Source organism: Pseudomonas reinekei, from assembly GCF_001945365.1.
In the GTDB taxonomy this organism is placed as follows: domain Bacteria; phylum Pseudomonadota; class Gammaproteobacteria; order Pseudomonadales; family Pseudomonadaceae; genus Aquipseudomonas; species Aquipseudomonas reinekei.
The window spans coordinates 1-56,819 of the sequence record NZ_MSTQ01000024.1 but is presented as its reverse complement, the minus strand read 5'-3'; the positions used below and the strand labels follow the sequence as shown (position 1 = coordinate 56,819).

The 56,819-nt window shown below is 59.9% G+C and carries 53 protein-coding genes and 1 rRNA gene (1 of these 54 running past the window's edge); 18 read left to right on the top strand and 36 right to left on the bottom strand.

Annotated features, from left to right (window positions below; genetic code table 11):
* The 15 genes from sctE to BVK86_RS26130 all read right to left on the bottom strand — a co-directional run.
* Nucleotides 1-68: the 5' portion of a type III secretion system translocon subunit SseC family protein gene (gene sctE / locus BVK86_RS26200; RefSeq protein ID WP_075949142.1), read on the bottom strand. Its footprint begins 1,702 nt before the window's first position; 68 of the gene's 1,770 nt are visible here — the first part of the coding sequence; its start codon is at nt 66-68; its stop codon lies off the left edge, out of view.
* Nucleotides 61-552 carry a type III secretion system translocator chaperone SicA gene (sicA, locus tag BVK86_RS26195; RefSeq protein ID WP_075949141.1) on the bottom strand — a complete coding sequence of 164 codons (492 nt, stop codon included), beginning with the start codon at nt 550-552 and terminating at the stop codon, nt 61-63. The genes sctE and sicA overlap by 8 nt, the downstream gene beginning before the upstream one ends.
* 119 nt (nt 553-671) lie before the next feature.
* Nucleotides 672-1,706: an EscU/YscU/HrcU family type III secretion system export apparatus switch protein gene (locus BVK86_RS26190; RefSeq protein ID WP_075949140.1), complete on the bottom strand. Its 1,035-nt coding sequence runs from the start codon at nt 1,704-1,706 to the stop codon at nt 672-674.
* On the bottom strand, nt 1,681-2,487 hold the full coding sequence (sctT, locus tag BVK86_RS26185) for a type III secretion system export apparatus subunit SctT (protein WP_075949139.1): 807 nt from the start codon (nt 2,485-2,487) through the stop codon (nt 1,681-1,683). Before sctT ends, BVK86_RS26190 begins: the two co-directional genes overlap by 26 nt.
* Before the next feature lie 4 nt (nt 2,488-2,491).
* Nucleotides 2,492-2,746 carry an EscS/YscS/HrcS family type III secretion system export apparatus protein gene (locus tag BVK86_RS26180; RefSeq protein ID WP_020795892.1) on the bottom strand — a complete coding sequence of 85 codons (255 nt, stop codon included), beginning with the start codon at nt 2,744-2,746 and terminating at the stop codon, nt 2,492-2,494.
* A gap of 9 nt (nt 2,747-2,755) precedes the next feature.
* On the bottom strand, nt 2,756-3,415 hold the full coding sequence (locus tag BVK86_RS26175) for an EscR/YscR/HrcR family type III secretion system export apparatus protein (protein WP_075949138.1): 660 nt from the start codon (nt 3,413-3,415) through the stop codon (nt 2,756-2,758).
* Nucleotides 3,412-4,344, bottom strand: coding sequence for a FliM/FliN family flagellar motor switch protein (locus BVK86_RS26170; protein WP_075949137.1), 933 nt, complete (start codon nt 4,342-4,344; stop codon nt 3,412-3,414). The genes BVK86_RS26175 and BVK86_RS26170 overlap by 4 nt, the downstream gene beginning before the upstream one ends.
* On the bottom strand, nt 4,341-5,273 hold the full coding sequence (locus tag BVK86_RS26165) for a SpaN/EivJ family type III secretion system needle length determinant (RefSeq protein WP_075949136.1): 933 nt from the start codon (nt 5,271-5,273) through the stop codon (nt 4,341-4,343). The genes BVK86_RS26170 and BVK86_RS26165 overlap by 4 nt, the downstream gene beginning before the upstream one ends.
* Nucleotides 5,270-5,725 (bottom strand): type III secretion protein, encoded by a 456-nt coding sequence (locus BVK86_RS26160; RefSeq protein WP_075949135.1) that lies wholly within the window; start codon nt 5,723-5,725, stop codon nt 5,270-5,272. Before BVK86_RS26160 ends, BVK86_RS26165 begins: the two co-directional genes overlap by 4 nt.
* A complete protein-coding gene (gene sctN, locus BVK86_RS26155) occupies nt 5,709-6,995 on the bottom strand; it encodes a type III secretion system ATPase SctN (RefSeq protein ID WP_075949134.1) in 1,287 nt (428 codons plus the stop codon). The genes BVK86_RS26160 and sctN overlap by 17 nt, the downstream gene beginning before the upstream one ends.
* Nucleotides 6,992-7,399 (bottom strand): InvB/SpaK family type III secretion system chaperone, encoded by a 408-nt coding sequence (locus tag BVK86_RS26150; RefSeq protein ID WP_075949133.1) that lies wholly within the window; start codon nt 7,397-7,399, stop codon nt 6,992-6,994. Before BVK86_RS26150 ends, sctN begins: the two co-directional genes overlap by 4 nt.
* 13 nt (nt 7,400-7,412) lie before the next feature.
* Complete coding sequence (locus BVK86_RS26145; protein ID WP_075949132.1) at nt 7,413-9,464, bottom strand: EscV/YscV/HrcV family type III secretion system export apparatus protein; 2,052 nt, start codon at nt 9,462-9,464, stop codon at nt 7,413-7,415.
* A 23-nt stretch (nt 9,465-9,487) separates the two neighbouring features.
* Nucleotides 9,488-10,591 (bottom strand): type III secretion system gatekeeper subunit SctW, encoded by a 1,104-nt coding sequence (gene sctW, locus BVK86_RS26140; protein ID WP_075949131.1) that lies wholly within the window; start codon nt 10,589-10,591, stop codon nt 9,488-9,490.
* Nucleotides 10,588-12,237 (bottom strand): type III secretion system outer membrane ring subunit SctC, encoded by a 1,650-nt coding sequence (sctC, locus tag BVK86_RS26135; RefSeq protein ID WP_075949130.1) that lies wholly within the window; start codon nt 12,235-12,237, stop codon nt 10,588-10,590. Before sctC ends, sctW begins: the two co-directional genes overlap by 4 nt.
* Nucleotides 12,238-12,241: 4 nt before the next feature.
* Nucleotides 12,242-12,976, bottom strand: a complete 735-nt coding sequence (locus BVK86_RS26130; RefSeq protein ID WP_075949129.1) for a helix-turn-helix domain-containing protein — start codon at nt 12,974-12,976, stop codon at nt 12,242-12,244.
* Between the two features lie 223 nt (nt 12,977-13,199).
* On the opposite strand from BVK86_RS26130, the gene BVK86_RS26125 reads away from it, so the two are divergent.
* The 5 genes from BVK86_RS26125 (at nt 13,200) to cobA (ending at nt 18,990) form a co-directional block, all read left to right on the top strand.
* Entirely contained in the window at nt 13,200-14,411 is a 1,212-nt protein-coding gene (locus tag BVK86_RS26125; RefSeq protein ID WP_075949128.1) for a CmpA/NrtA family ABC transporter substrate-binding protein, read from the top strand.
* A 15-nt stretch (nt 14,412-14,426) separates the two neighbouring features.
* Complete coding sequence (locus BVK86_RS26120; RefSeq protein ID WP_056856968.1) at nt 14,427-15,002, top strand: ANTAR domain-containing response regulator; 576 nt, start codon at nt 14,427-14,429, stop codon at nt 15,000-15,002.
* Between the two features lie 304 nt (nt 15,003-15,306).
* On the top strand, nt 15,307-16,518 hold the full coding sequence (locus tag BVK86_RS26115; RefSeq protein WP_075949127.1) for a nitrate/nitrite transporter: 1,212 nt from the start codon (nt 15,307-15,309) through the stop codon (nt 16,516-16,518).
* Nucleotides 16,519-16,526: 8 nt separating this feature from the next.
* Nucleotides 16,527-18,197 (top strand): bifunctional protein-serine/threonine kinase/phosphatase, encoded by a 1,671-nt coding sequence (locus tag BVK86_RS26110; protein WP_075949126.1) that lies wholly within the window; start codon nt 16,527-16,529, stop codon nt 18,195-18,197.
* A 25-nt stretch (nt 18,198-18,222) separates the two neighbouring features.
* Nucleotides 18,223-18,990 carry a uroporphyrinogen-III C-methyltransferase gene (gene cobA, locus BVK86_RS26105; protein WP_075949125.1) on the top strand — a complete coding sequence of 256 codons (768 nt, stop codon included), beginning with the start codon at nt 18,223-18,225 and terminating at the stop codon, nt 18,988-18,990.
* Between the two features lie 110 nt (nt 18,991-19,100).
* Here cobA and BVK86_RS26100 read toward each other — a convergent pair whose 3' ends face one another.
* The 8 genes from BVK86_RS26100 to ppsA form a co-directional block, all read right to left on the bottom strand.
* Nucleotides 19,101-20,135: an OmpA family protein gene (locus BVK86_RS26100; protein ID WP_075949124.1), complete on the bottom strand. Its 1,035-nt coding sequence runs from the start codon at nt 20,133-20,135 to the stop codon at nt 19,101-19,103.
* A gap of 107 nt (nt 20,136-20,242) precedes the next feature.
* Nucleotides 20,243-20,833: an RNA polymerase sigma factor SigX gene (gene sigX / locus BVK86_RS26095; protein ID WP_075949123.1), complete on the bottom strand. Its 591-nt coding sequence runs from the start codon at nt 20,831-20,833 to the stop codon at nt 20,243-20,245.
* Between the two features lie 90 nt (nt 20,834-20,923).
* Complete coding sequence (locus BVK86_RS26090) at nt 20,924-21,748, bottom strand: mechanosensitive ion channel family protein (protein WP_034147984.1); 825 nt, start codon at nt 21,746-21,748, stop codon at nt 20,924-20,926.
* 2 nt (nt 21,749-21,750) lie between these two features.
* Nucleotides 21,751-21,999 carry a CrfX protein gene (locus BVK86_RS26085; protein WP_075949122.1) on the bottom strand — a complete coding sequence of 83 codons (249 nt, stop codon included), beginning with the start codon at nt 21,997-21,999 and terminating at the stop codon, nt 21,751-21,753.
* A gap of 63 nt (nt 22,000-22,062) precedes the next feature.
* Nucleotides 22,063-23,058, bottom strand: coding sequence for a zinc transporter ZntB (locus BVK86_RS26080; protein WP_075949121.1), 996 nt, complete (start codon nt 23,056-23,058; stop codon nt 22,063-22,065).
* A gap of 26 nt (nt 23,059-23,084) precedes the next feature.
* Nucleotides 23,085-23,576 (bottom strand): ribonuclease E activity regulator RraA, encoded by a 492-nt coding sequence (gene rraA, locus BVK86_RS26075; RefSeq protein WP_075949120.1) that lies wholly within the window; start codon nt 23,574-23,576, stop codon nt 23,085-23,087.
* A 137-nt stretch (nt 23,577-23,713) separates the two neighbouring features.
* On the bottom strand, nt 23,714-24,703 hold the full coding sequence (locus BVK86_RS26070; protein ID WP_075949163.1) for an alpha/beta fold hydrolase: 990 nt from the start codon (nt 24,701-24,703) through the stop codon (nt 23,714-23,716).
* 185 nt (nt 24,704-24,888) lie between these two features.
* Entirely contained in the window at nt 24,889-27,264 is a 2,376-nt protein-coding gene (gene ppsA / locus BVK86_RS26065) for a phosphoenolpyruvate synthase (protein WP_075949119.1), read from the bottom strand.
* A 174-nt stretch (nt 27,265-27,438) separates the two neighbouring features.
* On the opposite strand from ppsA, the gene ppsR reads away from it, so the two are divergent.
* Nucleotides 27,439-28,257, top strand: coding sequence for a posphoenolpyruvate synthetase regulatory kinase/phosphorylase PpsR (ppsR, locus tag BVK86_RS26055; protein ID WP_075949118.1), 819 nt, complete (start codon nt 27,439-27,441; stop codon nt 28,255-28,257).
* A gap of 129 nt (nt 28,258-28,386) precedes the next feature.
* Here the strand turns inward: ppsR and prpD are convergent, their stop codons facing one another.
* The 6 genes from prpD to BVK86_RS26025 all read right to left on the bottom strand — a co-directional run bounded on the left by prpD (nt 28,387) and on the right by BVK86_RS26025 (nt 36,894).
* On the bottom strand, nt 28,387-29,871 hold the full coding sequence (prpD, locus tag BVK86_RS26050; protein WP_075949117.1) for a 2-methylcitrate dehydratase: 1,485 nt from the start codon (nt 29,869-29,871) through the stop codon (nt 28,387-28,389).
* 194 nt (nt 29,872-30,065) lie between these two features.
* The gene (prpF, locus tag BVK86_RS26045; protein WP_075949116.1) at nt 30,066-31,256 is read right to left on the bottom strand and encodes a 2-methylaconitate cis-trans isomerase PrpF; all 1,191 of its coding nucleotides are present in this window, start codon (nt 31,254-31,256) and stop codon (nt 30,066-30,068) included.
* 67 nt (nt 31,257-31,323) lie between these two features.
* Nucleotides 31,324-33,918, bottom strand: coding sequence for a Fe/S-dependent 2-methylisocitrate dehydratase AcnD (acnD, locus tag BVK86_RS26040; RefSeq protein WP_075949115.1), 2,595 nt, complete (start codon nt 33,916-33,918; stop codon nt 31,324-31,326).
* Between the two features lie 201 nt (nt 33,919-34,119).
* Nucleotides 34,120-35,247 (bottom strand): bifunctional 2-methylcitrate synthase/citrate synthase, encoded by a 1,128-nt coding sequence (gene prpC / locus BVK86_RS26035; RefSeq protein ID WP_075949114.1) that lies wholly within the window; start codon nt 35,245-35,247, stop codon nt 34,120-34,122.
* A gap of 40 nt (nt 35,248-35,287) precedes the next feature.
* A complete protein-coding gene (prpB, locus tag BVK86_RS26030) occupies nt 35,288-36,178 on the bottom strand; it encodes a methylisocitrate lyase (protein ID WP_075949113.1) in 891 nt (296 codons plus the stop codon).
* The gene (locus BVK86_RS26025; RefSeq protein ID WP_075949112.1) at nt 36,175-36,894 is read right to left on the bottom strand and encodes a GntR family transcriptional regulator; all 720 of its coding nucleotides are present in this window, start codon (nt 36,892-36,894) and stop codon (nt 36,175-36,177) included. Before BVK86_RS26025 ends, prpB begins: the two co-directional genes overlap by 4 nt.
* 299 nt (nt 36,895-37,193) lie before the next feature.
* Here BVK86_RS26025 and rloA point away from each other — a divergent pair, with 299 nt between their 5' ends.
* From rloA to pabB, 4 genes are all read left to right on the top strand, one after another.
* Entirely contained in the window at nt 37,194-37,730 is a 537-nt protein-coding gene (gene rloA, locus BVK86_RS26020) for a retropepsin-like aspartic peptidase RloA (RefSeq protein ID WP_075949111.1), read from the top strand.
* A 5-nt stretch (nt 37,731-37,735) separates the two neighbouring features.
* Nucleotides 37,736-39,271 carry an osmotic stress tolerance membrane protein RloB gene (gene rloB, locus BVK86_RS26015; protein WP_075949110.1) on the top strand — a complete coding sequence of 512 codons (1,536 nt, stop codon included), beginning with the start codon at nt 37,736-37,738 and terminating at the stop codon, nt 39,269-39,271.
* Complete coding sequence (locus tag BVK86_RS26010; protein ID WP_075949109.1) at nt 39,271-40,257, top strand: alpha-L-glutamate ligase-like protein; 987 nt, start codon at nt 39,271-39,273, stop codon at nt 40,255-40,257. The genes rloB and BVK86_RS26010 overlap by 1 nt, the downstream gene beginning before the upstream one ends.
* A 149-nt stretch (nt 40,258-40,406) precedes the next feature.
* Nucleotides 40,407-41,744 carry an aminodeoxychorismate synthase component I gene (gene pabB, locus BVK86_RS26005; protein ID WP_075949108.1) on the top strand — a complete coding sequence of 446 codons (1,338 nt, stop codon included), beginning with the start codon at nt 40,407-40,409 and terminating at the stop codon, nt 41,742-41,744.
* Nucleotides 41,745-41,787: 43 nt separating this feature from the next.
* Here the strand turns inward: pabB and thrH are convergent, their stop codons facing one another.
* Nucleotides 41,788-42,405, bottom strand: coding sequence for a bifunctional phosphoserine phosphatase/homoserine phosphotransferase ThrH (thrH, locus tag BVK86_RS26000; protein ID WP_075949107.1), 618 nt, complete (start codon nt 42,403-42,405; stop codon nt 41,788-41,790).
* Nucleotides 42,406-42,577: 172 nt separating this feature from the next.
* Here thrH and BVK86_RS25995 point away from each other — a divergent pair, with 172 nt between their 5' ends.
* From BVK86_RS25995 to BVK86_RS25985, 3 genes are all read left to right on the top strand, one after another.
* Nucleotides 42,578-43,312: a phosphoadenylyl-sulfate reductase gene (locus BVK86_RS25995; RefSeq protein ID WP_075949106.1), complete on the top strand. Its 735-nt coding sequence runs from the start codon at nt 42,578-42,580 to the stop codon at nt 43,310-43,312.
* 514 nt (nt 43,313-43,826) lie between these two features.
* Entirely contained in the window at nt 43,827-45,368 is a 1,542-nt protein-coding gene (locus BVK86_RS25990) for an NCS1 family nucleobase:cation symporter-1 (RefSeq protein WP_075949105.1), read from the top strand.
* Nucleotides 45,369-45,427: 59 nt separating this feature from the next.
* A complete protein-coding gene (locus BVK86_RS25985) occupies nt 45,428-46,156 on the top strand; it encodes an aspartate/glutamate racemase family protein (protein ID WP_075949104.1) in 729 nt (242 codons plus the stop codon).
* A gap of 34 nt (nt 46,157-46,190) precedes the next feature.
* On the opposite strand, the gene BVK86_RS25980 is transcribed toward BVK86_RS25985, so the two are convergent.
* Nucleotides 46,191-47,117 (bottom strand): LysR family transcriptional regulator, encoded by a 927-nt coding sequence (locus BVK86_RS25980; protein ID WP_075949103.1) that lies wholly within the window; start codon nt 47,115-47,117, stop codon nt 46,191-46,193.
* 126 nt (nt 47,118-47,243) lie between these two features.
* Between BVK86_RS25980 and BVK86_RS25975 the strand changes: the two genes are divergently transcribed.
* Nucleotides 47,244-47,990, top strand: coding sequence for a 3-oxoacyl-ACP reductase family protein (locus BVK86_RS25975; RefSeq protein WP_075949102.1), 747 nt, complete (start codon nt 47,244-47,246; stop codon nt 47,988-47,990).
* A 50-nt stretch (nt 47,991-48,040) separates the two neighbouring features.
* On the opposite strand, the gene BVK86_RS25970 is transcribed toward BVK86_RS25975, so the two are convergent.
* A complete protein-coding gene (locus BVK86_RS25970) occupies nt 48,041-49,216 on the bottom strand; it encodes an MFS transporter (protein ID WP_075949101.1) in 1,176 nt (391 codons plus the stop codon).
* 211 nt (nt 49,217-49,427) lie between these two features.
* On the opposite strand from BVK86_RS25970, the gene BVK86_RS25965 reads away from it, so the two are divergent.
* Both BVK86_RS25965 and BVK86_RS29890 read left to right on the top strand, forming a co-directional pair.
* Entirely contained in the window at nt 49,428-51,251 is a 1,824-nt protein-coding gene (locus tag BVK86_RS25965) for a glycoside hydrolase family 15 protein (protein WP_075949100.1), read from the top strand.
* Nucleotides 51,235-51,393, top strand: a complete 159-nt coding sequence (locus BVK86_RS29890; RefSeq protein WP_157720433.1) for a hypothetical protein — start codon at nt 51,235-51,237, stop codon at nt 51,391-51,393. Before BVK86_RS25965 ends, BVK86_RS29890 begins: the two co-directional genes overlap by 17 nt.
* Here BVK86_RS29890 and BVK86_RS25960 read toward each other — a convergent pair.
* A complete protein-coding gene (locus BVK86_RS25960; RefSeq protein ID WP_075949099.1) occupies nt 51,374-52,345 on the bottom strand; it encodes a GlxA family transcriptional regulator in 972 nt (323 codons plus the stop codon). The two genes, BVK86_RS29890 and BVK86_RS25960, sit on opposite strands and share 20 nt — an antisense overlap.
* An 89-nt stretch (nt 52,346-52,434) precedes the next feature.
* Between BVK86_RS25960 and inhA the strand changes: the two genes are divergently transcribed.
* A complete protein-coding gene (gene inhA / locus BVK86_RS25955) occupies nt 52,435-53,121 on the top strand; it encodes an isonitrile hydratase (RefSeq protein WP_075949098.1) in 687 nt (228 codons plus the stop codon).
* Between the two features lie 361 nt (nt 53,122-53,482).
* On the opposite strand, the gene BVK86_RS25950 is transcribed toward inhA, so the two are convergent.
* Nucleotides 53,483-53,971, bottom strand: a complete 489-nt coding sequence (locus BVK86_RS25950; protein ID WP_075949097.1) for an SRPBCC family protein — start codon at nt 53,969-53,971, stop codon at nt 53,483-53,485.
* A gap of 161 nt (nt 53,972-54,132) precedes the next feature.
* Here BVK86_RS25950 and BVK86_RS25945 point away from each other — a divergent pair, with 161 nt between their 5' ends.
* Nucleotides 54,133-54,540 carry a lysozyme inhibitor LprI family protein gene (locus BVK86_RS25945; RefSeq protein ID WP_075949096.1) on the top strand — a complete coding sequence of 136 codons (408 nt, stop codon included), beginning with the start codon at nt 54,133-54,135 and terminating at the stop codon, nt 54,538-54,540.
* 76 nt (nt 54,541-54,616) lie between these two features.
* Here the strand turns inward: BVK86_RS25945 and mrdA are convergent, their stop codons facing one another.
* Nucleotides 54,617-56,509 carry a penicillin-binding protein 2 gene (mrdA, locus tag BVK86_RS25940; RefSeq protein ID WP_075949095.1) on the bottom strand — a complete coding sequence of 631 codons (1,893 nt, stop codon included), beginning with the start codon at nt 56,507-56,509 and terminating at the stop codon, nt 54,617-54,619.
* A 230-nt stretch (nt 56,510-56,739) separates the two neighbouring features.
* Nucleotides 56,740-56,819: ribosomal RNA gene (rrf, locus tag BVK86_RS30625) — 5S ribosomal RNA — on the bottom strand; the annotation flags it as partial.

The following is a 56,819-nucleotide window of genomic DNA, read 5'->3' as shown; positions in this document are numbered from 1 at the left end:
TCAAAGGCTTCGGTTCGAGCTATCAGGCCCGAAACGGCCGGGGTAAAAGTACTTCTGATTTCACTCATGCTCAGTCTCCGAACATTCCTTTTCAATTTGACTCAAGGTGTCGAGATACACCTGAGCCTGTTCACGCAAATCCTCTTCCGTGGCTTGTTCAAGCACATACTCGAAACACAACCGGGCCTTGCCGATCTTGCCCAGCGCCAGGTGACACTGGCCGGTGTACAGCATTGGCCGGTAGTCGTTCTTGCCCTGGGCGAAGGCGATCGCATACAGGTCAATCGCTTTCTGGTGGTCCTCCTTGAGTTGGTGCACAGCGGCCAACCCCATCCAGTAATGGCTGTTGTTGAAGTCGTAGATGCACAGGAAGTGGAAGAACTTTTGCGCATCGTCCAGCCGCCCCTGTTCATAGAACTGGAACGCGAAGGCATAGAGACTGCTCATGTGCTCGTCACTGATGCCTTGCACGTCTTTCAAAGCCGCGCCACCGAGCACTGCTTCCACGACGTCGAGGGCCACTTGTTCATCGGGTTGTTTATCGCGACTCATCAGCCACACTCCTGAAAAACGTCAGCGTTGCTGACGACTGCATTGAGCCAAAGCGCCGGTGAGCACGCTGCCAAATTGCGCTCATGCCGGCGTTCGGAGGAAAAGGGAAAGGTGGAAAATCAGGCGTTCTCGACCTGCTCGAGCCAGATCAACAGACGCAGGACTTCTTCGACTTCCTGGACCTGGAGGAAGCTGTAGCGCTGGTGGGTCTTGAAGATCCGTCGAGCCAGGGCGATGTCGTTGATCACCGGCACACCGACCTCCTTGGCATAGGCCCGAACGGCCAGGGCGCGTTGATTGGTTTCCATCAGGGAGATAAACGGCAGCACGGTGATTTCCGGACGGAAGTACACCCCGATGGCGATGTGGGTCGGGTTGGCGATGATCATCCGTGAGCTGCGCACATCGGACTTGATCTGCTCCGACAGCAGCTCCCGATGCAGGTCACGACGGCGTCCCTTGATTTCCGGGTTGCCGTCCTGCTCCTTGTATTCACGCTTGACCGCGTCCTTGTCCATCATCTGATCTTTCATGAACAGCCAGTATTCGCTGAGCGCATCCAGCACGACGATCAGTAGTACGCAGCCGAGGAATGCCAGCACCAACACCAACAGTAAATGACCCCAGATAGCGAACAGGTCCGGGGCCTGCGCGAACAACTGGGCAAACACCAGTTGGCGCTGGGTGATCCAGACGATCCACAGCGCCAGGGCAAAACTGCCCAGGTACAGCAGCGCTTTCACGGTGTCTTTGACGGTGCGCATGCTGAACAGTTTTTTAAAGCCATTGATCGGATTCAACGCGCCGAGATTGAGTTTCAAGGCTTCGCTGGCCAGGGCGAAACCGCTCTGCAACAGCGCCGGCAATGCGCTGGTCAACACACACACCAGCAGCAACGGCAACAACGCCTTGAGCCCAACCAGCACCAGCATCGCCGAATACGCTTGCAGGTCCATGTCAAAGTCATTGGCGATGATCCGCCGATAGACTTCCATGACCTCAAACAGTGAACTGTTGAACACCATGTAGGAAATGCCGCAGAGGGTCAGGCAGGTAATCACCAGATCCTTGGCCTTGAACGTCTGACCTTTGCGGGAGGCATCGCGCAGACGTTTGGCGGTGGGTTTCTCAGTCTTCGAGGCGCTGGACGACATCGACGGCCTCCCCTTCACGGCCCAGATAATGTTCCAGCCCTTGGGATCTGGCGCCCAGGCGCAGGACTTCGTCGGGCAGGTGCGCACCGAAATACAGCATCAACACCACCAACGCCACCAGGCTCTTGACCGTCAGCGACACCGAGAACGCGTTCATTTGCGGCGCATACCGTGAGAGCAAACCGAGCAGTGCTTCGCTGACCAACAACGCGGCCACCACCGGAGCGCTGATGACGAGGGTCTTGCTGACCAGCGCATTCAGCAGGCTCAAAATCGCTGTCAGGTGCATTACGCAACCGTTGACCGGCGTGCAAATGCGATAGCTGTGGCCGACGGTTTCGAGCATCAGCAACATGCCACCACCTTCGAGATAAACCACGGCGGCGAACAACTGGAGAAAATTCGCCAGCTCCGAAGTATCGCTGCCGTTGGCCGGGTCCACGGTGCTGCTGAGCATGGCCCCGCGCTGGTTGTCGATCAGGTTGCCCATGGCGTGCAATACCCAGAATGGCCAGCACAACAGGCATCCCAACAGCACGCCGATGCCGGCCTCGCGTAACACCAGACCGAAAAAAGCCAAGCCGTCGAGCGCTGGCAACGGCACCCCCACATAAGCCCAGAACCCTGTCGCCACCAGCACGATGACCGCCTGGCGTGGCGCCCCCGTGAGCACACCGCTGTTGAGAAACGGCAACATGAAAAAAATCGGCGCCAGGCGCGCCACGCCCAGGATGGCGGCGGCGAACCAGGCATACAGGTCGAAAAACAACGTGACCGACATCGCGCTAGCCCAGCGCCAGTCGGATGACTTCGCGGCTGAAATCGAGCAGGGTTTCTCCGTACCAACCCGACAGCAGGAACAGGCATGCGGCGACGGCCAGCAGCTTGAAACCGAACGGCAGGGTCTGCTCTTGTAACTGCGTCACGGTCTGGATCAAGCCGACCACCAGGCCAACCACCGTGGCGACAATGATTGGCCAGGCCACCATCAACAGAATCAGGTACAGGGTTTTGTTGCCGGCATAGACCAGATCGTTCATCGGCCACTCCTACGCCAGCAAGGTCAGGTATTGCTTGACCAGCCCGGTCGAGAGCAACGCCCAGCCGTCCAGTGCCACAAACAACTCCAGTTTGATCGGCACCGAAATGATCACCGGGCTCATCATCATCATGCCCAGCGCCAGCAGAATGCTGGAGATCACCAGATCGACAATGACGAACGGCAAGTACAGATAGAAGCCAATCTTGAAGGCGCTTTTGATTTCACTCAGCGCGTAGGCCGGCAACAGGGAAAACAGCGACGGCGTGAGTTCTTCATCGGCGGGCAGCCCGGCATCGGTTTCACTCTGCACGGCTTGGGCACGCTCGAAAAACAGCGCCAGCTCCGGGTCGGTGTATTGGCGCAGGTATGCCTTGTAGCCCCCCAACCCGTTCTCGGCGAAATTCACCACCGACCCGATATCGGTAAAGGCCACCTGTTCTTCCTTGTAATAGCCATAGCCTTGTTTCAGCACCGGCGTCATCACGAAAATCGCCAGCATCAAGGCAATCGCATTAAGGGCCATGTTCGACGGCACCTGCTGCAAGCCCAGGGCGTTACGCACGATGACAAAGACAATGGAAAACTTGATGTAGCAGGTGCCGGCCGCCACCAGAAACGGCAACAGCGAAGCGAAGGCCAACAGGGCAATCAGCGAAACATCATTCATCGCGACTGTTCCGAAAAAGTGTCCCGATAGACCTCGATCAACTCGACACCCAATTGCCCGTCCAGTTGCACCAGCTCGCCCCGGGCCACACGCTTGCCATTGGCGCGAACCTCGATGTGTCGCGCGGCATCGTCGGCCAGTGGAATCAGTTGCCCATCGACAAACTGCGACAGCGTGGCGAGGTCGACGTCATGGGTCGCGAGAATGAACTCCAGACGCACAGATAAAGCGCCAAGCTCGACCTGCGCACCGGATTCAGTCGCGACCTCCGAATGGGCAGCAGTATCAGTCGATTGCATGAGTAATCCTTGTTCAGTAAAGGTAAAAGCGCCGATGCATCGCTGCGCCACGAAGCCGTGTTGAGCGCGCTGGGTGATGCGCAGGACATCGCCTTCGTTCAGTCGGATCCGGCTCGCAGGGTCAAGGTGACTGACACCCAGTTTCAGCGTCAGGCGCAGGGGTAAATCACTCAGCCAGGCGCTGGGGTCCAGGGGTTCGCTGACGGCACGAGCCAATGGCAACTGCGTGACCCATACGCGCCCTTGAGGCGTTTCCAGCCAGGGCACACGGTGGGTCGGCAACAGCAGTGGATCGACCAGCGCGACATCGCTCAGCGTTTGGTAGTGCAACTCGTCCAGCGCCAGCACTAATGGCTGTGGCACGGCCCGGAACAGGCCGGCAATGCTCGTCAACGGAGTCTCGACCGTCAGCAGTGCCTGCAACTGTGGGAGCGAGTGATGTAACCATTCGCGGGCCAGGATCAGACCGTGCCACTCCCCTGCTTCGTACTCCGCGCTAAATCGCAAATAACCGGGCATGCGTTGTAGACCATCGCAACCAGCGTCATGGCCGGCCCCCCGCCAGCGCTCGACCGACCGCGCGCGGGCATGAGCCGCGGGATCGACCTGGCGCAACGTCAGTACGCTCATGCGGGAAGCTCTGACTGCTCGCTCTGTTCGTCTTCCGGCGACTGCCGTGAGCTCTGCCGCTGTTGCTCACCGCCGCTGTCAGTCAGTCGCCAGACCGGTTCACGAAGCTGATCGAATGGCACCTTGAGCTGATCAAAGACCAGGGCATTGCTGGGGCTCAATTGCAGGCTGCGGTAGGGTTCGTCCGGCACTCGACTGATCGTTACTTGCCCGCTGACGGTGCCTCTGGTGAACGGCACCTGCAGCAGGCCACGGTCCGTTCCCGGCAAGGTTTCGAGCTTCACATCCGGCGGCTGAACGCGTCGCAGTGCCGGGGTGGCCGGAGCGTTGGGAGGTGACCCCGTGACCGCTTGACGGGTGGTGGCGGGCGGCAGTGGCAGTGCTTGCGGCAAAGTCGGCTCAGCGGTAAACGCAATGGTGACTCTTTCGGCAGGCGGCGATGCCTTGGTGCTCGACGTCAGTTCGAAAGACGGCAGTCCTGCAGCGATCGACACGCGTTCGGTTGACGGGCCTGGTGCCTGAGTTGATCGACGCGGGTTCACATCGGTGTCGCCGACCTTCGCTGGCACAGGCATTTCCAGTCTGTCGACGGAAAGCTCAATAGACGCCTTCAGATGAGAGGGCAGTTGCTGGATCGACCGTTCGACTTGCGGATAAGTCATCGCCTGCGAAACGGACGCCAGTACTTTTTCCTGCGTTGCATCCAGCGTCCCATGGACGGTGCCCATCGATTGCGGTGCCTGCGCGCCGTCCATTTTCATTGTCGATCGATGGCGCTGAATCAACGCCGCCAGAAGATCCAGCACACCTTGCGGCAGGTCCTCTTCCTGTGTCGGTACAAGCGTGTCCCGCAGTTCATCCATCGAACCGTCGGTAACGGGATCCAGGACTTGAACCGGCACAGGTGAAATTACTGATACATCGCTCATCGCCGCACTCCGCTCATCTCTTCTACGTCTCTTTCTTCTCGGCGCACCTGCTCCAGCCTTTGCACGCGCAAAAGCTGCTGGACAGACCGTTGGTATTTGTCGTGTTTGCCCTGCAAGCAACGCAATTGCTCACGCTGCGCTTGCAACTGTTGCTCGACTTGCCAGCACTGCTGATCCACGCGCTCACGCTCGACACGCAACAGATCGAGCTGGCGACGGATCACGGCCTGCCTGCGCAACAGCGCCAACAGTTGCCCATGATCCAGCACGCAGTCGTTCGCCCGGTGACTGGCCAACAGTCGTTGCAGCGACGCCTCTTGCCCCTCGAGACCGGCCCGTTCCCGAAGCAGCGGTTGCAGTTGCTGCTGGGTACGCAGCAACGCTTGTTCGCCGCGTTGCCGACGGAACTGACTGAACGCCAACAGGCGCCGCCGATCAGCCAATGAGTTCATGCAAGCTCCGCAGGGTTTCGTCCGGTTCACAGCATTCGTCCGTCGGCTGACGCAGCCATTGGGTAAGCGCTTCGCGACACTGCAAGGCGTGGTCGTTGGCGGCGTCTGCGCCCTGGGTGTACTCGCCCATGTCGAGGAAAATCTGCAACTGTTCAAGGCGCGCCAGTATTTCGCGGGTCGACGCCGCCAGTTGCTGCAACTGGGGCGTGGTGACTTGGGTTGCCACGCGACTGACGCTGTGCAGCACATCGATTGCCGGGTAGTGACCTTTGGCCGCCAGGGCCCGGCTGAGGTAAATGTGGCCATCCAGAATGGAGCGGATCTCTTCGGCAATCGGGTCCGGCTCATCGTCGCTTTCCAGCAAAACGGTGTACCAGGCCGTGATGCTGCCGGAGCCGGTCACACCCGGTCGTTCCAGCAGGCGCGGCAAGGCATCGAACACCGAGGCCGGATAGCCGCGCCGCGCCGGTGCTTCACCGGCCGCCAGCGCCAGGTCGCGCCGCGCTCGGGCATAACGCGTCAACGAGTCCAGCAACAACACCACGCGCCGGCCCTGGTCGCGGAAGTACTCGGCGATAGCCGTGGCCTGAAGGGCCGAGTTGCAACGATCGACCGAGGAAAAATCCGACGTAGCAAACACCACCACACAACGGGAGCGTTTTTCGGACTGACGCAAATGCTCGATGAACTCGGTCACCTCACGCCCGCGTTCGCCGATCAGGCCGATGACAAAAACGTCAGCATCGGTGTGGCTGATCAGCATGTTGATCAAGGTGGTTTTACCGGAGCCCGCGGCTGCAAAAATGCCGATGCGCTGACCGACACCGCAGGTCAGCAAACCGTCGATGACGCGAATGCCGGTACGCAATGGCTCAACCACCGGGCGCCGCTGCTGGTAGGACGGCGGGTCAGCGTCCACGGGATAGTCTTGCCGGGCAACCGCCGTTGACGGTGCCAGGCGCTCGACGATGTTGCCCTGGGGATCGATCACGCTACCGAGCAAGGCATCACTGCAGGTCAATTGCAGCGTCGCACCGGTGGGCACGATCATCGACTCCCTGGACAAGCCCTTGGCATCACCGAGCAAACTGAGCAACACCGAGCCGGGCTTGAAGCCGATGACCTGCGCCCTCGCCGCGACCCCGGGCATGCGCCAATGACGACGGACTTCGCAGACCTCGCCAATCACAACATCGCCCAGCGCCGCTTCGATCAAGGGACCGTTCAAGCGCAGGGGATGAGCCGCATGCCGTTCCAACCGAGTGGTCATCGGCGCAAGAGCTCACACAGCGTTTCGGTGGACTGCACGAAACCATCGAGGGCCTGGGCGAAGTACGACGCACTGCTCAGGGCGTGAGCATTGGCCATCAGACGCAGTTCAAGCCGCTCCTCAACCACGCAAAGATGCAATTGCCCCGTGCGGGAAAACGCATTGCCTTCGAGCAAAAACTGCATCAACTCGAAGGCGCATTGGTTCATGACATTCGGGCTCGCCTCTGCGACCACCGACCAGATCCAGACATCGCCTTCGACCACCGCCACGCTGATATCGGGCAGGTTTTTCATTTGCATCTCAATGGTGCTGTGACTGTCGAAGTGCCCTATCTGACTGTCTTCGCAACCACTGTGACGCAGCGCTTCGCGCAATAGATCAGCGATATCCATCGGAATCATTTACAGGTTCCCCTTACAGCGTTTTGATGACATTGACGGAAACGGTCTCGGAGATTTCGCCGAACGACATCACGTCCAGCTCCCGGAAGCGTCCCTCGATGAGTTTCTTGATGTAGCGCCGCACGTCGATCGAACACAGCAGCACCATGTCTTTTTGCGCAATGTGCAGGTTGTTCAGGCCAACGCTCAGCCGGTCCATCAGCTCTTCCGACTCGGCCGGGTCCAGGTTGATGAAGCTGCCGCCCGAGGTTTGCCGAATCCCGCGCCGCACCACCTCTTCGAACTCCGGCGACAACAGCAGCACACGCAAATCATTGCCTTGGGCAAATTTGTTGCTGATGTAACGGGCCATCGTGCCGCGAACGTGTTCAACCAGCGCCAGCACGTCCTTTTCCCGCGATGCCCAATGGGCCAGTGATTCGAGAATGAGCTTCATGTTGCGCACGGAAATCCGCTCGCCAATCAGCCGTTGCAGCACTTCGGCGATCTTCTGCACGGTGACGTGGCGATAGACTTCCTTGAGCAGGTCGGGGTAGCGCGCTTCCATTTCGTCGAGCAGTTGCTTGGTTTCCTGCACGCCAAAAAACTCCTGGATGTTGCGCGCCAGCAGCGTGACCAGGCAGCGATAGCATTCTTCGTCAGCGGGGCGCAGGTGATAGCCCAACTGTTGCACCCGCTCGCGGTCGGTGGCGTTGACCCAGACACCGCCCAGGCGATTGCTGTCGTTGCCGCGCACCAAGGCAAAACCCAAGGCTTCCAGCTCCGGCGAATAGTCAAGCAATCGCCAGTGATCGAAATGGATATCGAATTGCTCGGCGCGGACTTCATTGATCAGCACCGCGACTTGATGGGCCGGTAATGCCTCACTGGCACGCAGCTGCGGTTCGGGAATGCGCAAGCCGTAGTCGACGAAAAACTGGCTGCGAAAGCGCGCCGCCCAGCGCGCCTTGTTCAACGCCTCCAGACGCGACGTCGGCACCAGCAACATCAGGGCCACGGTTTCGGTGGCGATGTTGTCGACGTCATCGAGCAATCCCGACTCGGGTTGCAGCGCGCCCTGGACAGCCGGTGCAGCAAGACTCTCACCCTGTCCGGCGGCTCTGGAGGACTTTCGATGGCGCATGAACACCACCAGCCCCAGCACGCTGGCAATCGCCAAAAACGTTAACAATGGAAAGCCGGGCAGCAGACCGACGCCCACCGCCAGCAGTGCGGTCACCCCGAGTACGAATGGATTGCCGAGCATTTGCGCAAGCATGTTGCGCCCCAGGTTGCTGTCATCGCCGTTGACGCGGGTGACGATGAAACCGGCACCGATGGCAATCAACAACGCCGGAATCTGCGCCACCAGACCGTCGCCGATGGTCAGCAAGGTGTAGGTCGACAGCGCGGTGGACATGTCCATGCCCATTTGCCCGACACCAATGGCCATGCCGCCGATGAAGTTGACGAAAATAATGATGATGCCGGCAATCGCATCGCCCTTGATGAACTTCATCGCCCCGTCGAAGGAGCCGTACAACTGGCTTTCGCGCTCCAGTACGCTGCGTTTTTCCCGGGCTTCTTCGGCGGTGATGGCGCCCGCTTTCAGGTCGCCGTCGATGCTCATCTGTTTACCCGGCATACCGTCCAGGGAGAAGCGCGCTGCCACTTCGGCAACCCGTTCCGAACCTTTGGTGATCACGATGAACTGGACAATGGTAACGATGGAAAAAATCACGAAACCCACCACCAGACTTTCGCCGATCACGAACTCACCGAACGAGGCGATGATCTCGCCCGCATCGGCCTGGCTGAGGATCAGGCGGCTGGTGCTGATCGACAGCGCCAGGCGAAACAATGTGGTCAAGAGCAGCAGGGCCGGGAATGTCGAGTAGTTGAGGATGCGCTCGATGTAGAAAGAGCCCATGAACACCAGCAACGAAATGATGATGTTCAAGCCGATCAGAAAATCCACCAGCACCGTCGGCAAGGGAATGATCAACATGGCGATGATCATCACCATCAACGACAGAATCAGCAGCTCCGGGCGAGCGCTGACATTGCGTAAAAACACATTGAGCATGGCAGGTCAGTTCCGGAAAAAAATCATGGGCACCCGCCGAGACGGCGCCGTTCAATACATTCGTGGGCGTAGGCAATGTCAGCCAGGCGGGTGAACTGTTCGACCAGACGCTGCGGCGCCGCTTCATCGGCAAACAGTGGCAACGGCAATTGCAGACTGAGTCGACGCAGCGTCTGCAGCACCGTCCCGCGCTCACGGTGAGGGCTCAACAACAGGCGTTCACCCAGCGCGCCGAGCAGCAGCTGATCGAGTTCGTCGGGGTAGGTCAGCAGCCCCATGAGCAATACCAGCCAGTCGGTTTCCTCGGGGTTGTGCCGACAGATGAGTTCATCGCCGAGCAGGCTGCCGATGAACAGATCATCGGCCGAACGCAGACGCTTGAGGTCGGCCAGCCTGGCCAGCAGGTCACCAAACTCCGCGCGCGAGCAACTCGGGTCCTGGGCACTGATGTCAGTGAGCAAGGCGTCTTCGATAAACATCAGCACGCTCGTGCGATTTGGCGCGCCGTACAGGGCAATCCAGTCCTGGTAGGCGCTGACGGGGCCGTCGTCGGACTCGAGAAAATCCCGGTAGGTTTCGCGCAGCAAACCCGCACTTACAGCCATGCTCGCGCCGAACATCCGGGCTTTGAGGGCCGTGTTGATGCCGGCATTCATTCGCTTTGGCGAGGCCTCGGCGAGCACCGCCTGCAATGCCCGTTCGAGCCGCCGTCGAGACCCGGCATCCAGCCGTTTGCGGCGTAACAATTCCCGCAGGACCAACACGAGGTCGCTGTCATCCGGGAACAAACTGCGCAACTGCTGCAACAGCCAGGTGACGGGTTTGTCCGCCAACCGTGCCAGGCTGAGTACCCGCTGCACCTTGGGCAGCGTGTCGTCGTCGAGCACGCGCTCGAAGTTGTCGGTCAGGGTGTCGGACTTGAGCTCGAAATGCCGCCGGCTACGAAACTGCGCCAACGCGGCCGACATTTCGTCGCTGATTTGCACAAAACGCTGCGCAGCCGCCGCCGTTCCGCTGTCGTCCAGTTCGGGCTCCGCCACTTGCGGCGCTGGTTGTTCGGCGGCTTTCTCGCTATTCAGCCGCGCCTGGGCCGCCCGCCCCCCGGTGGAAATCGGTGGCAGGATCATCTTTGTTCAGGCCGCAAGTAGGATCGACGCACACGCTCATGCTGCTGCGGTGTAAGTAGCTGCGGGGCCGGCTCGGTGACGGGTTCAAGGGCGTCGAGAATTTCCTTGGGTTGAATCAAAAATACGCGCACCGTGTTGGCCGAGCGGTTCTGGCGATAGCTGAACAAGCGTCCGACCCATGGAATCGAACCCAATACCGGTATCCGCCCGACTTGCTCACTGTGGTCATCGCGGGTGAACCCGCCCACCAGCAGACTCTTGCCCTGGGGCACCCGCGCCACCGTGCTGATCCGTGTGCGCCCGACCGTGGGCAATGCGTTCGGACGCTCACCTTGGCCGGGGTTTTCCACCTCATTGCCGTCTTCGATATTGAGCGACATTTCCACCTCGTCGGCCTTGGCGAAACGCGGCAGGACACTGACCAGCGTGCCGTAGGTGACGTGCTGCAAATCGACACTGCGCTCCCCCACCAGCGGGGCATAGAACGTACGGTTGTTGTCGAAGATCGCCGGCACGTTTTCCTGGGTCAGGATCACCGGTCGCGAGACCACGTTGGCGCGGTTGGTCCGTTCCAGCGCCATGACCTGGGTTACGAACGAGGCGCCATCGAGGGTGGTCGCCGAGCCCGCATTGAGCGAGGCGGAAAAGGTCCCGCCCGAATTCACCGTGCCCTGCCAATTGATGCCCAGTTGATTGAGTTCGTCCTTGTGCAGATCGATGATCCACAACGACAACTCCACGTGGCGTTTGGGCGTGTCGAGCGCACTTACCAGGTTCTCGATGAATCGCACTTGTTCCGGCAACCCCTTGACCAACAGGCTATTGGTGTCGGGATAAGCCACCACCCGAATATTTCCGGCGGCCACATCCCGCGCAATAACGCGCGGCGCGGCCGGGTCTTGATCGGAGGGCGCACTGGCCAGGCCTTCCAGGGGAAACGCCGGCATCTGGCCTTGCGGTCGCAGCGCAACGGCTTGGGCCACCGACGGTTCGACCTCGCGTTTTTCGCCGCGCAGCAGTTGTTCGATCACGGTGGCCAGGCCGGGGATGGTCACCTTGTCATCGCGCAGCTCGTATTTGCGGTCGCTGACAAAGGTGTTGCGCACCTGGATAACACCGATCTGCTGCTTGCCCAGCAACAGTTCCGAGCGCTGGTTATCCATCATCCCGGCGGCTTGCACGACCAGGTCGACATACATCGGCGGGCCCGACACATGGAACGTGCGCAGGCCGTCGTGGCGCAACGGGTAACGCTTGTCGTGCAGTCCGGAACGTTCGAGAAACGCCTGGAGCCTGGCAACGGTAAGGGTCTGCAGCGACATCATCGAGCTTTTGAATTCCGTAGCGTCGTACAGGTAAATCGCCTGGCCATCGGTGTACCAGATCAGGCCCATCTGCAAGCTGACCCGCTCAAAGGTCCGCTGTGGCGTGAGCAAATCGAACGTTCCGGAAATCCGCTTGGCCGCGGCTGCCTTGCTCACGATCACCGGTTTGCCCAGCGGCCCCGACAGCTCACTGAAAAACGTACGCGCGCTCTGTTCACGGGCCTCGAACTTGATTGCGGACTGCGCGACAACCGGTGCGGACAGCAACGCTGCGCTCAGGCAGACGGGCAAAAGGGAAAAAGAGAACAATCGGCGGTTCATCGGCTCACTTGCCTGGAAGGTAGGTAATATCGGCCAGACTGCTGGGCGTGAAGCCCACCAGCTCGCGGATTTCCTTGGAGAAATGCGAAGAAGAGGCGAAACCGAACTCCAGCGCGACATCCGTCAGGGAGCCGTTGTGCTGGCTCATGTTCAGCAGTGCCTGGGCCGTCCGCCAGCCACGCAAGGCGGGTTTGGCCGCTGTACCCAGCGCCTGACGGCACAAGCGACGGAAATGCGAAACGGAGACGCCATAACGCTGCGCCAGCGTGGTCAGTTTTTCACTGTGGGTGCCCTGCTCCAGCAAAAAGCGCACAAGCCCGTAGCTCTCGCAGTTGCGCAGCACGCCGGCAAATGCCTGGTAGGCCGGGCCACCCGCCATCGCCTGCTCGATGTACCAGCGCTCAAGTGCCTTGTGCGACTGCGCGGCTGGATCAGGCATCGGCAGTGCCGCCCACGGTGCAGGGCCGGATTGTCGGTCCACCAGCGCTTCACCCAGATCGATGAACACTTGCAACTTCACCAGCGGCGCTTCTTGAATCGGACGGGTTTGCACACTGCCACTCACTTCGATGGCAGCGCTGATCGCAATCAACCCTTCCCACCCGACGGGCAGTTGGCAGGCCTTCGCACACTGAGGCGAGACCAGATACGCGGGGGATTGTCCGACACTCAGATGCAGCACCCGCTCGCTGAGACGGGCATCGGGGGAACCTGTGACGCGAAGTGATTCGATGTGCACGCCAACCTCCTTTGCAGCCTGACGTTAGGGGTCGGCAGGATGAAAGACATGGCGCGTTGAATCCTGATGTAAAACTGATGAACCCGGGATGGCATATGCCTTGCACCCGTTCAGGCATCAGCACACAGACCAACGACGGAATGTGTGCAAGGACAATGGCGTCGTCACGCGGCCTTGCGGGTTCAAGGGCTGGGGCGACGTTTTTTTTGAAGGTGCGAAATCGATGAACGAACCATCCGCCGGCCCTCTGGCCTGGGTCAACGGCAGCGATGCCCCGGAAAAGACCGAAATCAACCTCGGCTTCATGGCCCTGAGCGACTGCGCCTCGGTGGTGGTTGCCGCCACCCAGGGCTTCGCCCAACCCTACGGCCTGACGCTGAACCTCAAGCGCCAGTCGTCCTGGGCCAACCTGCGGGACAAACTGGTGAGCGGTGAACTCGATGCCGCCCACAGCCTGTACGGCTTGATCTACGCCGTGCATCTGGGCATCGGCGGCGTGGCGGCGACCGACATGGCCGTACTCATGGGCCTGAACCAGAATGGCCAGAGCATCAACCTCTCCCAGGGCTTGCAGACCCTTGGCGTGACCGGTCCTGAGGCACTTCACCGGCACGTGCACCAAACTCGCCCAAAACTGACGTTCGCCCAAACCTTTCCCACCGGCACCCACGCCATGTGGCTGTATTACTGGCTCGCCAGTCAGGGCATTCATCCGTTGCTGGAGGTCGACAGCGTGGTGGTCCCGCCGCCACAAATGGTCGCGCACCTGCAGGCGGGGCGCATTGACGGTTTCTGCGTCGGCGAGCCGTGGTCCGCCAGCGCGGTGCAACAGGGTCTCGGTTTTACCCTCGCCACCACCCAGACCATCTGGCCCGATCATCCGGAAAAAGTCCTAGGCTGCACCCGCACGTTCGTCGAGCAATACCCCAACACCGCCCGGGCACTGGTGATGGCGATCCTCGAAGCCAGCCGTTTCATCGAAGACAGCGTCGAGAACCGTCGCAGCACCGCGCAATTGCTCAGCGCCCCGCAGTACCTCGACGCTCCGCTCGAATGCATCGAACCCCGTTTGCTGGGCGATTACGACGACGGCCTGGGCAATCGCTGGCAAGACCCGCACGCCCTGCGCCTGCACGGTGAAGGTGAAGTGAACCTGCCGTACCTGTCCGACGGCATGTGGTTCATGACCCAGTTCCGTCGCTGGGGCTTGTTGCGCGACGACCCGGATTACCTCGCCGTCGCTCGTCAGGTCCAGCAACTGGAGTTGTACCGAGAGGCGGCGAGTGCCGTCGGTGTCGCATCACTGGGCAAAGAGATGCGCAGCAGCCAGTTGATCGACGGCAAGGTCTGGGACGGCTCAGACCCCGCCGGCTATGCCCGCAGCTTCAAATTGCACGCCATGAGCGACAGCTCGCCCCGACTCGCCAGCCGCTGACAGGAGACTGCGAACATGTTGCGTATCCTGCTGATCAACGACACCGCCAAGAAAGTCGGACGCCTGAAAGCGGCCCTCACCGAAGCCGGCTTCGAGGTCATCGACGAATCAGGCCTGACCATCGACCTGCCCGAGCGCGTCGAAACGGTGCGTCCGGACGTGATTCTGATCGATACCGAGTCACCGAGCCGCGACGTCATGGAGCAAGTAGTGCTGGTCAGCCGCGACCAGCCACGGCCGATCGTGATGTTTACCGACGAGCACGACCCCGGCGTGATGCGCCAGGCGATCAAGTCCGGGGTCAGTGCCTACATCGTCGAGGGCATCCATGCCCAACGCTTGCAGCCGATTCTGGATGTCGCCATGGCGCGCTTCGAAAGCGATCAAGCCCTGCGTGCGCAGCTGCACGCCCGCGACCAGCAACTGGCGGAGCGCAAGCGCATAGAGCTGGCCAAGGGGCTGCTGATGAAAATGAAGGACTGCAACGAAGAAGAGGCCTACACCCTGATGCGCCGCCAGGCCATGAGCCGCCAGCAGAAGCTGATTCAGGTGGCGGAGCAGATTATCGCCATGAGTGAACTGCTCGGCTGACACGATCACTGTGGCGAGGGAGCTTGCTCCCGCTGGGCAGCGTAGCGGCCCCAAAAGTTGCGGCCTCTGTGAATCAGGCACACTCGGTTACAGGACGGCCTCGACGCCGAGCGGGAGCATGCACCCTCGCCACAAAAGCGAACTATTGGCACAAATCTCGCAAAGAAATCACCACAGGTAACCAACGGCGGTTGCCCAATCTACGACAAAGACGTCGCTCACCTCATTTGCCCCAAGGCGAATCAGGTGGCGGCGTTTTTTTGTTTTGGCTCCCGTTCGAGACTCCTATCAGCTGAGGTGCGCGATGAATTCAAGCTTCTGGAAATCCGGCCATACCCCGACCCTGTTCGCGGCGTTCCTCTATTTCGACCTGAGTTTCATGGTCTGGTACCTGCTCGGCCCCCTGGCAGTTCAGATTGCCGGTGACTTGCACCTGACCACCCAACAGCGCGGCATGGTCGTGGCCACGCCGATTCTGGCCGGCGCGATACTGCGCTTTGCCATGGGCATGCTGGCTGATCGCCTGTCACCAAAAACCGCCGGCCTGATTGGCCAGGTCATTGTGATCTGCGCATTGTTCGGTGCCTGGAAACTCGGCATCCACACCTACGAACAAGCACTGCTGCTGGGACTGTTCCTCGGCATGGCCGGCGCGTCCTTCGCCGTGGCTCTGCCGCTGGCGTCGCAGTGGTATCCGCCGCAGCACCAGGGCAAGGCGATGGGCATCGCCGGGGCCGGTAACTCAGGCACTGTCCTTGCCGCGCTGATTGCGCCGGTGCTGGCGGCCGCGTTTGGCTGGAGCAACGTGTTCGGCTTCGCCCTGATCCCGTTGATCCTGACCCTGATCGTGTTCGCCTGGCTGGCCAAGAATGCCCCTGAACGGCCGAAAGCCAAGTCGATGGCCGATTACTTCAAGGCCCTGGGCGACCGCGACAGCTGGTGGTTCATGTTCTTCTACAGCGTGACCTTCGGTGGCTTCATCGGCCTGGCCAGCGCCCTGCCCGGCTACTTCAACGACCAATATGGCCTGAGCCCGGTGACCGCCGGTTACTACACCGCTGCCTGCGTGTTTGGTGGCAGCCTGATGCGACCACTGGGCGGTGCTTTGGCAGATCGCTTCGGTGGCATCCGCACCTTGCTGGGCATGTACACCGTCGCGGCGATCTGCATTGCAGCCGTGGGGTTCAACCTGCCAAGTTCCTACGCCGCCCTGGCGCTTTTCGTCTGCACCATGCTCGGTTTGGGTGCAGGCAACGGCGCAGTTTTCCAATTGGTCCCACAGCGTTTTCGCCGCGAAATCGGCGTCATGACCGGTTTGATCGGCATGGCCGGCGGAATCGGTGGCTTTGCCCTGGCAGCAGGCATGGGCGCAATCAAGCAAAGCACCGGCAGTTACCAGCTGGCGTTGTGGTTGTTCGCCAGCCTGGCAGTGCTCGCATGGTTCGGCCTGCACGGCGTGAAACGTCGCTGGAGAACCACCTGGGGTTCGGCAGCCGTGACTGCTGCGCGGGTTTGAGGTCTTAAATGAGCCTGCAACTGAGCTTCGCCGAAGCCAGCGCCACCGGCCCTCGCGAAGAGAATCAGGACGCCCTGCGCCTGGTGACGCCAGCCCCGGCGCTGGCGGCCAGCAAGGGTTACCTGTTCGCCATCGCCGACGGCGTCAGCCAGTGCGCCGATGGTGGCCTGGCAGCCCGTTCGACATTGCAGGCGCTCGCACTGGATTACTACGCCACCCCGGAAACCTGGGGCGTGGCACAAGCCCTTGATCGCCTGCTGCTGGCGCAGAACCGCTGGTTGCAGGCCAACGGTGGCGGGCAACCGCTACTGACCACGGTGAGCGCTCTGGTGCTGCGTGGCAGGCGTTTTACTTTGGCTCACGTAGGCGATTGCCGGGTGTATCGCTGGCACGCCGAGCAATTGCAGCGCGTCAGCGAGGATCACGTCTGGGATCAACCGGGCATGCAGCATGTGCTCAAGCGAGCGCTGGGACTGGATCAACACCTGGTGCTGGATTTCCTCGACGGTGAATTGCGCCTGGATGAGAGCTTCGTGCTGCTCAGCGACGGCATCTGGGCGGTTCTCGGTGACACCGCGATCGCCGCGATCCTGCGCGATCAACCGGATCTCGATAGCGCCGCAAAGACGCTGGTACATGCCGCGCACCTGGCCGGCAGCCAGGACAACGCCAGTGCGCTGCTGGTGCGGGTCGACGGCCTCGGTGAAACCAGTATTGGCGATGCCTTGATTCACCTGCAGCAATGGCCATTGCCGCCGGCCCTGAAACCCGGACAGGATTTCGAGGGCTGGCAGGTGGATGGGATACGCGGCCAGAGCCAGCAGTCGCTGCTCTATCGAGTGCGCGACAGTCAGCAACAACCATGGCTGCTGAAAACCCTGCCCGGCCACCTGCACGACGATCATCGGGCCGGGCAAGCCTTGCTGTCGGAAGAATGGTTTCTCAAGCGTGTGGCAGGCCGGCATTTCCCTGAAGTCCATGCCGCCAGCCAGCGTCAGCATTTGTACTACGTGATGCGCGAATATTCCGGCACGACCCTGGCGCAGTTGCACGCGCAAACCGGCCCGCTGCCACTGGCCCAGTGGCAGGACCTGGCCGAACGCCTGCTAAAAGCGGTCGGCCTGCTGCACCGTCGGCAGATCCTCCACCGCGACATCAAACCGGAGAACCTGCTGCTGGGAGACGATGGCGAGCTGCGCTTGCTGGACTTCGGCCTCGCCTATTGCCCCGGTTTGTCTGAAGACCAACCCTCTGCCCTCCCCGGCACGCCGAGCTTCATTGCACCGGAAGCGTTTCGCGGCGAAGTACCGACACCGCAGCAGGATCTCTATGCGGTCGGCGTGACCCTGTTTTTCCTGCTGACCGGGCATTTTCCCTACGGCGAAATCGAAGCGTTTCAACGACCACGGTTCGGCAGACCCATCAGCGCCAGCCGTTATCGCCCCGACCTGCCGGATTGGTTGACGCAAAGTCTGGAACGGGCGGTTGCCGCCGATCCCGGACAACGTTTTGAAACGGCGGAAGAATGGTTATTACTGATCGAACAAGGCGAACGACACAGCTTGACTGTACGCCCTCGCCCACTGCTTGAACGTGAGCCGTTGAAGGTGTGGCGAACGTTGGCACTGGTGTCATTGCTGGCGAATCTGGCGCTGTTATTTGCGGTATTTCATGGCTGATGCCATTTCATTTGAGGAACTCACAATGAGCGCAAAAGTCTGGTTGGTGGGCGCGGGACCTGGTGATCCGGAACTGCTGACACTCAAGGCCGTAAGGGCATTGAGAGAGGCGGATGTGGTATTGATCGATGATCTGGTGAATACCGCGGTCCTCGAACATTGCCAGCAGGCGCGAGTCATTCCTGTCGGTAAACGCGGTGGCTGCCGCTCCACGCCCCAAGCGTTCATCCATCGTCTGATGCTGCGTTACGCGCGCCAGGGAAAATGCGTGGTGCGACTCAAGGGCGGCGATCCGTGCATTTTCGGGCGCGGCGGTGAAGAGGCGCAGTGGCTGCGTGAGCGCGGGGTTGAGGTCGAGCTGGTCAATGGCATCACGGCGGGGCTCGCCGGAGCCACGCAATGCGATATCCCGTTGACGCTGCGCGGTGTCGCGCGCGGGGTGACACTGGTGACCGCACATACTCAGGACGGCAGCAGCCTGAACTGGCAGGCTCTGGCCCAGGGCGGTACGACGTTGGTGATTTACATGGGCGTGGCCAAGCTCAGCGAAATTCGCGAGCAGCTGTTGGCCGGGGGGATGGCGATGGATACGCCAGTGGCAATGATTGAAAACGCATCACTGCCACAGCAACGGGAATGCCGCAGTGATCTGACGGCGATGGAAGAGGATGCTTACGCCTTCGGCCTGAAGAGTCCGGCGATATTGGTCATCGGAGCAGTGGCGGCTAGCGGAAAGATCGAAGGATCGCAACTTTCGGCAGCGCCTGCAGGTGTCTACGCGCAGCTGGTGTAGACACTGGTTGCGATCTTTTGGCTGTAAACCGGCATCTCACGCCTCAACAGCAAATCGCAGACAAAGAAAAGCCCGGCCTAAGCCGGGCTTTTCTAAGAGCGGCGAGCTAATTACTTAGCTTGAGCTTCAACCTGCGCTTCTACGCGACGGTTTACAGCGCGGCCAGCGTCAGTTGCGTTGTCAGCAACTGGGCGGGATTCGCCGTAGCCGACGGACTGAACGCGGGACGATTCAACACCGTACTGGTTGGTCAGAACTTGCTTAACGGCGTTTGCACGACGCTCGGACAGTTTCTGGTTGTAAGCGTCAGGACCGACGGAGTCAGTGTGACCTTCAACAGTAGTGGTGGTGGATGGGTACTGCTTCATGAAGTCAGCCAGGTTCTTGATGTCGCCGTAGCTGTTGGGCTTGACTACCGACTTGTCGAAGTCGAATTTCACGTCCAGCTCAACACGAACTACTTCAGCAACTGCCGGGCAGCCATCAGCGTCAACTGTTACGTTGGCTGGGGTGTCCGGGCACTTGTCAACGTTGTCGCAAACGCCATCGTTGTCGCTGTCGGAGCAAACTTCAGCGGGTGCTGGAACTGGAGCAGCAGCAGGCTTGGAGCCGCCACCGAAGTTCACACCGATACCGACGCTAGGAGCCCACTCGGTGTTGCCCTGGTCGATGTTGTACTGAGCTTCAACGCCGGCACGGGCGTAGAAGTTGTCAGTGAAGTACAGCTTGGCGCCGCCACCAACGTTGGCGAAGGTGGAACGGTCACGACCGTTCGAACCGTTCTGGTCGATGCTCTGGTCGGAGAAACCGGCCGAGACGTAAGGACGCAGCATGTCGCCTGGGTTATTGAAGTGGTACAGAGCGTCCAGAGCGGTGTTGGCGCCCTTGATGTTCTGGCCGGAATCGGAACGTACGTTGTGCACTTCGTCGTAAGCCAGACGCAGTTCAACGTCGTCGGTCAGGAAGTAACCAACCGAACCACCGAACAGATTGCCGTCGTTTTTGAAGTTACGAGTGCTGTCGTAGTACTCTTTCTTTGCGAAGCCTTCGATTTCAACTGCGCCTTGGCCCTGTGCCAGAGCGCCGAACGAAGTGGCGGCAATAAGAGAACCAATGGCCAAGCCCAAGGTGTTTTTCAGTTTCATCCGTTAAATCCCCATCTGGTGATTGTGAAGCAGTCCCGCAAACCGGGGGACAACTCGGCGGCAAGTCTATCAGACCTTGCCTACACGTAAGAGATATTTGCGCCGAACTAAGTTTCAGCAATGCCTGCAAATTTCTCACGCAATTTATCTAGAGCGCGTTTGTACCGCATTTTTGTTGCACTCAAACCCATGTGCATGATGTCCGCGATCTCCTGAAACTCCAGCTCTGCGACAAATCGTAGCACCAGAATTTCACGGTCAATCGGGTTCACATACACCAGCCAGCGATCAAGTCCGCCCTTCTCCTCGGGTTTCGGCGCCTTTTCCTCAGACGCTTCCTCGAGGGGGTCAAGACTCAATGCGTCCATCAAGCGACGCTTTCGCCGTTCCTTCCGATACTGCGTTATACACTCGTTGTACGTGATGCTATATAGCCACGTCTTGAACTTCGATTTGCCTTCGAAGTTCTTCAGGCCGTACAGCACCTTTAACATGACTTCCTGACAGACATCGTCTGCGTCGCGATCGTTCCCGAGATATCGTGCACAGACGTTAAATAATGTTCGTTGGTAACGTCGCATCAATTCTTCATAGGCGCGCGTTACGTGAAACAGCTCGGTATGCGAGCGCGCGACCAACTCCTCATCAGAGAGCTCGCGGGGGTCGTAGCGCATGGATAGCGATTGGGCTTTATTCAAAACAAGTCGGGCCGACAGTCAGGTCAATGTCCGCCGCAGCCAGCATCAGGCGGCATTTTGCGGCGGCATACATTAGCAGGGTTTGCCGGGTTAGCGGCTACTCACATGCTGCTCAAGCAGGATCCGATTGGAGAGAGAGACTAGCTCACCCTCATCGGTCAGCAATGTGGTTTTAACCGTGCCGATCTCTTCGATCTGCCCTTCGACCTCTCCAACTCGCACTTGTTGCCCAACCTGATACAACTCACGCACATAGATTCCCGCAAGAATCTGACCGGCAATTTCCCGGCTTCCCAAACCCATGGCCAGCGCAACTGCCAGACCAACGGTAATCAAAACGATCACGATCACATGGTTGAGCAGGTCAGTCTTGACCTCCAACTGACTGATCGCCACCGAGATGCTGATGATGATCACCAGGCCCTGGGCAATTCGCCCCAGCCCCGAAGCGTAGTCAAGGCCCACGCCCTCTGCCGCTCCACGCACCAGCCCATTGGCCAGTTGCGCCAGCAAAACACCGACCAGCAACACCAGCGCGGCACCAAATACCTTCGGCAAATACAGCGCCAGCATGTCCAGCGTAGCTGAAACTCTCTCAAGTCCAAGGGATTCTGCGGCTGAAACCAGAAAAATCAGCAGAACAAACCAATAGACGATTTTGCCGATCAATGTCGAGATCGGGACTTGCAGGCCGGCGCGGGACAGCAGCTTGGTCAGGCCGGTGCCGCCCATCAGGCGATCAAGGCCCAGCTTGGCGAGCAACTTGGAAAGCAGCGTGTCCAGCAGCTTGGCCACGACAAAACCCAGCAGCAGCACAACCAGTGCACCGAACAGGTTCGGAATGAAGTTGGCAATCTTGGTCCATAACGCAGTCATTGCAGTGACGAGGCTCTGTGTCCAGAGATCAAGTTCCATATTCAATCAGCCTTATCAGCAGTGCGAGCGGTAGGTTTACGAAGACGGGACACCGGCGACACGTGGGCCGATCCGTTATTCAGGGCGATCATCAGGGCAGGCAACCAACGGCCCAGCAGGCTGAACAAATCACCGGCGCCGACCTGGCGGTTGGCGGTTTTCAGTACACGCCCCAGGCACGCATCGTCGTCCCGGGTGGACGGTGATGCGTTGAGCATGTCGCGCAAAGACTGTTCAAACGGATCGTGCATACGCACCTCTCGTGATGTCTGTGAAAGACGCGGTGAAATTTGCTCGGGTCACATGCCACTCCTTCAGACCCAGCGCAAACGTCGGTATAACCACCACTGCCCCAATGCCACCGAAACCACCAACAGGCATGCAATCAGGAAACCATACGGGCTCGCAGAGAATGGAATACCACCGACGTTGATCCCCAAAAGCCCGGTCAAAAAACTCATCGGCAAAAAGATCCCGGTGATGACACCGAAACGATACATCGTGCGATTCATGCGCACGCTCAATCGCCGATCTTCAGCCTCCAGCACAAGCCCCACGCGCTCTCGGGTCAATTCGAGCTCTTCAAGATAGCGGGTCAGGCTGTTGTTCAATTCGTTCCAGTAGTTAGCATCGTCCTCAACGAACCAGAGCAGTTTGATCCGTGTCAGTTGACCGAAAATGTCCCTCTGCGGAGCAAGAAAACGCTTCAACGCAGCGGCCCGGCGACGGATCTGCAAGATTGATCCATGCTCGGGCGTATACCGTTCGTCGGCATCGAGCTTTTCTTCTTCCTCATCGACCACTTCCGAGAGGCAACTGACCAGATCCTGCACCTTGTTGGTGAGGTACTGCGCCATGCAGAGAATCAGCTCGGAGGCAGTTTTCGGCCCTTTGCCCTCCTCAAGTTGCGCCAGCAGCTCTTCAGTGGCGCGCAGCGGCCGCAGGCGCAAGGAAATGACGCGCTGGGCGGAACCGAAGATCCGCACCGACACCATGTCTTCTGGCTCGGCACCCGGATTGAGGTTGACCCCACGCAAAAATAGCAGCAGTTCGCTGTCGGGAAGCTGTAAAAGCCGCGGACGGGTATTTTCTTCCAACAGCAGATCGCAGCTGAACTCACTCAACCCGCTGTATTTACGCAACCAGGTCTGGGTTTGCGGATGACTGCGATCCCAATGCAGCCACAGGCTTTCATGGGCCTGCAGCTGCAGTTCATCGAGTTCAGTCCGGGCTATCGAACGCGCGCCACCTTTACCGTCCAGCACCAGGGCATGCACCAGCCCCCATTGCGCGTTTTCTTCCTCGAACATCCGCATTCCTTCAGTCAATCGGTATTTTATTCAGGCATTTTCAGCGGGCTCGGCGAGATGATCACACCGTTGTTGTCCGCATAGAGGTAGTGCCCTGGATGGAAGGTCACCCCGGCGAAGGTCACGGCTACGTTGAGGTCGCCAAGCCCACGCTTGTCGGTCTTCATCGGGTGGCTGGCCAGGGCCTGGACCCCCAGATCGGTCTGGGCGATGACGTCGACGTCACGGATGCAACCGTAGATCACCAGCCCTTCCCAGCCGTTTTTCGCGGCTTTCTCGGCGATCATGTCACCCAGCAGCGCACGACGCAGGGAGCCACCGCCATCGACCACCAGCACCTTGCCGTTGCCTTTGAGTTCGGCTTGTTCCTTGACCAGCGAGTTGTCTTCGAAGCACTTGATGGTCACGATTTCGCCGCCGAAGGAATCACGGCCGCCAAAATTGCTGAACATCGGTTCCAGCACCTGGACCAGTTCCGGGTAGGCGTCGCACAGGTCAGGCGTGAGGTAATGGTTCATCGAGAAACTCCTGTAATAAGGGAGACAGCACGAACTTCACTGATGAATCAGTCATCGAAAATGACCAGAACAGCTCAATGCGTCATATCTTAGCCGCAAGCCGATGAGAGCGAAATGCCCTTGATAGAGCGCCCAGCTTAGATCGCCTTGGCCAGATCCGCTTGTTCAGCGAATAACGGCGTGTGCGGATCCGCCAGCCAGCGCGCCACCAGAGGCCAGACTTCAACCTGTGCGGCTTTGCTGACGAGCATTTCGACGTGGCCGAAATTCTCGCCGAAACCCTGCTCGCGGCCCAGATTGATGTACTGCTTGTGCTCGGAGCCCACTTGCTCAAACAACTTGCGGCAAGCCCAGGCAGGATCTTGATGATCACCCGCCGCACTTACGGCGAGCACCGGCATGTTCACCTCGGCGAGCCCCGCCCACCAGTCCTTGTCAGCGTCGCCAAAGCGGCCGAACAAGCCATACCAGCGCATGCTTTCCAGGGCCAGGCCAATCGGCTCGTCCTCCGGGCCGCGCTTGAGCCGTGAGCCCGACAGCTGGGCGAAACGCTTGAGGATAAAGCGCCCGCCCCACTCCACCGGTGGAATTTTCAGCGGCCAGTAGGTGCGGCTGACCTGGGTGCCAAAGAACGCTGCAGACGCCACCACCGGCTCGCCGATGTACTCACCGCCCAGCGCCGCCGCCAGGGTGATTCCGCCCAGCGAATGGCCGATCCAGTGCGGGACCTGTCCACTCTGCTCACGCACGAATGCACCAATGGCCGGCAGATCGTAGCGCGCATAGTCGGCGACGCGGTTCTTGCGATAGTTCTGGTTGCGCCGCGACAGGCCGTGACCGCGCATTTCCGCGATCCATACGTCGAACCCCAGGCGCGCCAGATACGCCCCAAGGCCCAGTCCCTTGGGGGAAAACCAGAAGCGTCGATTGGAAAAGCTGCCGTGCAGCAGGATCACTGGCACGCCACGCAAGGCAGGCTCATCGGCCATGCCCAAGCGGGTGACCGCCAGCTCGACACTCGGGTCCGGGCTGTTGGCCGGTTTCAAACGATACACGTCTTCGCTCAGATCGCCGCGCCGCTCGGCGCTGATCAGGGCGACAGGAAATAGGTTGCTGCTGCTTTGCATAATCTCTTGCACAAAAAAGGGCGGCATCCAGATGGAGCCCGCCCTACTTCAATCTCAAGGCCCGCCCCATGTGGGAGCGAGCCTGCTCGCGAAAGCGGTGTATCAGCGAACATCCATGGCAGATGTTGCTCCGTCTTCGCGAGCAGGCTCGCTCCCACAGGGTCAGGCCGTCGTTCACATGCTGATCAAGCCTGCGCCTGACCTTCGGCGAGGAAGAACCAGGTTTCCAGTACGGAGTCCGGGTTCAACGAAACGCTTTCAATGCCCTGCTCCATCAGCCATTTGGCCAGGTCCGGGTGATCCGAAGGTCCCTGACCGCAGATGCCGATGTACTTGCCAGCCTTGTTGCACGCGGCAATGGCGTTGGCCAACAGCTTCTTGACCGCCGGGTTACGCTCGTCGAACAGGTGCGCGATGATCCCGGAGTCACGGTCCAGCCCCAGGGTCAACTGGGTAAGGTCGTTGGAACCGATGGAGAAACCGTCGAAGAATTCGAGGAATTCTTCGGCCAGAATGGCGTTGGACGGCAGTTCGCACATCATGATGACACGCAGGCCGTTCTCGCCACGGGCCAGGCCGTTTTCGGCCAGCAGGTCTACAACCTGGCTCGCTTCGCCCAAAGTACGAACGAACGGCACCATGATTTCGACGTTGGTCAGGCCCATCTCGTTGCGTACGCGCTTGAGGGCGCGGCATTCGAGTTCAAAGCAGTCGCGGAACGATTCGCTGATGTAACGCGAAGCGCCACGGAAGCCCAGCATCGGGTTCTCTTCTTCCGGCTCGTACAGCTTGCCGCCGATCAGGTTGGCGTATTCGTTGGACTTGAAGTCCGACAGACGCACGATGACCTTTTTCGGCCAGAACGCTGCTGCCAGGGTGCTGATGCCTTCAACCAGTTTCTCGACGTAGAAGCCCACCGGATCGTCGTAACCGGCGATGCGCTTGTCGACGCTTTCCTTGATGTCCAGCGGCAGACCGTCGTAGTTCAGCAGTGCTTTGGGGTGCACGCCGATCATGCGGTTGATGATGAACTCCAGACGGGCCAGGCCCACACCGGCGTTCGGCAGCTGCGCGAAGTCGAAGGCGCGGTCCGGGTTGCCGACGTTCATCATGATCTTGAACGGCAGCTCCGGCATGGCGTCCACGGAGTTCTTCTTGATGTCGAAGCCCAGCTCGCCTTCGAAGATGAAACCGGTGTCGCCTTCGGCGCAGGAAACGGTTACGCCCTGGCCGTCTTTCAACAGCTGGGTGGCGTTACCACAGCCCACAACGGCCGGGATGCCCAGTTCACGGGCGATGATCGCCGCGTGGCAAGTACGACCGCCACGGTTGGTGACGATGGCGCTGGCGCGCTTCATGACCGGTTCCCAGTCCGGGTCGGTCATGTCGGAAACCAGTACGTCGCCTGGCTGGACCTTGTCCATTTCGGACACGTCCTTGATGATGCGGACCTTGCCGGCGCCGATGCGCTGGCCAATGGCGCGGCCTTCAACCAGCACGGTGCCGGTTTCTTTCAACAGGTAACGTTCCATGACGTTGGCCTGGGTGCGGCTCTTTACGGTTTCCGGACGGGCCTGCACGATGTACAGCTTGCCGTCGTCACCGTCCTTGGCCCACTCGATGTCCATCGGGCACTGGTAGTGCTTCTCGATGATCATCGCCTGCTTGGCCAGTTCGCTGACTTCAGCATCGCTCAGGCAGAAACGGGCGCGATCAGCCTTGTCCACGTCGACGGTCTTGACCGAACGACCGGCCTTGGCCTCGTCGCCGTAGATCATCTTGATGGCCTTGCTGCCCAGGTTGCGGCGCAGGATGGCCGGGCGACCAGCGTCCAGCGTGCCTTTGTGGACGTAGAACTCATCCGGGTTCACCGCGCCTTGCACGACGGTTTCACCCAGGCCGTAGGCGCCGGTGATGAACACCACGTCACGGAAGCCCGACTCGGTGTCGAGGGTGAACATCACGCCGGCGGTGCCGGTTTCGGAACGGACCATGCGCTGCACGCCAGCGGAAAGGGCAACCAGCTTGTGGTCGAAGCCCTGGTGCACGCGGTAGGAAATGGCGCGGTCGTTGAACAGCGAAGCGAACACCTCTTTGGCGGCGCGAATGACGTTTTCGACACCACGGATGTTCAGGAAGGTTTCCTGCTGGCCGGCGAAGGAAGCGTCCGGCAGGTCTTCGGCGGTAGCGGAAGAGCGCACGGCCACGGCCATGTCAGGGTTGCCGGCGGACAGCGTGGCGAACGCGGTGCGGATCTCGGCATTGAGTTTTTCCGGGAACTCGGCTTCCATGATCCATTGACGGATCTGGGCACCGGTCTTGGCCAGGGCATTCACGTCGTCGACGTCAAGGGCATCGAGGGCGTCGTGAATCTGCTTGTTCAGGCCGCTCAGTTCCAGGAAGTCACGGTATGCCTGAGCGGTCGTGGCGAAGCCACCGGGCACCGATACGCCGGCACCCGCAAGGTTGCTGATCATCTCGCCCAGGGATGCGTTCTTGCCCCCCACGTGCTCAACGTCGTGTTTGCCGAGCTTGTCGAGGGAAACTACGTACTCTACCAAGGTGATCTCTCCACTAACTGTGTTGGAAAAGCTCAGAAACCGGCTGCTTGAATGGGCATTTGCCGGCTATATGGCCTGGACCTGGAAAATAAGTGAGAATGCGGGCCAATGGCGGCCGACAAATCGCGCCTATCATATCCAAGATTCGTCACTAGCTTAAGGCCCAAGGTGCAAATGAAACGATCTGCTTTCTTTATCTCCGATGGCACCGGCATTACCGCCGAAACCCTGGGTCAAAGCCTCCTGGCGCAGTTCGAAAACATTACCTTCAGCAAAGTCACGCGGCCGTACATCGACAACGTGGACAAAGCGCGGGCCATGGTACAACAAATCAACAAAGCCGCCGAAACCGACGGCTTTCGTCCGATTATCTTCGACACCATCGTCAATCAGGACATTCGTGAGATTCTCGCTACCTCGAATGGTTTCATGATCGACATTTTCTCGACGTTCCTGGCACCCCTTGAACAGGAACTGACCGAGCATTCTTCCTATACCGTGGGCAAATCCCACTCCATCGGTACCAGTTCCAATTACATGGAGCGTATCGAAGCCGTTAACTTCGCCCTCGACAACGACGACGGCGCCCGCACGCACTATTACGACAAGGCCGACCTGATACTAGTGGGCGTGTCGCGATGTGGTAAGACACCGACGTGCCTGTACATGGCCATGCAATTCGGCATCCGCGCGGCCAACTACCCGCTGACAGAGGACGACATGGAGCGCCTGCAACTGCCAAACGCCCTGCGCGCCCATCAACACAAGCTGTTCGGCCTGACCATCGACCCCGACCGTCTCACCGCGATCCGCAACGAGCGCAAGCCCAACAGCCGCTATTCGAGTTACGCCCAGTGCGAGTTTGAAGTGCGCGAGGTGGAAAACCTGTTCCGCCGCGAGAACATCCCGCATATCAATTCCACGCATTTTTCGGTGGAAGAAATCTCCGCGAAAATCCTTGTGGAAAAAGGTGTGGAACGGCGCTTCAAGTAAGTCCTTATTGCCTGTTCCGGCCTCATCGCGAGCAGGCTCGCTCCCACAGGGTTATCTGATGTATGCAGATTTTGCATTCAAAACAAAACCCTGTGCGGGCTTGCCCGCGATGAACGATAACGCGATCTCCTAGATAACAAACAAATCCACAAACCGATTCACTGCGGTCGCTTCAAGCTTCCGCTGATCCTTGCACAACTCAAAAATCTCCCCACTGCGTTGCCCGGTGAATCGTGTCAGCAGGTTCGCCTTGAATTTCTCTTCCAACAGAGGAATACCCTCGGCACGGCGCCGCCGATGCCCAATCGGATACTCCACCACCACATTCTCGGTGCGGGTCCCACCCTTGAAAAACACCTGCACCGCGTTGGCAATCGAGCGTTTATCGGGCTCCAGATATTCACGGGTGAATCGCGGATCCTCGACAATCACCATCTTGTCGCGCAGCACATCGATGATCGGATGCGCCTTGTGGAAATCGTCCTCGTAATACTCGGCCACCAGATTGCCGAAAGCCAACGGCACAGCGGTCATGTACTGGATGCAATGATCGCGATCAGCGGCATTGGCCAACGGGCCCACCTTGGAAATGATGCGAATCGCCGACTCATGGGTGGTGATCACGATCCTGTCGATTTCGTGCAGGCGATTGCGCACCTGCGGATGCAAGGTGACTGCCGCTTCACACGCCGTTTGCGCATGGAACTCGGCGGGGAAACTGATTTTGAACAACACGTTTTCCATCACGTAACTGCCGTACGTGCGGGAAAAACTGAATGCCCGCTTGTCTTCGGGTTTTAGCGCCAGATCATTGTTGGTGTGGCTGAACAACACGTCGTAAAAACCCCATTGTTTGGCACTCAAAACACCCGCAATACCCATCTCCCCGCGCATCGCCATGTCCGCCAGGCGCACACCACGACTGGACGCATCCCCCGCCGCCCAGGATTTAAGCGAACCGGCATTCGGTGCATGCCGGTACGTGCGCAGTGCCTGACCATCTGCAAAGGCGTGAGATATCGCCGACAACAACTGCTCGCGATTGGCGCCCATCAGTTTCGCCGTCACGGCCGTCGAGGCGACTTTCACCAAAATGACGTGATCGAGGCCGACGCGGTTGAACGAGTTCTCCAGGGCGATCACGCCTTGAATCTCGTGGGCCATGATCATCGCTTCAAGAACTATACGAACAGTCAGCGGTGCTTCGCCATTGGCCAGGCGCTTTTGTGATAAATGGTCGGCCACCGCGAGAATGCCGCCGAGGTTATCCGACGGGTGCCCCCATTCGGCGGCGAGCCAGGTGTCGTTGTAATCGAGCCAGCGCACGATGCAACCGATGTCCCACGCCGCCTTCACCGGATCGAGCCGGTAACTGGTGCCGGGCACGCGGGCACCGAACGGCACGACGGTGCCTTCGACCACAGGCCCCAAATGCTTGGTGCACTCGGGAAAACGCAAGGCCAACAGGCCGCAACCCAAGGTATCGACCAGACAGTTGCGCGCGGTCTCCAGCACCTCTTTGGATTCGACCTTGTAGTTGAGTACGTAATCGGCAATGTCCTGCAGGACCTTGTCGTAGTCAGGACGGTTGTTCAGGTCGACGTTGGCGCTCATGTTCGATTCACCTGTAGGAGCTGGCTTGCCAGCGATAGCGGTGTCACACAAAACAATGATGTTGAATTTGACGGCCTCTTCGCTGGCAAGCCAGCTCCTACAAGGAGGTGGTGTCTTCTGTAGGAACCGGCTTGCTTGGCGATGGCGATTTCAAGGACGCTATCGCCAATAAGCCGGTTCCTACAGGGAGCGAATCAGAACGAATCACCCGGCACTCGCACAAACCCTTCCATCAACACCCGCGCACTGCGGCTCATGATGGCTTTGTTCACGGTCCATTCGCCGTTGACCTGGCTGGCTTCGGCGCCGACGCGCAAGGTGCCGGACGGATGCCCGAAGCGCACAGCGTTGCGCTCTACGCCGCCCGCAGCCAGGTTGACCAAGGTGCCGGAAATCGCCGCCGCGGTGCCGATGGCGACAGCCGCCGTGCCCATCATCGCGTGGTGCAGCTTGCCCATGGACAACGCACGCACCAGCAGATCGACATCACCGGCGCCAACCGCTTTGCCGCTGGACGATACGTAGTCCGCAGGCTTGGCCACGAACGCCACTTTCGGCGTGTGCTGACGCTTGGCCGCTTCGTCGACATTGGCAATCAGGCCCATGCGCACTGCGCCGTAAGCGCGGATGGTTTCGAACATCAGCAAGGCTTTCGGATCACCGTTGATCGCGCCTTGCAGTTCGGTCCCCTTGTAGCCGATGTCTTCGGCATTGACGAAAATCGTCGGAATGCCGGCGTTGATCATGGTGGCCTTGAGAGTGCCTACACCGGGTACTTCGAGGTCGTCCACCAGGTTGCCGGTGGGGAACATCGAACCGCCACCGCCTTCTTCGTCCGCCGCCGGATCGAGGAACTCGATCTGCACTTCTGCCGCCGGAAAGGTCACGCCGTCGAGTTCGAAATCGCCGGTTTCCTGCACCTCACCCTCGGTGATCGGCACGTGGGCGATGATGGTCTTGCCGATGTTGGCCTGCCACACGCGCACCACGGCAATGCCGTTGTGCGGGATGCGGCTGGCGTCCACCAGGCCATTGCTGACCGCGAACGAACCGACCGCCGCCGACAAGTTGCCGCAGTTGCCGCTCCAGTCCACGAAAGGCTTATCGATCGAGACCTGACCGAACAGGTAATCGACGTCGTGATCGGCCTTGATGCTTTTCGACAGGATCACGGTTTTGCTGGTACTGGAGGTCGCGCCGCCCATGCCATCGATTTGTTTGTCGTACGGGTCGGGGCTGCCAATCACGCGCAACAACAACGCATCGCGGGCCGGGCCGGGCACCTGGGCGGCTTCTGGCAAATCCTTCAGGCTGAAGAACACGCCTTTACTGGTGCCGCCGCGCATGTAAGTCGCTGGAATTTTGATTTGCGGTGCATGAGCCATGGTGTTGCTTACTCCTTAGCTAGAAAACAGACACGGGACTCAAAGTCCCGTGTCAGCGCAGCAAGTGTTAAACGGCTACCGCCGATTCTTCGAGGAAGTCCTGGGCGAAGCGTTGCAACACGCCGCCGGCCTCGTAGATCGACACTTCTTCGGCGGTGTCGAGACGGCAGGTCACCGGCACATCGACGCGTTCACCGTTCTTGCGATGGATCACCAGTGTCAGCTCCGCGCGTGGCGTACGTTCGCCAATCACGTCGTAGGTTTCGCTGCCGTCGATCGCCAGGGTGTGGCGGTTGGTGCCGGGTTTGAACTCCAGCGGCAACACGCCCATGCCCACCAGATTGGTGCGATGGATGCGCTCGAAACCTTCGGCGGCAATCGCTTCGACACCGGCCAGGCGTACGCCTTTGGCAGCCCAGTCGCGGGATGAGCCCTGCCCGTAGTCGGCACCAGCGATGATGATCAGCGGCTGCTTGCGATCCATGTAGGTTTCAATGGCTTCCCACATGCGCATGACTTTACCTTCCGGCTCCACGCGAGCCAGGGAACCCTGCTTGACCTTGCCGTTCTCCAGAACCATTTCGTTGAACAGTTTCGGGTTGGCGAAGGTGGCGCGCTGTGCAGTGAGGTGGTCGCCACGGTGCGTCGCGTAAGAGTTGAAGTCCTCCTCCGGGAGGCCCATTTTCGCCAGGTATTCGCCAGCGGCGCTGTCAAGCATGATCGCATTGGATGGCGACAGGTGATCAGTGGTGATGTTGTCCGGCAGTACCGCCAGCGGGCGCATGCCCTTGAGCGGACGCGCACCGGCCAATGCGCCTTCCCAGTACGGCGGACGACGGATGTAGGTGCTCATCTCGCGCCAGTCGTACAGCGGCGCGACTTTCGGGCCGGTGTCTTCGTGGATGGCGAACATCGGGATGTAGACCTGACGGAACTGCTCAGGCTTCACCGAGGCTTTCACTACAGCATCAATTTCTTCGTCGCTCGGCCAGATGTCTTTCAGGCGGATTTCCTTGCCATCCACCACGCCCAGCACATCTTTTTCGATGTCGAAACGGATGGTGCCAGCGATGGCGTAAGCGACCACCAATGGCGGCGACGCGAGGAACGCTTGCTTGGCGTACGGGTGAATCCGGCCGTCGAAGTTACGGTTGCCGGACAGTACGGCAGTGGCGTACAGATCGCGGTCGATGATCTCTTGCTGGATCACCGGGTCCAGTGCGCCGGACATGCCGTTGCAAGTGGTGCACGCGAAGGCCACGACACCGAAACCGAGCTGTTCCAGCTCATGGGTCAGGCCGGCTTCATCGAGGTACAGTGCCACGGTTTTCGAGCCCGGTGCCAGGGACGACTTGACCCATGGCTTGCGGGTCAGACCCAGCTTGTTGGCGTTGCGCGCCAGCAGGCCAGCGGCGATCACGTTGCGCGGGTTACTGGTGTTGGTGCAACTGGTGATGGCCGCGATGATCACCGCGCCGTCAGGCATTTGGCCAGGCACATTTTCCCACTTGCCGGAGATACCTTTGGCCGCGAGATCCGATACCGCGACACGGGCGTGCGGGTTGCTCGGACCGGCCATGTTGCGCACCACCGAAGACAAATCGAACGTCAGGCCGCGCTCGTATTGCGCGCCTTTGAGACTGTCAGCCCACAGGCCGGTGGTCTTGGCGTAGTTCTCGACCAACTGCACCTGCTCGTCTTCACGGCCGGTGAGCTTGAGGTAGTCGATGGTCTGCTGGTCGATGTAGAACATCGCCGCGGTGGCACCGTATTCCGGGGCCATGTTGGAAATGGTCGCACGGTCGCCCAAAGTCAGCGCTGCTGCGCCCTCACCAAAGAACTCCAGCCATGCACCCACCACTTTTTGCTTGCGCAGGAACTCGGTCAGCGCCAGCACCATGTCGGTGGCGGTGATGCCCGGCTGCAGCTTGCCAGTCAGTTCGACGCCGACGCTTTCCGGCAGACGCATCCACGATGCGCGGCCGAGCATCACGCTCTCGGCTTCCAGACCTCCGACGCCAATGGCGATCACGCCCAGCGCATCGACGTGCGGGGTGTGGCTGTCGGTGCCGACGCAAGTATCAGGGAACGCCACGCCGTCACGCACCTGGATCACCGGAGACATTTTCTCCAGGTTGATCTGGTGCATGATGCCGTTGCCCGGCGGGATCACGTCGACGTTCTTGAACGCCTTCTTGGTCCAGTTGATGAAGTGGAAACGGTCTTCATTGCGGCGGTCTTCGATCGCGCGGTTCTTCTCGAACGCTTTCGGATCGAAGCCGCCGCGCTCGACGGCCAGGGAGTGGTCGACGATCAACTGCGTCGGCACCACCGGGTTGACTTGCGCCGGATCGCCGCCTTGCAGGGCGATCGCGTCACGCAGGCCCGCGAGGTCGACCAGTGCGGTCTGGCCGAGAATATCGTGGCACACCACACGGGCCGGGAACCACGGGAAGTCGAGGTCGCGCTTGCGCTCGATGAATTGCTTCAGGGATTCAGTGAGCGTGGCCGGGTCACAGCGACGCACAAGGTTTTCCGCCAGCACGCGAGAGGTGTAAGGCAGGGTGTCGTAGGCGCCGGGCTGAATGGCCTCGACGGCCGCACGGACGTCGAAGTAATCCAGGTGGCTGCCGGGCAGCGATTTGCGGAATTCTGTGTTCATCGGTCAGGACTCGGGTCACGGTAAATACAAAGGGTGGGCCTGGTACCAGACTTGAAGTTCGCACCACTCACTGTGGGAGCGAGCCTGCTCGCGAATGCGGTGTCTCAGTCAACATTGATGTTGAATGTCAATCCGTCTTCGCGAGCAGGCTCGCTCCCACAGGGTATATCGGTGCTCTCCGGCGCCGGGTCAGCTCACCATTCAGCGTTGTTCGATTGGCACGAACTTGCGCTGTTCGACGCCGGTGTACTCGGCGCTCGGGCGGATGATGCGGTTGTTGGCGCGTTGTTCGTAGACGTGGGCCGCCCAGCCGGTCAGGCGCGAGCAGACGAAAATCGGCGTGAACAACTTGGTCGGGATACCCATGAAGTGGTACGCCGAGGCATGGTAGAAGTCGGCGTTCGGGAACAGTTTTTTCTGTTCCCACATGGTGGCGTCGATGGCTTCGGAAACCGGGAACAACACCTTGTCGCCCACTTCGTCGGCGAGTTTCTTCGACCAGCCCTTGATCACCTCGTTACGCGGATCGTTGTCCTTATAGATCGCGTGGCCAAAGCCCATGATCTTGTCCTTGCGCGCCAGCATGCCGAGGGTGCCCTCGACTGCCTCTTCAGGCGAAGAGAAGCGCTCGATCATTTCCATCGCCGCTTCGTTGGCGCCACCGTGCAGCGGACCACGCAGCGAACCGATGGCCGCGGTGATGCACGAATACAGGTCGGACAGGGTCGACGCGCAGACACGTGCGGTGAAGGTCGAGGCGTTGAACTCATGCTCTGCGTAGAGGATCAGCGAAACGTTCATCACTTTGACATGCAGCTCGCTCGGCTTCTTGCCGTGCAACAGGTGCAGGAAGTGGCCGCCGATGGACGGCTCGTCGCTCACGCACTCGATGCGTTTGCCTTCGTGGCTGAAGCGATACCAGTAAGTCATGATCGCCGGGAACGCGGCCAGCAGACGGTCGGTTTTGTCGTGCTGCTCGGAGAAGTCGTTCTCCGGCTCAAGGTTGCCCAGGAATGAGCAGCCGGTGCGCATCACGTCCATCGGGTGAGCATCGGCGGGGATGCGCTCCAGCACTTCTTTCAGCGCTTGCGGCAGGTCGCGCAGCTTGCTCAGCTTTGTGGTGTAGGCGTTCAGTTGCGCCTTGCTCGGCAGTTCACCGTACAGCAGCAGGTAAGCGACTTCTTCGAACTGTGCGTCAGCCGCCAGTTCGCGTACGTCGTAGCCGCGATAGGTCAGACCTGCGCCCGACTGGCCCACGGTGGACAGTGCGGTTTGCCCGGCCACCTGGCCACGGAGCCCGGCGCCACTGAGTACTTTTGCTTCGGCCATTGTTGTCTCCAATCTTGAATTTATTAGGGAGTTATTCGACTTACTTCTTCGCCGCAAACAACGCATCGAGCTTCTGCTCGAAGGTGTGGTAGTCGATGCGATCGTAAAGCTCCATGCGAGTCTGCATGGTGTCGATGACGTTCTGTTGCGTACCGTCGCGGCGGATCGCGGTGTAGACATTTTCCGCTGCCTTGTTCATCGCACGGAAGGCCGACAGCGGGTACAGCACCAGCGACACGTCGGCCGCGGCGAGTTGCTCGGTGGTGTACAGCGGCGTCGCGCCGAATTCGGTGATGTTGGCCAGGATCGGTGCTTTCACGCGGCTGGCGAACAGCTTGTACATGTCCAGTTCGGTGATGGCTTCCGGGAACACCATGTCAGCACCGGCCTCGATGCATGCTGCGGCGCGATCCAGGGCAGATTCCAGACCTTCCACCGCCAGGGCGTCGGTACGGGCCATGATCACGAAGCTGTCATCGGTGCGGGCATCGACGGCTGCTTTGATACGGTCGACCATTTCCTGCTGGGAGACGATCTCTTTATTAGGACGGTGACCGCAGCGCTTGGCGCCGACCTGGTCTTCAATGTGAATCGCCGCCGCGCCGAACTTGATCATCGACTTGACGGTGCGCGCAACGTTGAACGCCGAGGAACCGAAACCGGTGTCCACGTCCACCAGCAGCGGCAAATCGCAAACATCAGTAATGCGGCGCACGTCCGTCAGCACGTCATCCAGGCCAGTGATGCCCAGATCCGGCACGCCAAGGGAGCCGGCAGCCACCCCGCCACCCGAGAGGTAGATCGCCTTGAAACCGGCGCGCTTGGCCAGCAGCGCGTGGTTGGCGTTGATTGCGCCGACCACTTGCAATGGATGCTCGCTGGCGACCGCATCGCGGAAACGCTGGCCTGGAGTGCTCTTGTTGGAACTCATGACTCACCTCGTTTGGCTGTCGGGTTAACGCCGTCCTGGTAATGACGGGCGATATTGCGTTTGGAGGCGCCGATGTGGCGGCGCATCAACAACTCGGCCAGCTCGCCGTCACGGTCGGCGATGGCATCGAGAATTCGGTGGTGTTCGGCAAAGGCCTGGTGCGGGCGATTGGGCGTGGTGGAAAACTGGATGCGGTACATGCGCACCAGTTGATACAACTCGCCGCACAGCATTTGGGTCAGCGTGCGGTTGCCGCTGCCCTGGATGATCCGGTAGTGAAAGTCGAAGTCGCCTTCCTGTTGGTAATAGCCCCGGCCAGCCTGGAACGCCTCGTCGCGCTCGTGGGTTTCGAGCACCCGACGCAGTTCGTCGATTTCTTCTACGCTCATGCGTTCAGCGGCCAGGCGGCAGGCCATGCCTTCCAGGGATTCGCGGATTTCGTAAAGCTCGATCAACTCGGCATGATTGAGCGACACCACCCGCGCCCCGACGTGCGGCACGCGCACCAGCAGGCGCTGGCCTTCCAGACGGTGGATGGCCTCGCGCAGCGGGCCGCGACTGATGCCGTAGGTACGGGCCAGCTCTGGCTCGGAGATTTTACTGCCCGGCGCGATATCGCCTTTGACGATGGCCGCCTGAATACGGCGGAAGACGTTCTCGGAAAGCGTCTCCGAATCGTCTTGGGTAGAAACCGGGGGATCGAGTTGATCCAGCATATTGTCGACACCTTGAAAGCCAATGCCGCAAAAACTAGCGAATACGACGAGTATAGTCAAAGGATAATTGGATATTGTCGACAATCGTCTAATAACCGGCCGCACCATAACAAAGCAGCCCTACGGTTTATAGCCACCCGCCAGCGCTGGCGCCAACAAACCACCGTGCTAGAATGCCGCCCGCATTTGTTTGTCACATCTGCACTGTCTGTCATAAAACACTGATAGGCATACGAAGGAGCTTGCGCAGTAATGCCAGGGTCTTGAATCGAAGTATGGCCCGCTGCGCACCAGGATTTATGAGACTCAAGCCTTTTCCCACCTTCCTTTATCTTCTTTGCCTGCCGGGGTTTGCAGCGGCGGGGGAAAAGACCGTGTACGGTCTCAATGAGTACGCTTCCCTGGGCGGCATCGACCTGGAAGTGGCGGCCAAACTCGACACCGGGGCGAAGACCGCCTCCCTGAGTGCCCGCGACATCAAGCGCTTCAAGCGCAATGGCGAGTCCTGGGTGCGCTTCTACCTGGCCATCGACGCCGCCCACTCACACCCAATTGAACGACCGCTGGCCCGTGTCAGCAAGATCAAGCGCCGGGCCGGCGACTACGATCCGGAAGAAGGCAAAAAGTACACCGCTCGTCCGGTGATCGAGCTCGATATCTGCATGGGTTCGGCTTTACGCACCATCGAAGTGAACCTAACCGACCGAAGCGCCTTCCAATATCCGCTCTTGATTGGCTCCGAAGCACTGAAACGCTTCGATGCGCTGGTCGATCCCAGTCTTAAATACGCTGCCGGCAAACCCGCCTGCGCTACCGACGCTCATACCGCAGAGTAATTCCAATGCGCTCTCTTACCCTTCATCTGAAAATGCTGATCGCCATCCTGGTGGTGCTGGGCATTTCAGTTACGGCCTATCAGATCTTCGTGCTCGGCATTCCCGTGACCGAAGACGCCACCGACGACTTGTGGAACATCGACGCCAAGGTTGAGTTCGTCGCCAGTGCCAAAGACCCGGTCAAGATCCAGATGTTCGTGCCACCCCTGAGCCGCGACTACGTCAGTCTTAACGAGAGCTTCATCTCCAATAACTACGGCGTGGCCGTGAACCGCGTCGACGGCAACCGCAAAGTCACCTGGTCGGCGCGTCGGGCCAAGGGCAACCAGACGCTGTATTACCGCCTGGTGCTGACCAAGCGCTACACCGCTGAAAAAGCCAAGATCAAAGGCCCGACCTTCCGCGACAGCATCGCCATCGAAGGCCCTGAGAAAATCGCCGCCGAAGCCCTGCTCGCGCCGATCCGCCAGCATTCGGCGGACGTCGAGACCTTCATCAGCGAAGCCATCAAGCGGGTCAACAACAGCAACGACGACAACGCCAAGATGCTGTTGGCCGGCGACCCGACCCCGGCACACAAGGCGAAGATCGTCGAACTGCTGCTCTCGATCGCCCACGTCCCGGTGGAAAAAGTCCACACCGTCCGCTTGGTGGCCGACCAGCCGCAGACACCGGAACTCTGGTTGCGCAGCTTCAACGGAACCGACTGGCTGTACTTCAACCCGGAAACCGGCGAACAGGGCCTGCCGACCGACCGCCTGCTGTGGTGGACCGGCGATGAAAACCTGATCACCGTCGATGGCGGCAAGAAAGCCTCTGTCACCTTCAGCATGAACAACAGCGAAATGAACGCCATTCGCCTGGCCAAGCTGACGGATGAAAACACCGACGCCAACTTCCTCGAATACTCGCTGTACGGCTTGCCACTGCAAACCCAGCAGACCTTCATGATCATGGTGATGATCCCGATCGGCGTGCTGGTGATCCTGGTCCTGCGCAACCTGATCGGCATCCAGACGCTGGGCACGTTCACGCCGGTACTGATTGCCCTGGCCTTCCGCGAAACCCAGCTCGGCTTCGGCATCGTACTGTTTACCATCATCACGGCACTGGGGCTGTCGCTGCGCTCCTACCTTGAACACCTCAAGCTGCAAATGCTGCCGAGGCTGTCGGTGGTGCTGACGTTTGTGGTGGTGTTGATCGCTGCTATCAGCCTGTTCAGCCACAAGCTCGGTCTGGAACGCGGGCTGTCGGTTGCACTGTTCCCGATGGTGATTCTGACCATGACCATCGAACGCCTGTCGATCACCTGGGAAGAGCGTGGCGGTGGCCATGCCATGAAAGTGGCGATCGGCACGCTGTTCGCCGCCTCCCTGGCGCACTTGATCATGAGCGTGCCGGAACTGGTGTACTTCGTGTTCACCTTCCCGGCGGTCCTGTTGATCCTGGTGGGCTTCATGCTGGCGATGGGGCGCTATCGCGGTTATCGCCTGACTGAACTGGTGCGTTTCAAGGCCTTCCTGAAAAAGGCTGACACTTGATGTTCGGCTTCTGGAAAACCTGGAAGGCCCTGGAAGCCCGGGGCATCATGGGTATCAATCGGCGCAACGCGGACTATGTACTCAAGTACAACAAGCGCAGCCTGTACCCGATCGTCGATGACAAGATCCTCACCAAGGAGCGCGCCATCGCCGCCGGCATTCATGTGCCGGAACTGTATGGCGTGATTTCCACAGAGAAAGAAATCGAAAAGCTCGACGAGATCATCGGCGGGCGCAACGACTTCGTGATCAAACCGGCACAGGGCGCCGGGGGCGACGGCATCATTGTCGTGGCCGACCGCTTCGAGGGCCGCTATCGCACGGTGTCCGGTAAAATCATCGCCCACGAAGAGATCGAGCACCATATTTCCAGCATCCTCACCGGGCTGTATTCGCTCGGCGGACACCGTGATCGGGCGCTGATCGAATACCGCGTGATCCCGGACCAGATTTTCAAGAGCATCAGCTACGAAGGCGTGCCGGACATCCGCATCATCGTGCTGATGGGCTACCCGGTGATGGCCATGCTGCGCCTGCCGACCCGTCAGTCAGGCGGCAAGGCCAACCTGCACCAGGGCGCGATCGGCGTCGGTGTCGACCTCGCCACCGGCCTGACCCTGCGCGGCACCTGGCTGAACAACATCATCACCAAGCACCCGGACACCACCAACGCGGTGGACGGCGTGCAACTGCCCTACTGGGACGGTTTCATGAAACTCGCCGCCGGTTGTTATGAGCTGTGCGGGCTGGGTTACATCGGCGTCGACATGGTGCTCGACCAGGAAAAAGGCCCGCTGATTCTGGAGCTCAACGCCCGTCCCGGCTTGAACATTCAGATTGCCAACGATTGCGGGTTGACGCTGCGCACCCACGCCGTCGAGGCGCGGCTGGAAGAGTTGAAGGCGCGCGGCGTGACCGAAACCGTGGAAGAGCGCATGGCGTTCGTACAGGAAATGTTTGGGCATATTCCGCCGGTCGAGGGTTGATCCCTGCTTTTTTTGTGGCGAGGGAGCTTGCTCCCTCGCCACAGGTTCTCGAAGCCACCCACCTGCCAATCCCCGACATCCCCTCTAGGAGCAATTCCCCGAGGGGACTACAATCGCCACCCCGCCTCGATGGCTGATCCAACCCGCCCATGCTGACCTGCTCCGTACACCCACTGCCCTACCGCGCCAACCCCGCCGAGTACTTCGCGGCCATTCGTCATGCCCCTGGCGCCGTACTGCTCGACAGCGGCCGCCCCAGCGCCGACCGCGGGCGCTACGACTTGCTCAGCGCATGGCCGCTGGAACAACTCACGGTTGCGCCCGACGAAAGTGGCGGCGATTTCCTGCAACGCCTTCGCGACAATCTGACTCGACTCGGTGAAGCGACTGTTCCCCATGAGCTGCCGTTCGCCGGGGGGCTGATCGGTTACCTCAGCTATGACTTCGGCCGACATCTGGAGACCCTGCCAAGCCAGGCGCTGGACGACCTGCAATTGCCGGATGCGCGTTTTGGTGTGTACGACTGGGCGCTGATCAGCGATCACCAGCAGATGACCAGCCAGTTGGTGTTTCACCCGACATTGGCCGACAGCGAACGTCAGCGCCTGATCCAGCTGTTCAGCCAACCGACTACCGAAGCGCTCATACCGTTCAAGTTGCAAACGCCGATGAATGCCGACCTGAGTGCCGATCAGTATCGCCAGGCAATCGAGCGGATTCAGCAATACATCCAGGCCGGTGACTGCTACCAGGTCAACTTCGCCCAGCGCTTCCGCGCAGCGTGCGAGGGTGATCCGTGGACGGCTTATTGCGCGTTGCGTCTGGCGTGCCCGACACCGTTTTCCGGGTTCCAGAGCCTGCCTGACGGGGGCGCCGTGCTCAGCCTGTCCCCGGAGCGTTTCGTCAAAGTCAGCGAAGGCCATGTCGAAACCCGCCCGATCAAAGGCACCCGCCCGCGTGGCCTGACGCCTGCCGAAGACTCGGCCAACGCTGCCGAACTGCTGGACAGCCCCAAGGACCGCGCGGAAAACCTGATGATCGTCGACCTGCTGCGCAATGACCTTGGCCGCACCTGCCGCACCGGTTCGGTTTCGGTGCCAGAATTGTTCAGCCTCGAAAGCTATCCGAACGTGCATCACCTGGTGAGCAGCGTGACGGGTGAGCTGGCGGATGGTCGGGATGCACTGGACCTGATCGCCGGCAGTTTTCCGGGCGGTTCGATCACCGGCGCGCCGAAAATCCGCGCGATGCAAATCATCGATGAGCTGGAACCGACCCGACGCGGACTGTATTGCGGTTCGTTGCTGTATCTGGACGTGCGCGGCGAGATGGACAGCTCCATCGCGATTCGCAGTTTGTTGGTCAAGGATGGGCAGGTGTGTTGCTGGGGCGGTGGCGGAATCGTCGCGGATTCCGAGTGGCAGGCCGAGTATCAGGAGTCGATCACCAAGGTGAAAGTGCTGCTCGATACCCTGCAGAACCTTTAGACTTTTGTGGCGAGGAAGCTTGCTCCCTCGCCACAGCTCATGCTTACAAACTCAACGTCCGATTCGAAGCCTTGATGAATTCGTGCTTCAGCGCTTCGAACGTGTGCACCGCCGGGAACTGCGGGAACTCGGCAATCACGTTATCCGGCGCATGGAACAGAATCCCTGCATCGGCCTCGCCCAGCATCGTCGTGTCGTTGTAGGAATCCCCTGCCGCAATCACCCGGTAGTAAAGCCCCTTGAACGACAGGACCGACTGACGCTTGGGATCTTTCTGGCGCAACTGGTAGCTCGTCACACGCCCTGTGTCGTCGGTGATCAGACGATGGCAAAGCAAGGTCGGGAAGCCCAGTTGACGCATCAGCGGCTGGGAGAATTCGTAGAACGTGTCCGACAGAATCACCACCTGGAAACGTTCACGCAGCCAGTCGACGAACTCAATGGCGCCGTCCAGCGGCTTGAGGGTGGCGATCACTTCCTGAATGTCCGACAGCTTCAGGCCGTGCTCGTCGAGAATCCGCAAGCGCTGCTTCATCAGCACGTCATAGTCGGGAATGTCCCGAGTGGTGGCCCTGAGGGATTCGATCCCGGTTTTTTCGGCGAAGGCGATCCAGATTTCCGGAACCAACACACCTTCAAGATCCAGACAGGCAATTTCCACAAGACACTCCCATTTGTATTGTTTATTGGTCGAGCGAGCTAAAAGACTGCCGAACTCTAGCGATTCCGCCCCCACCGCGCAACGCACGGGACGCCCCGAGCAACGCCGCTTTTTGTTACCATCGGCCCCCTATAGAGCGCCCAGCGCCACCGACCTGTAGGAAGCCGCCCTGATGAGCCCAACGTTCGACGTCGTGGAACTCGCCACGACCTATGCCAATAAATCCGCCCAGGACATCCTGAAACTCGCCTTTGCCGAGTTCGGCGATGAACTGTGGATATCTTTCAGCGGCGCCGAGGATGTGGTGCTGGTGGACATGGCCTGGAAGCTGAACAAGAACGTCAAAGTGTTCAGCCTCGACACCGGCCGTCTGCATCCCGAGACCTATCGCTTCATCGATCAGGTGCGCGAGCACTACAAGATCGACATCGAACTGGTGTCGCCGGACTACACCAAACTCGAACCGTTCGTGAAGGAAAAAGGCCTGTTCAGTTTTTACAAGGATGGCCATGGCGAGTGCTGCGGTATCCGCAAAATCGAGCCGCTGCGCCGCAAACTCTCCGGCGTGAAAGCCTGGGCCACCGGCCAGCGCCGCGACCAGAGCCCGGGCACCCGCAGCGCCGTCGCGGTGATGGAGATCGACACCGCGTTCTCCACCCCGGAACGCACCCTGTACAAATTTAACCCGCTCGCGCAAATGACCAGCGAAGAGATCTGGGGTTACATCCGCATGCTGGAACTGCCGTACAACAGCCTGCACGAGCGCGGCTTCATCAGCATCGGCTGCGAACCCTGCACCCGGCCGGTGCTGCCGAACCAGCATGAGCGCGAAGGCCGCTGGTGGTGGGAAGAAGCAACCCAGAAAGAATGCGGGTTGCATGCGGGGAATATCATCAGCAAGGCGTAACACCTACCTTCTTGCCCTGTGACATCCCCTGTGGGAGCTAGCTCCCACATTGGCCTGTATCATGCGCCAAACGAATGTGTACACACGAATGTCACCATAGGTGCCATTTATGTGTGCACTTTTTCGTTTCCACGCCCCTAAAAGTTACATTTCCTTCCCAACGCGGATCACCTGCGTTTACCCCAGATGCGCGCTAAAAATAAATACCTGTTCAAGCGGTCAATTTATATTCCTTATTTTTCAATAATTTGGCAATACGACATAACTAAACGAAATGAGCAGCGCCTTTCGTAGATATCTCCACTGGCATGGAACTGGCTTAAGTGCATGCATGTTTTGTATACAATAAATTCAAGACATACACACACTTTAGATCCGCAAGCCTGAAGCGCCCTATCCCGTACAGGCTGCAGATGCCCCGTAACCAATGATATTCGCTACGCCACGACGAAGATTTGTCGAGCCAACGCTCATGCACAGTCATCGCGGCGTCGAGCATCAGGAGCCTGCCGGAATGCGTACAAGTCTCTCAAACAACAATATTGCGCTGGATCTACCCTCCACCCACGCCACCCAGACCGCTTTTGATCAAACGCTTGAACCTCCCGTGGTTCTCAGCCCTCGCCTGCACAACAAAGACCTCGCGCCGACCAAAGCCGAGGGGCGACGCTGGGGTCGCTACAGTATTTTCGCGCTGTGGACCAATGACGTGCACAACATCGCCAACTACTCCTTCGCCATCGGCCTTTATGCGTTGGGCCTGGGTGGCTGGCAAATTCTCCTGTCACTGGGGATTGGCGCGGCGCTGGTGTACTTTTTCATGAACCTGTCCGGCTACATGGGCCAGAAGACCGGTGTGCCGTTTCCGGTCATCAGCCGGATCAGTTTCGGCATTCACGGGGCGCAAATTCCGGCGTTGATCCGTGCCGTGATCGCCATCGCCTGGTTCGGCATTCAGACGTACCTGGCCTCGGTGGTCTTTCGCGTCTTGCTGACGGCCATCCACCCCGGTTTCGCCGACTACGACCACGACTCCATCCTCGGCCTGTCGACCCTCGGCTGGATATGCTTCGTAGCGATTTGGTTCGTGCAACTGGCGATCCTCGCCTACGGCATGGAAATGGTGCGTCGCTACGAAGCATTTGCCGGGCCGGTGATTCTGCTGACCGTCGCCGCCCTCGCGGCCTGGATGTACTTTCAGGCCGACGCGACCATTGCCTGGTCAATCCGCGAACCGCTCACCGGTGGCGAGATGTGGCGCAACATCTTTGCCGGTGGCGCGCTGTGGCTGGCGATCTACGGCACGCTGATCCTGAATTTCTGCGACTTCGCCCGTTCGTCGCCGTGCCGCAAAACCATCAAGATCGGAAATTTCTGGGGCCTGCCGGTGAACATTCTGGTGTTCGCCGTCATCACCGTCCTGCTGTGCGGCGCGCAATTTCAGATCAACGGCCACATTATTGAAAGTCCTACAGAGATTATCGCCTCGATCCCCAACACGTTCTTCCTGGTCCTCGGTTGCCTGGCGTTCCTGATCGTCACCGTGGCCGTGAACATCATGGCCAACTTCGTCGCCCCGGCTTTCGTGCTCAGTAACCTGGCGCCGAAGCACCTGACGTTCCGGCGTGCCGGCCTCATCAGCGCGACCATCGCCGTGCTGATTCTGCCGTGGAACCTCTACAACAGCCCGCTGGTGATCGTGTACTTCCTTTCGGGTCTCGGTGCCCTGCTCGGCCCGCTGTATGGCGTGATCATGGTCGACTATTGGCTGCTACGAAAAGGTCAGATCAACGTGCCGCAACTGTACAGCGAAGACCCGAACGGCGCTTATTACTACAGCCGTGGGGTCAATTTGCGCGCGGTGGCGGCGTTCCTTCCCGCAGCCTTGATCGCCATCGTCCTGGCGCTGGTGCCGGGTTTCCACCTGGTGTCGCCGTTCTCCTGGCTGATTGGCGCCGCGATTGCAGGGTTGCTCTACCTGATCATCGCCAAACGCCAATCGCATTACGCCGATGTCAGCGGCGAAGCCATTGCGGTCGACAACGTCAGCCATTAACTCCATCGTGGCCCGGCAGTAGCGTCGGGCCGCGGAACCACCCGCTATAAGGACTTCCCATGCGAATTCTCGTGGTCAACGTCAACACCACCGAATCCATCACCCAGGCCATCGCCCGCTCGGCCCAGTCCGTGGCCGCGCCCGGCACCGAAATCGTTGGCTTGACGCCCTACTTCGGTGCCGACTCCATCGAAGGCAATTTCGAAAGCTACCTGGCCGCCATCGCGGTCATGGACCGGGTGATGTCCTACGACCAGCCCTTCGATGCGGTGATTCAGGCCGGTTACGGCGAACACGGCCGCGAAGGCTTGCAGGAGCTGCTCAACGTGCCGGTGGTGGACATCACCGATGCGGCGGCCAGCACCGCGATGTTCCTCGGCCATGCTTACTCGGTGGTCACGACCCTCGACCGCACCGTGCCACTGATCGAGGATCGCCTGAAACTCTCAGGCCTCTGGGATCGCTGCGCGTCGGTGCGCGCCAGCGGGTTGGCGGTGCTGGAATTGGAACACGAGCCGCAACGCGCACTCGAGGCCATCGTGCATCAAGCCGAGTTGGCGGTGACCCAGGACAAAGCGGAAGTCATCTGCCTGGGCTGCGGCGGCATGGCCGGGCTTGATGAGCAGATTCGCCAGCGTACCGGTGTGCCGGTGATCGATGGCGTGACCGCGGCAGTGACCATTGCCGAGTCGCTGGTGCGATTGGGCCTGTCGACGTCGAAGGTGCGCACGTATGCGACACCACGGCCGAAGAACATTATTGGCTGGCCGCAGAAGTTCATGCGGTAGACCGCGATGACCACGCCTCGGTCTACAGCCATGCTCAAACCGCACTGAACCGCTGCGCCAACCCCTGCTGCGCAAACTGCTCAATGATGAAATCGACAAACGCCCGCGTCTTGCCCGGCAACAATTTGTGCTCGGCGTAGTAGATCGAAATATTACCGTCATCGATGTACCAGTCCGGCAACACTCGCTGTAACGTGCCTGCTTCCAGATAATTCACTGCAAACGGCATGCTCACCAACGCAATGCCAAGGCCCTGGGCGGCTGTGGCGCAAGCGGCGTCCGAATCGCTCATGGTCATTCGCGCCTTGAGCATCAACGGTCGGCAGTGTTGGGGGCTGCTGCCAATCAACTGCCAGGAACGCACGCGTCCGGTTTGCGGCGAACGGATCAGGATGCCGTCGTGATGGTGAAGATCGTCTGGCTCCGTGATCGCTTCATGTCGCTTCAAATAGTCTGTGGAGGCCACCAATACCCGATGCGCCGGTGCCAGCTTGCGTGCGACCACGCCTTGGGGCAGCTCAAATCCGCCACCAATCGCCGCATCGAAACCCTGGCCGATCAGGTCGACCTGGCGATTGTCGAAATGCCAGTCCGGGTTGATCGCCGGATAGCGCCTTAGAAACTCGCCGAGCAGCGGCACGATATATAGCCGCCCGAAGACCGTGCCCATGCTGACCTTCAGAGTCCCCGCCGGCTGGCCTTCGGCGTTAGCCAGATGGGCCACCGCGTTCTGGATGGTCGTCAGGCTGGCACTGACCTGCCCCAAAAACAGCTGACCGGCCTCGGTTAGCGTCAGGCTGCGGGTGCTGCGCTGAAACAACCGCACCCCCAACCGCGCCTCCAGTTTGGCGACACTTTTACCCACCGCCGCCGGTGTCAGGCTCAAGCGCCGCGCGGCTTCGGCAAAGCTACCGACCTCGGCACTGCGAACAAAGCATTCGATACTGCTAAAGGTTTCCATGGTGCATCACTATAAACTTCTGGTTTACACAGACTATAGCAATTACCGTCTACTCAGCCTGCAATCCTCAATCGATACTAGGCTCCATCAACCGGGACATCTCGCCTCGGGACTTTGGAGAACGAAATGACTACTCAGAACCTCAGCGGCAAAGTGGCTTTGATCCAAGGCGGTTCCCGCGGCATCGGTGCGGCCATCGTCAAACGCCTGGCCGCGCAAGGCGCGACAGTAGCCTTCACCTACGTCAGCTCCACCGCCAAGGCCGAAGAATTACAAAACGGCATCATCGCCGACGGCGGCAAAGCCCTCGCCATCAAGGCCGACAGCGCCGACGCCGAAGCCATCCACAACGCCGTGAACGCGACGGTAGAAACCTTTGGTCGCCTGGATATCCTGGTGAACAATGCCGGCGTGCTGGCGGTGGCGCCGCTGGAAGATTTCACACTCGAAGATTTCGACCGGACCCTGGCCATCAACGTGCGCAGCGTGTTCATTGCCACCCAGGCCGCCGCCAGGCACATGACCGAAGGTGGTCGCATCATCAACATCGGCAGCACCAACGCCGACCGCATGCCCTTCGCCGGTGGCGGCCCGTATGCAATGAGCAAGTCTGCACTGGTCGGCCTGACCAAAGGCCTGGCCCGAGACCTCGGCCCGAAAGGCATCACCATCAACAACGTGCAGCCGGGCCCGGTCGACACCGACATGAACCCGGCCGAGGGTGACTTCGCCGACAGCCTGATCCCGCTGATGGCGGTCGGTCGTTACGGCAAGGTTGAAGAGATCGCCAGTTTCGTCGCCTACCTGGTCGGCCCTGAAGCGGGTTACATCACCGGCGCGAGTCTGACCATCGACGGCGGTTTTGGCGCCTGATGGTATAAACCCGATGCGGCCCGGGAGCGGACATCTCCGCTCCCACAGGGTCAATTTTTCAGGTGACGATAACTCTGTACCGCAGAACCCAGCACTACCGCACCCGCGCCAATCGCCAGCCAGAATCCGCTTCTCGCCCCGAACGCATCCACCAGCCAGCCCGACCCCGCCGCCCCGATGCCCACCCCGATACTCAATCCGGTGACCAGCCAGGTCAGGCCTTCGGTGAGTTTTGCCGGTGGCACGATCTGTTCCACCAGCGCCATGGCCACAATCAATGTCGGCGCGAAAAACAGTCCGGCACCGAACACCGCCAATGACAAACCGAGAATGTTCACCGCCAGTAACAGCGGCAACGTCGTCACCGCCGTGGCGATGCCTCCGTATAGAAACAGGCGCGGCAACGGCACTTTCGAGCGCAAGGCACCGAACGCCAGACCGGCCATGCAGGAACCGATGGCGTACACCGACAGCACAATACTTGCCGCCGCCGGTTGGCCCTGCTGTTGCGCGAAAGCTACGCTGACCACGTCCACCACGCCGACGATGGTGCCCATGGCGACCATCAACAGCATCAGCAGCTGGATGTCGACGGAACGAATGATCGACGTCGCATGATGTTCCTCATGGGGGTGCACCGCAGGCTCGGTGCTGCGTTGCGACACGAAAGCCGTGACGCCGATCGCCAACATCAACGACGCCGCCAAGGGGCCCGCTTCGGGAAACGCCACCACGCACAAGCCCACCGACAACGGCGGCCCGACAATAAAGCAGACTTCGTCCAGTACCGACTCCAGCGCATAGGCGGTTTGCAGTTGCGGCTGACCGCGATACAACTCGGTCCAGCGCGCCCGCACCATCGCCGACATGCTCGGCATGCACCCGGCGATGGCGGCGAACACAAACAACGTCCAGTTTGGCGCCTGCAAACGCGTGCACAACAACACCAGCAACAACGCCCCGCCACCGATCAGTGCCGACACCGGCAAAATCCGCCGCTGCCCAAAACGGTCCACCAGCCGCGACACTTGCGGCGCACAAAACGCCGTGGCCAATGCAAACGTCGCCGCCACCGCACCGGCCAAACCGTAGCCGCCCTGTAACTGCGAAAGCATGGTGATCAGGCCGATGCCCGTCATGGAAATCGGCATGCGCGCAATCATCCCGGCCAGCACGAAGGCCCGGGCGCCAGGGGCGTTGAACAGTTCGCGATAGGGGTTGGCCATAGGTGCAGATCTCGTCAGGGGCCTGCAAGTTGCCATAAGGCCGTATGGGGGGAAAGGGTGGAATTGTTGGTTGAATGTGAAGGCCCTCTCGCGGGCAGGCTCGCGCCCATATTTGCCCGCGAGGAAGCCAGAACAGTCACCGCACAAATGAACTCCAGCCCATCCAGACCAGTCAGCTACTTAGGTCCCTGCTTCCCGGAGTTTCGCGACAATGGCAGATCAACCCGAACGCCAAAGCCCGATCGACGCCCACGGCATCATCGGTGACATGCGCAGTGCTGCGCTGGTCAATGACAAGGGCAGCGTGGATTTTTTCTGCTGGCCGGAATTCGACAGCCCGTCGATTTTCTGTTCGCTGCTGGACAGTCCCGAGGCCGGGATTTTTCAGTTGTCGCCGGATTTGCCCGACGCCCGTCGCGAACAGATTTACCTGCCGGACACCAATGTCCTGCAGACCCGCTGGCTCAGCGATAGCGCCGTAGTGGAAGTCACCGACCTGCTGCCCATCGGTGACAGCGAGGATGATCTGCCGTTGTTGATGCGCCAGGTCCGGGTGGTCAGTGGCAAGGCAACGTTTCACCTGCGCTGCGCCGTTCGACACGACTATGCCCGCGCCACAACCCGCGCCCGCCTTGATAAAAAAACCGTAATTTTCGAAGCCGACAATCAGCCGCCCCTGCGCCTGTCTGCGGATCAGGCGTTACGCATGGAAGCCGATGCCGCCGTCGCCGAATTTACCCTCGAACAGGGCCAGAACGCCGAATTCCTGCTGGGTGCCGTCGACGATCCACGCTTCATGGAAGACGCTGCGTCGATGTGCCTGGAGCGCACCCTGAAGTTCTGGCGTGACTGGATCGGCCAGTCCAACTACCGCGGCCGCTGGCGGGAAATGGTCAACCGTTCGGCCCTGGCGATGAAGCTGCTGACCTCGCGCAAACATGGCGCCATCCTCGCCGCCGCAACCTTCGGCCTGCCGGAAACCGTCGGCGGTGAGCGCAACTGGGATTACCGCTACACCTGGATCCGTGACGCCTCGTTCACCGTTTACGCTTTCATGCGCCTGGGCTTCGTCGAAGAGGCCAACGCCTACATGCGCTGGTTGCGCGGGCGGGTCAGCGACTGCCGGGGCCAGCCGATGAAACTCAATATTCTGTATGGCATCGATGGCCGTCAGGAACTGCCGGAAATCGAACTCACGCACCTGTCCGGGCATGGCGGCGCAAAACCGGTGCGCGTTGGCAACCTGGCTTATGCGCAAGTACAACTCGACATTTTTGGCGAGCTGATGGATGCGGTGTATCTGGTGAACAAGTACGGCGAAGCCATCTCCCATGAAGGCTGGAAACACACCACGAAAGTGATCGATCAGGTCTGCGAAACCTGGAATCAGGAGGACGTTGGCATCTGGGAAATGCGCGGCGAGCAACATCACTTTCTGCACTCGCGCCTGATGTGTTGGGTGGCCCTGGACCGGGCGATCCGACTCGCCTCAAAACGCTCGCTGCCCGCCCCGTTCGCCCGTTGGGACCAGACGCGTCAGGCCATTTACGCCGACATCTGGGACAACTTCTGGAACGAAGACCTTGGCCATTTCGTCCAGCACATCGGCGGCACCGGCCTCGACGGTTCAATGTTGCTGATGCCGCTGGTGCGTTTCGTCAGTGCCAAGGACCCGCGCTGGCTGGCGACCCTGGACGCCATCGAAAAAAGCCTGGTGCGCGATGGCATGGTTTACCGCTACCGCAACGAACACACCCATATCGACGGCTTGCCGGGCACCGAAGGCGCGTTCGCCGCGTGTTCCTTCTGGTACGTCGAATGCCTGGCCCGCGCTGGCCGGGTGGAGAAGGCCCATCTGGAGTTCGAGCAACTGCTGCGCTACGCCAACCCTTTAGGGCTGTATGCCGAGGAGTTCGACAGCCACGCCCGGCACATGGGCAATACCCCGCAAGCGTTGACGCACTTGGCGTTGATCAGCGCGGCGTGTTTTCTCGATCGGAAATTGAGTGGCGAGAAGAATGTTTGGCAGCCTTGAGAGTCGGTTCGGCGCAACCTACTTCCCGCAAGACTTCAACAAAACGGGCGCCCAACACAGCTTTGACCTCTTCGAACCGGCCTCAATCGTCGAGCGGCCAGTGCTGGGCTGGAAAGGTGGCTTCAGCCGTCTGCAAGGCTGACGCTAAACCGTTCGCGATAAGCCTGCGGCGTCACGCCCATCGCCCGCAGAAAGTTGCGGCGCAGTGTTTCCTCGCTACCGAATCCGCATTGCACGGCGACCCGTTTGATCGGCACGCCGGTATCGCTGAGCAGGCGTCGTGCGGTCTCGACGCGGATCAGTTCGATGGCCCGGGCCGGGGTTTGGCCGGTTTCGGCGCGGTAGTGGCGCACGAAGCTGCGCTCGCTCATGCCCGCTTGCAGGGCCAAGCTTGGGATGCCGAGGTCCTGGGTGAGGTTTTCACTGATCCAGGCGTGAAGTTCGTCAAAGCGGCTCCCTTCTTTTTGCAGGGACAGGGTCACACTGAATTGCGACTGGCCTCCGGGGCGTTTGAGAAACACCACCAGCTGCCGGGCGACTTCCAGGGCCATGTTACGACCCAGATCGGCTTCCACCATCGCCAACGCCAGATCGATACCGGCGGTCACTCCGGCTGAGGTCCAGACCGGGCCGTCGTTGATGAAAATCGGATTGGGCTCGACCCGCAATTGCGGATGCTGCTGCGCCAACTGTTCGCATCGGGTCCAGTGGGTGACCACGCGACGGCCATCGAGCCAGCCGCTGGCTGCCAACAGGAATGCGCCGGTGCACACCGAGGACACCCGTCGGCATCCTGCTGCATGCTCGCGTACCCAGGTCACCAGTGGCTGATCCTGCGCCGCCGCGTAAACACCCCAGCCACCGGCGATGATCAAGGTGTCACTGCCCTGCTCGGGCAACGGCTCGGCCAACAATGCCAGGCCCGCTGACGAGATCACCGTCCCGCCGCCGCTGGCAATCACCGACGGCGCATACGGCGCAGGTGCGCCTTGCTGGCGGGCGATGTCATTGGCGGACGCGAACACCTGCAACGGGCCGGTAACGTCGAGCAGTTGCACATTGGCAAACGCGAGCACATGAATGATTTTCGGCATATTGGCGTAATTCGTGGGGTGATTGGCGTATACGCCAAATCCTAGGCGCCTACAGTGAAGGCGTCCACCCACTTCAGGAGAAAAACACCATGACCTTGCAGATCGGTTTTCTGTTGTTTCCACAAGTGCAACAACTCGACCTCACCGGCCCTTACGACGTGTTGGCCTCGTTGCCGGATGTGAAGGTGCATCTGATCTGGAAGGACTTGATACCCATCACCGCCAGCACCGGCCTGATGCTGAAACCGACTGTCACCTTCGACGACTGTCCGGCGCTGGACGTGATTTGTGTTCCCGGTGGCAGCGGCGTCGGGTCCCTGATGGAAGATGAGCAAACGCTGGCGTTCATCAAGGCTCAGGCTGCCAACGCGCGTTACGTGACGTCGGTTTGCACCGGTGCGCTGGTGCTCGGTGCGGCGGGCCTGCTTAAAGGCAAACGCGCCACCACTCACTGGGCCTACCACGAACTGCTGGCGCCGCTGGGAGCGATTGCGGTGAACGACCGCGTGGTGCGTGACGGCAATCTGCTGACGGGGGGCGGGATCACCGCCGGCATCGATTTTGCCCTGACTCTGGCCGCTGAGCTGTACGATCAAGCCACCGCTGAACGGGTGCAGTTGCAGCTGGAATACGCCCCGGCTCCACCGTTTCAGGCAGGCAGCCCGGAAACGGCGCCGGCCAGCGTACTGGAAGATGCCCGCAAACGTGCCGCCGGTTCGTTGCAATTGCGCGCAGAAATTACCGAACGCGCGGCCGCGAAACTCCATCGCCCATGAAAAAAAATGGCTGCGAGATGAGCATCTCGCAGCCAGATTTTTCTTGCGCCCATAAAAAAACCCGCCGAAGCGGGTTCTTCCAAGACCATTACAACTCCCTGTCGTGAGCAATCCATGCAAATGGCCGATCATCCATGATCCTGAGCACTCCTTGTGCTTCAGTGGATGGGGCCAGAATACGCATCGGATCCAAGCTGCAATAGACGACATAGTTGTTACTGCGTGTAAGACATTCGCCATAGCCCCCTTCCGAAAACCCTTAGACACCTCAGGTATGCAGCCTCGAAGCCATGCGTTCCATGACCTGCAGGCGTCCGGCACCCGCGTCCAGCGTTTCAGCCAAGTCTCAAAGGCATAGCCGTCAGCCGCCCTCACGCTCGCGGGCCTTGGCGTTTTCGACAAGAAACTGTTCGAGCCTGCTCAACTGCTCTTCCCAGCCACGGCTGTCCATGTAATACGCCTCTTTCTGGCGGACGTCGGGAATGTGTGCGAACCCCGACTCGGAAACCTTGAGCAGTGTGCCGTCCTCAAAATCTTGCAGTTCGAATTTCACCAGCGTAGTGGGCTCCTGGGAGTAGTCGATCTTCGGATTCACCGCATAAGGGTGCCAGCGAAAGGAAAACAACTGCTGCGGCTCCACCCGCTCGACCAGCACATTCCACAGCACGTGTTCGTATCCGGGATATGTCACCTGACCCTGCGTCCACTCGCCGGCAATGAAGCGCCTGCCTTCAAGCGCTACGCCGAACCACTGTCCGAACGCCTCTGCATCGACCAATGCACGCCAAACATGGGAGCGCGGCGATTTAAGCGTGATTTTGCGCTCAAAACTATTGGGTACTGGTTTCATTTGTCACCTCCTGTACTGAACAACAGTAGGCCTGTAAGACCACAAGTCCAACCCGAAAGTTGTATGAAAGCGGTTTAAGCTGTCGTAATAGTACCCCCTGGCAGCGACGCTTGCTTCGCTACACTGCCCCTCAACGCCCCCTTGTCACAGCGAGTTTCTCCATGCACCTACGCTTTCTCCTGGCGCTGACGCCATTGATGCTCACCTCCCAGACCTACGCCGCCGTGAACTGCGACAACGCCACCGACCAGGCGACGATGAACCAGTGTGCATCGCAGCAGCATGCAGCGGCCGACAAGGAGTTGAATGCGCTTTACCAACAGATTACCGACCGCCTGAAGGGTGATCCCGACCGCAAGAAGCTGATGTTGAGCGCGCAGCGTTCGTGGATTGCGTTTCGCGATGCCGAGTGCAAATTTTCGGCCTCAGGCGTTGAAGGCGGCAGTGTTTACCCGCTGATCTATCGCAATTGCGTGACGGAGTTGACCCAGGCGCGGGTTGAGACGTTCAAGACATACCTGAAGTGTCAGGAGGGGGATTTGGGATGTCCGGTGCCATCAGCCCCTTAAGTGCGATTTTTTTACAGGCACTCTGATTATCAGCGTGCCACACCTCAGGCCCGACAAAAAACGCCCGCGCGACGAGTCAGACGTGAGGGTCGACGGGGGATTTGCTGGGTGCTGCGTATTGCGGCTTCAGATGACCGTCCTGATCGAGTAGCCAGGCATCCATGATCTGCCGCACCACCGGTCCTGCGACCCGCCCCCCGGCCTCACCGTTTTCGATCATGACCGAAATCACAATCTTGGGATGTTCGGCCGGGGCAAACCCTACGAACAAGGCATTGTCGCGGTTGCGCTCGCGGGTTTTCTCGCGGTTGTAACGCTCGCCCTGCTTGATCGCCACCACCTGCGCGGTGCCGCTCTTGCCGGCGATACGATATTGCGCGCCTGCCGCTGCGGCTCTGGCAATCCCGCGGGCATCGTGCATCACCATCTGCATGCCGTGGTTGACCTGCTCCCAGTCACGCGGGTCCTTGAGCAGAATGTTTGGCATCGGGTGCTCATCCACCGGCGCGACACCGTCCACGGTCATGGCCAGGTGCGGGCGGTTCCACACCCCTTTGTTGGCAATCAAGGCCGTCGCCTGAGCCAATTGCAGCGGCGTGACCTGCATGTAGCCCTGGCCGATGCCGAGGATCACCGTCTCACCCGGGAACCATGGTTGACGGCGCGTGGCGCGCTTCCAAGCCTGGGATGGCATCAGCCCCGCCGACTCTTCGTACATATCCAGAGAGACTTTCTCACCCAGGCCGAACATCGCCATGTAGTCATGCAGGCGATCGATGCCCAGTTTGTGCGCCAGGTCATAGAAGTAGGTGTCGTTGGAGCGCATGATCGCCGCGTCCATATCCACCCAGCCATCGCCGCTGTGGTTCCAGTTGCGGTACTTGTGATCGAAATCCGGCAATTGGTAATAGCCCGGGTCGAACACCCGGGTCTGTGGCGTGACAACACCGGCGTCGAGCCCGGCAATCGCCACTTCGGGCTTGATGGTCGAACCCGGCGCGTAGAGACCGCGCAGCACACGGTTGAACAGTGGCCGGTCGATGGAGTCGCGTAGCGACGAGTACTCCTTGGAGCTGATACCGGTGACAAACAGATTTGGGTCGAAACTTGGATTGCTGACCATGGCCAGCACTTCACCAGTCGACGGATCGAGTGCGACGACCGATCCACGACGATCACCCAAGGCGTGTTCGGCGGCCTCCTGAAGCTTGATGTCGAGGCTCAGAACAATGTTTTCACCCGGCACCGGATCAGTGTGCTTGAGCACGCGCAATACGCGGCCCTGGGCATTGGTTTCGACCTCCTCGTACCCAACATGGCCGTGCAGTTGTGATTCGTAGAATTTTTCTATCCCGGTCTTGCCGATGGATTGGGTGCCACGGTATTCGACTGTATCCAGCACTTTGGATTCTTTTTCGTTGATGCGCCCGACGTAACCGACCGAATGAGCGAAATGCTCGCCCAGTGGGTAGTGCCGAACGAACTGCGGCTCGACATCCAGGCCCGGCAACCGGAACTCGTTGACCGCGAGCACCGCAATCTGCTCTTCGCTCAGCTCATAGAACAGCGTCACGGGTACGAACGGATGGCGTGCCTGCTTCATGGCCTTGTCGAACAGCGTGCGGTCTTCTGCGGGCAAATGCAGGAGGCTGACCACTTCATCCAGCTCTTCATTGACGTCGGCTGCGCGTTCGCGGGTGATGGTCAGGTTGTAGCTGGGCTGATTGTCCGCGAGCACCACGCCATTGCGGTCATAGATCAAGCCGCGGGTAGGCGGAATCGGCAGGACATGCACGCGATTGTTTTCGGAAATCGTGGAGTGATAATCGAATTCGACGACTTGTAGAACGTACAGGCGCACCACAAGCGCGCAAGTAATGGCGACGACGAACAAGGCGCAAGCCATGAGTCTTTTGTTGACCAGGCGGGTTTCTTTTTCGTGGTCTTTGATCGGAATCGGCTGGGGCATTTCTGTAGCAACTCTTTGAAAAGGGAAACGCCGATCCGTGGGCTTCGAAACAGTCCGTTAAAAAACGAGCTGCACCATACCAAAAACTGCCCGGTCACTTTAGTGCGTTTTCCTCTAACGGCGATCTCTGGCCAAGCCCCGAGTAATTGCATAGAAATCGAGGAGAACAGATTTTCCTGCGGACAAAACAAAACCCCAACTGCTTTCGCAATTGGGGTTTCGGAATTTAATCTTGACGATGACCTACTCTCACATGGGGAAACCCCACACTACCATCGGCGATGCATCGTTTCACTTCTGAGTTCGGGAT

Excerpts from the sequence above, each read along its gene's own strand:
- sicA (WP_075949141.1), bottom strand. The coding sequence starts at position 552 with ATGAGTCGCGATAAACAACCCGATGAACAAGTGGCCCTCGACGTCGTG.
- BVK86_RS26190 (WP_075949140.1), bottom strand. The coding sequence starts at position 1,706 with ATGTCGTCCAGCGCCTCGAAGACTGAGAAACCCACCGCCAAACGTCTG.
- sctT (WP_075949139.1), bottom strand. The coding sequence starts at position 2,487 with ATGTCGGTCACGTTGTTTTTCGACCTGTATGCCTGGTTCGCCGCCGCC.
- BVK86_RS26180 (WP_020795892.1), bottom strand. The coding sequence starts at position 2,746 with ATGAACGATCTGGTCTATGCCGGCAACAAAACCCTGTACCTGATTCTG.
- BVK86_RS26175 (WP_075949138.1), bottom strand. The coding sequence starts at position 3,415 with ATGAATGATGTTTCGCTGATTGCCCTGTTGGCCTTCGCTTCGCTGTTG.
- BVK86_RS26170 (WP_075949137.1), bottom strand. The coding sequence starts at position 4,344 with ATGAGCGTACTGACGTTGCGCCAGGTCGATCCCGCGGCTCATGCCCGC.
- BVK86_RS26165 (WP_075949136.1), bottom strand. The coding sequence starts at position 5,273 with ATGAGCGATGTATCAGTAATTTCACCTGTGCCGGTTCAAGTCCTGGAT.
- BVK86_RS26160 (WP_075949135.1), bottom strand. The coding sequence starts at position 5,725 with ATGAACTCATTGGCTGATCGGCGGCGCCTGTTGGCGTTCAGTCAGTTC.
- sctN (WP_075949134.1), bottom strand. The coding sequence starts at position 6,995 with ATGACCACTCGGTTGGAACGGCATGCGGCTCATCCCCTGCGCTTGAAC.
- BVK86_RS26150 (WP_075949133.1), bottom strand. The coding sequence starts at position 7,399 with ATGATTCCGATGGATATCGCTGATCTATTGCGCGAAGCGCTGCGTCAC.
- BVK86_RS26145 (WP_075949132.1), bottom strand. The coding sequence starts at position 9,464 with ATGCTCAATGTGTTTTTACGCAATGTCAGCGCTCGCCCGGAGCTGCTG.
- sctW (WP_075949131.1), bottom strand. The coding sequence starts at position 10,591 with ATGATCCTGCCACCGATTTCCACCGGGGGGCGGGCGGCCCAGGCGCGG.
- sctC (WP_075949130.1), bottom strand. The coding sequence starts at position 12,237 with ATGAACCGCCGATTGTTCTCTTTTTCCCTTTTGCCCGTCTGCCTGAGC.
- BVK86_RS26125 (WP_075949128.1), top strand. The coding sequence starts at position 13,200 with ATGAACGAACCATCCGCCGGCCCTCTGGCCTGGGTCAACGGCAGCGAT.
- BVK86_RS26120 (WP_056856968.1), top strand. The coding sequence starts at position 14,427 with ATGTTGCGTATCCTGCTGATCAACGACACCGCCAAGAAAGTCGGACGC.
- BVK86_RS26115 (WP_075949127.1), top strand. The coding sequence starts at position 15,307 with ATGAATTCAAGCTTCTGGAAATCCGGCCATACCCCGACCCTGTTCGCG.
- BVK86_RS26110 (WP_075949126.1), top strand. The coding sequence starts at position 16,527 with ATGAGCCTGCAACTGAGCTTCGCCGAAGCCAGCGCCACCGGCCCTCGC.
- cobA (WP_075949125.1), top strand. The coding sequence starts at position 18,223 with ATGAGCGCAAAAGTCTGGTTGGTGGGCGCGGGACCTGGTGATCCGGAA.
- BVK86_RS26100 (WP_075949124.1), bottom strand. The coding sequence starts at position 20,135 with ATGAAACTGAAAAACACCTTGGGCTTGGCCATTGGTTCTCTTATTGCC.
- BVK86_RS26090 (WP_034147984.1), bottom strand. The coding sequence starts at position 21,748 with ATGGAACTTGATCTCTGGACACAGAGCCTCGTCACTGCAATGACTGCG.
- BVK86_RS26085 (WP_075949122.1), bottom strand. The coding sequence starts at position 21,999 with ATGCACGATCCGTTTGAACAGTCTTTGCGCGACATGCTCAACGCATCA.
- BVK86_RS26080 (WP_075949121.1), bottom strand. The coding sequence starts at position 23,058 with ATGTTCGAGGAAGAAAACGCGCAATGGGGGCTGGTGCATGCCCTGGTG.
- rraA (WP_075949120.1), bottom strand. The coding sequence starts at position 23,576 with ATGAACCATTACCTCACGCCTGACCTGTGCGACGCCTACCCGGAACTG.
- BVK86_RS26070 (WP_075949163.1), bottom strand. The coding sequence starts at position 24,703 with ATGCAAAGCAGCAGCAACCTATTTCCTGTCGCCCTGATCAGCGCCGAG.
- ppsR (WP_075949118.1), top strand. The coding sequence starts at position 27,439 with ATGAAACGATCTGCTTTCTTTATCTCCGATGGCACCGGCATTACCGCC.
- prpD (WP_075949117.1), bottom strand. The coding sequence starts at position 29,871 with ATGAGCGCCAACGTCGACCTGAACAACCGTCCTGACTACGACAAGGTC.
- prpF (WP_075949116.1), bottom strand. The coding sequence starts at position 31,256 with ATGGCTCATGCACCGCAAATCAAAATTCCAGCGACTTACATGCGCGGC.
- acnD (WP_075949115.1), bottom strand. The coding sequence starts at position 33,918 with ATGAACACAGAATTCCGCAAATCGCTGCCCGGCAGCCACCTGGATTAC.
- prpC (WP_075949114.1), bottom strand. The coding sequence starts at position 35,247 with ATGGCCGAAGCAAAAGTACTCAGTGGCGCCGGGCTCCGTGGCCAGGTG.
- prpB (WP_075949113.1), bottom strand. The coding sequence starts at position 36,178 with ATGAGTTCCAACAAGAGCACTCCAGGCCAGCGTTTCCGCGATGCGGTC.
- BVK86_RS26025 (WP_075949112.1), bottom strand. The coding sequence starts at position 36,894 with ATGCTGGATCAACTCGATCCCCCGGTTTCTACCCAAGACGATTCGGAG.
- rloA (WP_075949111.1), top strand. The coding sequence starts at position 37,194 with ATGAGACTCAAGCCTTTTCCCACCTTCCTTTATCTTCTTTGCCTGCCG.
- rloB (WP_075949110.1), top strand. The coding sequence starts at position 37,736 with ATGCGCTCTCTTACCCTTCATCTGAAAATGCTGATCGCCATCCTGGTG.
- BVK86_RS26010 (WP_075949109.1), top strand. The coding sequence starts at position 39,271 with ATGTTCGGCTTCTGGAAAACCTGGAAGGCCCTGGAAGCCCGGGGCATC.
- pabB (WP_075949108.1), top strand. The coding sequence starts at position 40,407 with ATGCTGACCTGCTCCGTACACCCACTGCCCTACCGCGCCAACCCCGCC.
- BVK86_RS25995 (WP_075949106.1), top strand. The coding sequence starts at position 42,578 with ATGAGCCCAACGTTCGACGTCGTGGAACTCGCCACGACCTATGCCAAT.
- BVK86_RS25990 (WP_075949105.1), top strand. The coding sequence starts at position 43,827 with ATGCGTACAAGTCTCTCAAACAACAATATTGCGCTGGATCTACCCTCC.
- BVK86_RS25985 (WP_075949104.1), top strand. The coding sequence starts at position 45,428 with ATGCGAATTCTCGTGGTCAACGTCAACACCACCGAATCCATCACCCAG.
- BVK86_RS25980 (WP_075949103.1), bottom strand. The coding sequence starts at position 47,117 with ATGGAAACCTTTAGCAGTATCGAATGCTTTGTTCGCAGTGCCGAGGTC.
- BVK86_RS25975 (WP_075949102.1), top strand. The coding sequence starts at position 47,244 with ATGACTACTCAGAACCTCAGCGGCAAAGTGGCTTTGATCCAAGGCGGT.
- BVK86_RS25970 (WP_075949101.1), bottom strand. The coding sequence starts at position 49,216 with ATGGCCAACCCCTATCGCGAACTGTTCAACGCCCCTGGCGCCCGGGCC.
- BVK86_RS25965 (WP_075949100.1), top strand. The coding sequence starts at position 49,428 with ATGGCAGATCAACCCGAACGCCAAAGCCCGATCGACGCCCACGGCATC.
- BVK86_RS29890 (WP_157720433.1), top strand. The coding sequence starts at position 51,235 with ATGTTTGGCAGCCTTGAGAGTCGGTTCGGCGCAACCTACTTCCCGCAA.
- BVK86_RS25960 (WP_075949099.1), bottom strand. The coding sequence starts at position 52,345 with ATGCCGAAAATCATTCATGTGCTCGCGTTTGCCAATGTGCAACTGCTC.
- inhA (WP_075949098.1), top strand. The coding sequence starts at position 52,435 with ATGACCTTGCAGATCGGTTTTCTGTTGTTTCCACAAGTGCAACAACTC.
- BVK86_RS25950 (WP_075949097.1), bottom strand. The coding sequence starts at position 53,971 with ATGAAACCAGTACCCAATAGTTTTGAGCGCAAAATCACGCTTAAATCG.
- BVK86_RS25945 (WP_075949096.1), top strand. The coding sequence starts at position 54,133 with ATGCACCTACGCTTTCTCCTGGCGCTGACGCCATTGATGCTCACCTCC.
- mrdA (WP_075949095.1), bottom strand. The coding sequence starts at position 56,509 with ATGCCCCAGCCGATTCCGATCAAAGACCACGAAAAAGAAACCCGCCTG.